This window comes from Demequina lignilytica (assembly GCF_030418375.1).
In the GTDB taxonomy this organism is placed as follows: Bacteria; Actinomycetota; Actinomycetes; order Actinomycetales; family Demequinaceae; genus Demequina; species Demequina lignilytica.
On the sequence record NZ_JAUHPZ010000002.1, the window covers coordinates 166132 to 222504 of the forward strand.

The following is a 56373-nucleotide window of genomic DNA, read 5'->3' on the forward strand; positions in this document are numbered from 1 at the left end:
GACTGGAGGAGGACCGGAGCGATCGTGTGGGCGGCGACCCTGGTCGGCGGCATGGCGCTGCGTGCGGCCACCGGCCAGGGCGTGCAGGTGTCCTTCGTGATCGTCGCCGGCACGTTCATCGCGGCGGGGCTGATCGGCTGGCGCGTGGTGTCGGGCGCCATCGCGAAGCGTCGCGGTCTCACGCCGTGACGCTGCGCTGCGACGTCATCCGCTTCGTCGCCTTCGAGGACCTGGGCGTATGGGAGCCCGAGCTCCGAGCCCACGGCTATGAGGTCCGCTACCTCGACGCCGGCGTCGACGACGTGACCGAGGCGTCAGGCGCCGAGCTCGCGATCGTGCTCGGCGCGCCCATCGATGCTCCGGACTCAGCCGGGTATCCGGTGCTCGACCAGGTGCGCGCGGTGCTCGCGGCGCGCCGCGACCGGCCCACCGTCGGGGTGTGCCTCGGGGCTCAGCTCATGGCGCTGGTGGCGGGCGCGTCGGTCCTGCCGGGCGCGCGCGAGGTCGGCTTCGCGCCCGTCGAGGTCACCGAGGCCGGACGGCGGGGCCCGCTCCGCGCGCTCGACTGCGCCCCGGTGCTCCACTGGCACACGGACACCTTCACGCTGCCGGACGGCGCCGTGCTGCTCGCCTCGACCGCGGCCAACCGGAACCAGGCGTTCGCGCTCGGTCCCTGGCTCGCGGTCCAGTTCCATCCGGAGGCCGACCCCGAGGCGATCGAGCGCTGGCTCATCGGGCACACGGGGGACCTGCGCGCCTGGGGGATCGACCCGAGGGAGCTGCGGCAGGCCGCGCGGGATCATGGGGATGCGGCCGCGATGGGTGGCGTGCAGGTGATCCGCGAGTACGTGCGAGCCCTCTGAGCGTCAGCTCTCCGGATCGTCGCCGAAGACGCGTACCTCCTGCGCGCACCGGCACGCCGCCGCGAACCGCGCCGCCCAGGCGAGAGCCGCGTCCCGGTCCGCACAGTCGAGGACGCTGTAGCCACCCTCGATCCGCGCGGTCTGCGGATAGGTGCCCGGGGTGACCGTGCCGTCGCCCGCGACCCTCACGGGCGGGACGGATTCGTCGATGCCGCCGCCGAACACCCAGACGCCAGCGGCCTTGGCCGCGGCGACCACCGCGTGCGCGTCCTCCGCGACCGTCCGCAGGTCGGTGCCGGTCCGGTCCATCGCCCCGCTCGGGAACGAGATCAGGTACCTCGACACGGGCTCTCGCTCAATGCTCGTCGGCGTGGTCGCTGCGCGCGACGGCCGAGCGACCGCGGTCGGGACCGTGGTCGTGGGTCTCGCGAACCTCGTGCTCCGTCATGGTGGCTCCCCCCCCGGGTGGCACGGGACGTCGTGCCGGTGCCACCACGCTACGTCGACCCGCCGCCTCCCGCGCGTCGGGCGCGTGCGACGCCGACGCCGATCAGGAGCAGCGCGAGAGGAAGCACCAGGATCCGCGCGATGCCCGCCGCCTGGTCGACGGCCGGGGCCGAGGTGAGCAGCGACCACAGCTGCAGCGCGCCGATGATGCCGAAGGCGACGACGAACGCCACGTCGAGCGGGCCGCGTCGTCGGCGCGGCCCGGGCGCGACGGTCACGGCGTGACCACCACCTTGCCCACGTGGTCGCCCGCGACGACCCTCCGCACCGCATCGTCCGCCCGGGAGAGCGGGTGCACGGAGTCGACGGTCGGCCGCAGCCCGGTGCGGACCAGGAACGCCATCAGCGCCGCGAGATCCTCGCGGGTGCCCATGGTGACGCCCTGGATGCGGAGCTCGTGGAAGAAGACGCGCGTGAGGAGGGCGGGATCGGGGTCGCCCGTGGTGTGGCCGGCGATCGCGATGGTCCCGCCGTTCTTGACCGAGGCGATCGTGTGCCTCCAGGTCTCCTTGCCCACCGTCTCGATCACGGCGTCCACGCGCATCGGCAGCCGCGCGCCGGGCTCGACCGCGGCGACGGCCCCCATCCGGAGGGCCGCGGTGCGCTTGGCCTCGGTGCGTGACGTGGCGAACACGTCGAGGCCCGCGGCCGAGCCGAGCGCGATCGCCGCGGACGCGACGCCGCCGCCGGCGCCCTGGACCAGCACCGACTGCCCGGGCGTGAGGCCGGCGCCGTGGAACAGCATGCGGTACGCCGTGAGCCACGCGGTGGGGAGGCAGGCGGCGTCCTCCCAGGTGAGCTCCGGCGGCTTGGGGATCAGGTTCGCCGTCGGCACCGCGACCCTCTCCGCCAGCGTGCCCGGGTAGCGCTCGGACAGGATGCTGCGCGGCTCGCGGGGACCGACCCCGTGCCCGTCGGCGCCGATCACCCCGTGGACGACCACCTCGGTGCCGTCGTCGGTCACGCCGGCCGCGTCGCAGCCGAGGATCATCGGGAGCTGGGCCTCGGAGAGGCCGACGCCCTTGAGGGACCACACGTCGTGGTGGTTGACGCTCGCGGCGCGCACCGTCACGGTCGACCAGTGCTCGCGCGCCTCGGGCTCGGGACGCTCGCCCACCTCGAGGGCGCTGGCGGGATCGTCGGGGCTGAACCGGGCGGCGTAGGCGGCGAGCATGGGACCAACCTATGCCTCGGCGACGGGACAGCACCGGGGTCGGACGTCACGGATCCCTTGATAGGACCGGATCAGGGCCCGGGACCGACACGATCCGCGTCATGGGGCGTTGGCGTGGCCGGGAGCGCGCACCGGGGGCTTCCGCGAGCGCGCGACGGGGGACGATGCGCGGGGCCGGCCCGCGCATCGCCCCCCTGAGGATCCGGGAGAGGAGTCCCTACTCGTTGTCGCCGTCGGTCGCGAGCGCGCCCGAGAGCTTGGCCTGCACCTCGGTGCCCGCCCCGGACCAGACCCACTCGGCGACCTCGGGGAGGTCAGCGCCGGTCTCGTACGCGTAGCGCTGCGCCTCGAACCGCTTGTCCTGCAGCTTCTGACGCAGGACTGCGGCGCGGGTGCCCAGCGACGGGACGCGGTCGATGACGTCCATGACCAGGTGGTAGCGGTCGATGTCGTTGACCATCGCCATGTCGAACGGCGAGGTGGTGGTGCCCTCCTCCTTGAAGCCGCGGACGTGGAGGTTCGCGTGGCCGTTGCGGCGGTACGTGAGGCGGTGGATGAGCCACGGGTAGCCGTGGTAGTTCATGATCACCGGCTTGTCCGCCGTGAAGAGCTGGTCGAACTCGCGGTCCGACATGCCGTGCGGGTGCTCCTTCTCCGGCTGCAGCCTCATCAGGTCCACCACGTTGACCATGCGGACCTTGAGCTCCGGGAGCTCCTCGCGGATGATGTCGATCGCCGCGAGCACCTCCATGGTGGGCACGTCGCCGATGCCCGCCATCACCACGTCGGGCTCCTCGCCGAGCGGCACGTTGGAGGCGAAGTCCCAGATGCCCGCGCCACGCGCGAAGTGGTTCTCCGCCTCCTCGATGGTGAGCCACTGGGCCTGCGGCTGCTTGCCGGCCACCACCACGTTGACGTGGTCGCGGCTGCGCAGGCAGTGGTCGTAGGTCGCCAGCAGGGTGTTCGCGTCGGCGGGCAGGTACACGCGCACCACCTCGGCCTTCTTGTTCACCACGTGGTCGATGAAGCCCGGGTCCTGGTGCGAGAAGCCGTTGTGGTCCTGGCGCCACACGTGGCTCGAGAGCAGGTAGTTGAGCGACGGGATGGGCCGGCGCCACGGCAGCTCGTGAGCGACCTTGAGCCACTTCGCGTGCTGGTTGAACATCGAGTCGACGATGTGGATGAACGCCTCGTACGAGGTGAACAGGCCGTGGCGGCCCGTGAGGTTGTAGGCCTCGAGCCAGCCCTGGCACTGGTGCTCGGACAGCATCTCGACCACGCGGCCCTCGTGGGACATCGGGCCGTCGTCGGGGTCGATCTCGGCGTTCCACACCTTGTCGGTGACCTCGAGCACCGCCTGGATGCGGTTCGAGGCGAGCTCGTCGGGGGCGAACACGCGGAAGTTGTCGGGGTTGCTCCGCATGACCTCGCGGAGGAACTCGCCGAGCGTCCGGGTGGCCTCGCCGATCTCGGCGCCGGGCGCGGGCACGTCCACCGCGAAGTCGCGGTAGTCGGGCATGACCAGGTCCTTCATCAGCAGGCCGCCGTTGGCCTCGGGCCGGGCGGACATGCGCAGGTCGCCCTCGGGGACGGTCGCGAGCACCTCGGGACGGACCACGCCGTCCTCGTCGAACAGGTCGTCCGGTCCGTACGACTGCAGCCAGGACTCCAGGGTGTGGAGGTGGTCGTCAGTGTCGCGGGCGTTGGACAGCGGCACCTGGTGCGCGCGCCACGATCCCTCGGTGCGCTTGCCGTCGATCTCCGGCGGGCACGTCCAGCCCTTGGGGGTGCGCAGCACGATCATGGGCCACATCGGACGGTCCATGCCGGGGTTCACGGCGGCCTCGGCCTTGATCGCCGCGATCTCGTCCATGACGTCGTCGAGCACGGCGGCGAAGCGGGCGTGGAAGGAGGCGGGCGACTCGTCGTCGAAGCCCGCGGTGAAGACGTGCGGCTTGTGGCCGTAGCCCTTCATCAGGTCGACCAGCTCCTCCTCGGAGATGCGGCTGAGCACGGTCGGGTTCGCGATCTTGTAGCCGTTCAGGTGCAGGATCGGGAGGACCACGCCGTCGGTGGCGGGGTTGATGAACTTGTTCGAGTGCCACGACGTCGCGAGCGGGCCGGTCTCGGCCTCGCCGTCGCCGACCACGGCCGCGACCAGCAGGTGCGGGTTGTCGAACGCGGCGCCGTAGGCGTGGCTGAGCGCGTAGCCGAGCTCGCCACCCTCGTGGATCGAGCCCGGGGTCTCGGGCGCGACGTGCGACGGGATGCCGCCGGGGAACGAGAACTGCTTGAACAGGCGCTGGAGGCCGCGCTCGTCCTCGGAGATCTCGGGGTACGTCTCGTTGTAGGTGCCCTCGAGGTAGGACGCCGCGACCAGGCCGGGGCCGCCGTGGCCGGGTCCGATGATGTACATCGTCGGCTGCTGCCGCGCCTTGATCATGCGGTTGAGGTGTGTGTAGATGAAGTTCAGGCCGGGGGTGGTGCCCCAGTGGCCCACCAGGCGCTTCTTCACGTGATCGCGGTCCAGCGGCTCGCGCAGGAGCGGGTTGTCGAGCAGGTAGATCTGCCCCACGGACATGTAGTTGGCGGTGCGCCACCACAGGTCGATGGCCTCGACCTCGGCGTCGGTGGCGGACTCGGTGGTGCGTGCGGACCACGGCTGCGGTGTCATGGTGACCTCCCTGTCGGCGGATACCTCAGCCTCGCATGGTTAACGTTCACACGTCGCGGCGAAGGTCCCGCTTCCGAGGTGGATCTCGGGTGACATCGACGCCTCCCGGACCCCCGCATCGTCCCGCCGCGCACTGTCCGGGGGGGGCGGACGGCAGGGGAGAGGACGCAGGAACGCCGAGGGGCCGCCACCCTCCGGTGACGGCCCCTCGGGACGGACGATGCTGTGGTCAGGACACCGCGGCGATCGACTGCACGGCGATGGCGCGCTCCTCGTTGGTCGGGATGACCCAGATCTGGACCTTCGACTCGTCGGTCGAGATCAGCGTGGCCTGCTTCTTGCGACCCGCGTTGCGCTCCTCGGAGATCTCGATGCCGAGCTCCGCGAGCCCGCGCAGCGACTCGAGGCGGACGATGTCGTCGTTCTCGCCCACGCCCGCGGTGAACACGATGGCATCGAGGCCGCCGAGCTGCGCCATGTACTGCCCGACGTAGCCCTTGATGCGGCGGCAGTAGATGTCGAGCGCGACCTGCGCCTCGTGGCTGCCGCCCTCGATCGCCTTGTGGACGTCGCGCATGTCGGAGTAGCCGGTGAGGCCGAGCATGCCGGAGCGCTTGTTGAACAGCTCGTCGATCTCGTCGATGTCCATGCCCGCCGCGCGGTGGAGGTGGAACACCACCGCGGGGTCGATCGCGCCGGTGCGCGAGCCCATCACGAGCCCGTCGAGCGGGGTCAGCCCCATCGACGTGTCGATCGCGACGCCGCCCTTGACGGCGTCCGCCGAGGCGCCGTTGCCCAGGTGCAGCGTGATGATGCGCAGCTCTTTGGGGTCGCGGCCCATGAGCTCGGCGCACTCGCGGGACACGTAGCCGTGCGAGGTGCCGTGGAAGCCGTAGCGACGGATCCCGTGCTCGTGGGCGAGGCGCTGGTCGATCGCGTACGAGTAGGCGGCCTCGGACAGCGTCTGGTGGAAGGCGGTGTCGAAGACCGCGACGTGCGGGATGTCGGGGAACGCGGCGCGGGCGGCCGCCATGCCGGCGACGTGCCCGGGGTTGTGGAGCGGCGCGAGCACGGCGAGCTTCGCGATGGCGTCCTGGACCTCGTCGTCGATGATGGTCGGCGCCGAGAACTCCGATCCGCCCTGCACCACGCGGTGGCCCACCGCGGTCAGCTGCGACAGGTCGACGCCCGAGCCGGGCTCGGACAGCGACTCGATGACCGAGCGGACGCCCTCGTTGTGGTCGGTGACGCGCTCGACCAGGCCGGACGCGAGGGGCTCCTCCCGGGTGGTGTCGACCACCTGGTACTTGATCGAGCTGGAGCCGCAGTTGAGGACGAGGGCGATGCCCTGGGTGTTGACGCTCACGCGTTGCCTTCCGGGTTGTCGAGGTTCTGAGCCTGGATCGCCGTGATGGCGACCGTGTTGACGATGTCCTGCACCAGCGCGCCGCGCGAGAGGTCGTTGACCGGCTTGCGCAGGCCCTGCAGGACCGGGCCGACCGCGACCGCGTTGGCGGAGCGCTGGACGGCCTTGTAGGTGTTGTTGCCGGTGTTGAGGTCGGGGAACACGAGCACGGTCGCCTGGCCCGCGACGGGGGAGCCGGGGGCCTTCGACCGCGCGACCGACGGCTCGACCGCGGCGTCGTACTGCATGGGTCCGTCGACCAGCAGGTCGGGGCGGCGCTCCTTGACGATCCGCGTCGCCTCGCGCACCTTGTCGACGTCCGAGCCGGTGCCCGACTCGCCGGTCGAGTAGGAGAGCATCGCGATCCTCGGCTCCACGCCGAACTGGGCGGCGGTGTCCGCGGACGAGATCGCGATGTCCGCGAGCTGCTCCGCCGTCGGGTCGGGGTTGACCGCGCAGTCGCCGTAGACCAGGACGCGGTCCGCGAGGCACATGAAGAAGACCGAGGACACGACCGAGACGCCCGGCACCGTCTTGATGATCTGGAAGGACGGCAGGATGGTGTGGGCCGTGGTGTGCACCGCGCCCGAGACCATGCCGTCGGCGAGGCCGAGCTGCACCATCATCGTGCCGAAGTAGCTCGAGTCCTGCACCCGGTCTCGCGCCGCGTCCAGCGTCGCGCCCTTGTGCTTGCGCATCTCGTAGTACTCGGCCGCGAAGCGCTCCACGTACTCGGGGTCCGTGGGGTCGATCACGCGGGCCGCGTCGAGCTCGAGCCCGAGCTCGCCCGCGCGCGACCGGATGGCGGCCTCCTCGCCCAGGATCGTGAGATCCACCACGTTGCGGGTGAGGAGCGACGAGGCCGCGCGAAGGATGCGGTCGTCGTTGCCCTCGGGCAGGACGATGTGCTGCTTGCGGGCCCGGGCACGGTCCAGCAGGCCGTACTCGAACATGAGCGGCGTGATCACGTCGGTGCCGGCGACGTCGAGGATGCTCGTGAGGTGCTCGGCGTCGACGCGCTGCTCGAACATCGCGAGCGCGGTGTCGACCTTGAGCTGGGACTCGCGCGAGAGCCGGCCGTTGGTCAGCGAGCAACGGTTGGCCGTCTCGAAGGTGTCCATGTCCGTGCGGACCACCGGCAGCGAGGAGCCGAGCCCCTCGACCAGGCGGCGCACGGCCGAGCGGGGCTCGAAGCCGCCCGAGAGGATGATGCCGGTGAGGGCGGGGAAGCCCTCGGCGCCGTGAGCCGCGAGGAGCGCCAGCAGGGTGTCCGCGCGGTCGCCCGGGGTGATGATGACGGCGCCGTCCTCGAGCCGGTCGAGAAGGTTCGACGTGGTCATCGCGCCGACGATGATGTCGCGCGTCTCGCGGGTCAGCAGGGTGGCATCGCCCGACACCAGCTGGCCGCCGACCGCGTCCATCAGCTGCTTGAGCGACGGCGCGACCAGGATCGGGTCCTCGGGGAGGACGCCGGCGATCAGCTCCTGAGGCATGAGCGCCTCGACCTGCTCGACGTCCGAGGGCTTGGCGCGGTTGACGAACAGCGCCGCGACCGCGGCGTGGCTGCCCTCCAGCTCGGTGCGCGCCTGGTCGACCACCTGCGCGATCTCGAGCGGCGTGCGGTCGTGGCCACGCACGACCAGCGCGACCGGCGCGCCCAGGTTCGCGGCGATCCGGCCGTTGAACTCCAGCTCCGCGGTCGCCGAGACGTCCGTGTAGTCGGTGCCGACGATCACGACGGCGTCGCAGCGCCGCTCCACCTCGTGGAAGCGCTGCACGATCGTGGTGAGCGCCTTCTCCTGGTCGGCGTGCACGTCGTCATAGGTGACGCCGATCGCCTCGTCGTAGGTCAGGTCGATGCTGTCGTGGCCGAGCAGCAGCTCGAGCACGTAGTCCCCACGGCCGTCCGTGGTGCGCGCGACGGGGCGGAAGATCCCGACGCGGCCCACCTGCTTGGCCAGAAGGTTGGTGATGCCGAGCGCGATGGTGGACTTGCCCGTGTCGCCCTCGGCCGATGCGATGTAGATGCTCCGAGACACGGCCCCATGTTTTCACGACTGGAGGGGTGCTCGTCGGCCCAAGGTCCCGTGGGGGGTATCCGCCGCCGGGCGATGACGCGGGTGTGATGCTCCCCACTCGGCCTTGTGCCTCGCATGATGCGCCTGCCTAGACTCCTGGGAGGAGGGGTGAGGGCGACGCAGCTGAGGGCGCCGCGCGAACCCCCTGAGCTCGGGGAGCGACATGGGGCTGAGGGCCTCCGTCGGGCGCGCCTGGGTCGTGTCGACGACCGTGGGCGTCGTCGGCCTGCCCCGGGACGCCGCCCGAGCCGTGCTCGGCGCCAACCACTTCTTCGTGCTCGCCTCCGTGGTCGCGGTGCCGTGGACCGTCACCTTCGCGCTGCACAGCTCGAGCAGCCAGCCCTATCCCGCCGTGACCCACTCCCTGCTGATCCTCACCTGGATGCTGTGCCTGTGGATGAACGCGCGAGGGCTCCACGTGCTCGCTCCCGCGCTCGGGCTCGCGGCGGCGCTCGTGCAGTACGGCTACCTCACGCACCTGTACGGACGGGACTCGGCCTTCCAGCTCGCGATGCTGTCGGTGCCCACCCTGTCGTTCGTGATGTTCGAGCAGCATCGTCGCGCCATGCGCCTCACGTCGACGGCGATCGTGGGAGCCGCGGTCGCCTTCGTGTACCTCGACCCGCGCTTCGCCGAGCCGATGGTCGAGGTGTCCCGCACGTGGACCCAGGCGGTCGCGGTGGGCAACGTGTTCTCCGCGCTCGCGATCTTCGCGACCGTCGCGCTCTACAACGACCTGTACCTGCGTCAGGAGCGCAGCCGCGCCGACCGCCTGCTCGACGAGGCGCAGCGGGCCGCCGACACGGACTCCCTCACCGGGCTCCTGAACCGCCGGGGCGTCGCACCGCTGCTCGCCGCCGCTCCGGAGGAGGGCGCCTACGCGCTGCTGCTCATCGACGTCGACCGCTTCAAGAGCGTGAACGACCGGCTGGGCCACGCGGAGGGGGACCGGGTGCTCGCCAAGGTCGCCGCGGTGCTCGCGGCGTGCGGCAGGCCCGACGCGTCTCTCGCACGCTGGGGTGGCGAGGAGTTCCTGATGGTGGTCCCGGACGCCTGGCCTGGTCGGGTCCGCCGTCTCGCGGAGAGCCTGCGTCGGGACGTCGAGGACGAGCTGGCGATGGACGGTGCGCCCGGGGTGACCGTCTCCGTCGGGGCCGCCTTCGCCATCCGCGGGGTGCCCTTCGAGGACACGCTGCGCATCGCGGACGCCTGCCTGTACGAGGCCAAGGAGTCCGGCCGGAACGTGTCGATCGCCCGCGAGGTGGTCGCATGACGATGCCGCCGTACGGCACGACCACGTAGGCTGGCCGGGGCGACGGCGCTGAGGGGCATCCGTCGCGCTGGCGCGGCGCGCCGACATGCTGAGGAAGGGCCTGATGAAGCTGGGTGCGATCACCACCGTGGGCAGGCGGCTGCCCGATGCGGTGATGCGTGCCTTCGAGCGGCGCGACGGCCGGCTGCAGGGGGATGCGGGACGGGCCGCCGGCGCGATGCGCGTCTTCCTCGCGATCGCCCTCGCGTCGACCGTCGGCTACCTGGTGATGCTCGTCGCGACCGGCATCCCCGGCGGTCCCATCCCGATCCTCAACGTGGTGGTCACGGTGCTGTTCGTCGCCATGTGGGTGGCGCTCAGCCGCGGCCATCAGCTGGGCGTGGCGATCGTGTTCCTGTCGCTCTCGATCGGCGCCGTGGTCTACATGACCGCGCTCACGGGCTGGCGGGCCGGCCACCAGCTCTACCTCATCACCGCGGCGCAGATCGTCTTCATCGTCTTCACCGACCGCCAGCGCGCGTGGCGGTGGACGTTCGTGGTCATCGGCGCGGTCACCTTCCTCGCGTGCCAGCTGCTCGCGCCTCCGCTCGGCCCGTTCGCCCCGCCGACCGACGGCGATCTGGGCACCATCTTCACGGTCAACGCGGTGATCACGGCCACGCTGATGTTCGTGCTGTCGGGAGTGGCGCACCATCGCGCGATCCTGGCGCAGGACCAGGCCGGCCAGCACGCGGCCCGCGCCGAGTACCTGGCCAACACCGATCCGCTCACGGGGCTCGCGAACCGGCGACCGATCGCGGCGCGCCTCGACGAGCTGGCCGGGGGCGACGCGACGTACGCGGTCGCGGTCGCGGACCTCGACCGCTTCAAGCAGCTCAACGACCAGCACGGACACATCTGCGGCGACCGCGTGCTCTCGACCATCGGCGAGCGCCTGCGCGACCAGCTCCGGGTCACGGACGCGCTCGGGCGATGGGGCGGGGAGGAGTTCATCTTCGTCCTCGCCGACACGGGCCTCGACGACGCACGCACCATGATGGAGCGCATGAGGCACCTTGTCGGCGACGAGCCGATCCCCTGCGGCGACCACGTCCATCCCGTCACCATGTCGATCGGCGTGTCCGACAGCGCCGGCGACGACGTCGCGCACCGGGTGGTCAAGCGCGCCGACGATGCGCTCTACGACGCCAAGCAGGCCGGCCGCGACCGCGTGATGACCCGCACCGCGCGCGCGACGGACCAGGACGTCGCGCTGGATGAGCCGCGGTCGCGACGGGGCGGGGAGTGACCGCTCCGGACGCCGCGCGGATCCTGTGGGGACGCGTGCTCGTCGCCGCGCTGGTCGGCGTCGTGGCGGTGGTGGGCTGCGGCGCGCTGGGCTGGTGGCAGTGGTCGCGCGCGGAGACCACGGGACGCACGGTGCAGCCGGAGCCGGCCGTGCCGCTGGCCGACGTCATCGCGCCCGCGCAGAGCCCGGGCGAGGCGCTCGGACGGCAGGTGACGGTGAGCGGCACGTGGCTCGACGCCGATGCCGCCGTGGTGACCGGCCGCGAGGTGGACGGGGTCGCGGCGGAGCTGCTCGTCCGCGCGCTGGAGGTGCCGGGCGACGCCACCGGCACCGGCGAGCCCGCCACCCTCGCGGTGGTGGTCGGCTGGCGCCCCGACGGGGAGGATCCCGCCACGTCGCTCGCCTCCGGCGAGGCCGAGCTCACCGGGTACCTCCGGGCGGCGGAGGCCTCGACCGGCGCCGCCTCCCTGCCGACGGAGGCGCCGGCGCCCGGCACGCTCTGGGCCTCCGGTCTCGCGACATCGGAGCTCGCGCAGCTGTGGCCCGCGCCCCTGTACAGCGCTGTGCTCGTCTCCTACGAGGGCGCCGACGGCTGGACCCCGCTCGAGCCGCTCCCCCCGACCACCGAGTTCAACTTCCGCTCCGCGGCGTACGCGGTCGAGTGGTGGCTCTTCGGCGGCTTCGCCCTGTTCATCGTCGCCCGCTGGATACGCGACAATGGTCGCGCCGCGCCGTCCGCCCCCGAGGACGCGGAGACCACGGAGGACCGTTCGTGACCGAAGCACCCCGACCCACGCCCGGTGCGCTCACGCGCTACCGGGTCATGGCCATCATCACCGGAACGCTGCTGATCGTGGTGTTCCTCGGGATGCTGCGCTACATCGACGCGCTCGGGGTGCCCGAGTCGTGGGACCCGTTCTTCCTGACGCTCGCCCAGGTCCACGGCGTGGTCTACATCGTGTACCTCGCGACCGTGATGCAGCTGTGGCTGCAGGCCCGCTGGGGCTACGGCCGCCTGGCGACCATGTTCTTCGGCGGCATCGTGCCGCTGCTGTCGTTCTTCGTGGAGCGACGCATCACCCATGAGCTGCGACCCGCATCGGAGGAGCGCGCATGACCCAGCCCACCCAGCATCGTCCCGTCCTGGTGGTCGACTGCGGCGCCCAGTACGCCCAGCTGATCGCCCGCCGCGTGCGCGAGGCGCACGTCTACTCCGAGATCGTGCCTCACAGCATGTCCGCCGCCGACATGCTCGCGAAGGACCCCGCCGCCGTCATCCTCTCCGGCGGTCCGTCCTCGGTGTACGAGCCCGGCGCCCCGCAGATCGACCCCGCGCTGTTCGAGGCCGGCGTCCCCGTCATGGGCATCTGCTACGGCTTCCAGGCGATGGCGCAGGCCATGGGCGGCACCGTCGCGAAGACGGGACTGCGCGAGTACGGCCGCACGCAGGCGTCGGTCGGCGCCGCGGGGACCACGCTGGCCGGCAGCCCGGCCGTCCAGGAGGTCTGGATGAGCCACGGCGACTCCGTGCAGGCGCCGCCGCCCGGCTTCGAGGTCCTCGCCACCACGGAGGGGGCGCCCGTCGCGGCGTTCGAGAACCTCTCCCTGCGGATGTGCGGAGTGCAGTGGCATCCCGAGGTCAAGCACTCGCCGCTCGGCCAGCACGCGATCGAGAGCTTCCTCTACAACGTCGCGGGCCTGCGCCCCGACTGGACCTCCGAGAACGTGATCGAGGAGCAGGTCGCGCGGATCCGCGAGCAGGTCGGTGACAAGCTGGTCATCTGCGCCCTGTCGGGCGGGGTGGACTCCGCCGTCGCCGCCGCGATCGTCCAGAAGGCCGTGGGGGACCAGCTCACCTGCATCCACGTCGACCACGGACTGATGCGCGCGGGCGAGGTCGAGCAGATCGAGAAGGACTTCGTCGCCTCGACCGGCGTGCGGCTGATCATCCGCGACGAGAAGGAGCGGTTCCTGACCGCCCTCGCCGGCGTCTCCGACCCGGAGACCAAGCGCAAGATCATCGGCCGCGAGTTCATCCGCGTGTTCGAGGACGCCGCGCGTCAGGTGGTCGAGGAGGCCGGCGCCCACGGCGAGCAGGTGGAGTTCCTGGTCCAGGGCACGCTGTACCCCGACGTGGTCGAGTCCGGCGGCGGCGAGGGCGCGGCCAACATCAAGAGCCACCACAACGTGGGCGGCCTGCCCGACGACCTGCAGTTCTCGCTGGTCGAGCCGCTGCGCACCCTGTTCAAGGACGAGGTCCGCGCGGTGGGCCGCGAGCTCGGCATCCCCGAGGAGATCGTCGGTCGGCAGCCCTTCCCTGGCCCCGGCTTGGGCATCCGCATCATCGGCGAGGTGACCTGGGAGCGCCTGGAGATCCTGCGCCGTGCCGACGCGATCGCCCGCGAGGAGCTGACCAGGGCCGGCCTGGACAACGACATCTGGCAGTGCCCGGTGGTGCTGCTCGCGGATGTCCGGTCCGTGGGCGTCCAGGGCGACGGCCGCACCTACGGCCACCCCGTGGTGCTGCGCCCGGTGTCCTCCGAGGACGCCATGACCGCCGACTGGTCGCGCGTGCCCTACGAGGTGCTCGCGCACATCTCCAACCGGATCACCAACGAGGTGGCCGAGGTCAACCGCGTGGTGCTCGACGTGACGAGCAAGCCGCCGGGCACCATCGAGTGGGAGTAGACGCCGCGAGGGCCGTCACGCACGCTGCGTGACGGCCCTCGTCGTGTGTCGGCTCAGTCCTCCGAGCGCGGCTCCGGGGACGGTGCGGGATCGGTGATCTCCCAGGTGTCGCCGCGGCGCGGGCGGTTGCGCATGGACACCGCGATCGCGGAGAAGAGCAGCCAGCCGCCGAGGGCGACGAGCGCGACGATCGCGATGAGCTCGAGGTCGACGTCGTAGCCCGACAGCGCGGCGATGAGGAATCCGCCGCCGGCCGTGACGATCGCGGCCCAGATCACGCCGGTCATGCGCTCGCTCCAGGGCTTGCGCGGGTCCGGACGGGGGGACGATGCGGTGGTGTCGGCGGTGCTCATGATGCGGCCTCCTCGATGACGATGCTGGCGTAGCCCTCCGGGTTCGCGACCTTCAGCGTGAGGGTGGGCTGGTCGGTGGCGGCGAGGCTCACGGGGGAGCCGTCCCAGACCTCGCAGGTGACCCCCCGCTCGACCCAGTGGACGGTCGAGTAGCTCGAGTCGTCGGTCGCGATGGCGAGTCCGGTGCCGCGCGGGATCCGTACCGTGGTGTACCCGGCCGTGACGTCGACGGTCTGGTCGGCGTCCATCAGGGACTCGTCGACCAGCCCGACCGACATCCCGGAGGCGTCGAGGGCCTCGCGGCTCGCGTAGCAGTCGCCGGGGAGCATGATCCGCTGGTAGTCGGTGTCGAACTTGTCGAGCACGGACGCCTCGGTGAGCTCCGGCTCCGCCGTCTCGACGGCCTCCGGGTCTCCGAGCGTGACGTCGCCGTCCTCGCCCACGGTGAGGGTGCCGTCGCCGACCTCGACGCGAACCACCTCGCCGCCGTCGCCGCGGATCACCTCGACGCGCGGGAGCCACCGGTCGCTCCACCCCTCGACCACCTTGTCCGCCTGGACGATCATGACGGCCGTGGGCACGAGCAGCACCGCGGACAGGAACGCGAGGGAACCGAGGCGGCGGCCGCTGAGCGCGACCAGCGCGAGGATCACGCCCAGGCCCGTGACGAACAGCGCGAACCAGGCGAGCACGGGGTGCACCGCGAGGCGGTCGTTCCACCCTGCCCAGGCCGTGCCGGCGGCGGACAGCACCAGCCACGCGAGCGTGAGCAGGTGGAAGCCGGCTCCGGGTCCGGGGACGCGCGGCGGGCGCGGGGGGCGGGGCGGTGCCGCGGGCGCGACCGGCGGGGGCGTGGAGGCGGTCCACGCGGTCGCCGCGGTGGCGGCCGCGGCGGCGTGCTGGGCGGCGGCGCGCGCCGTGTCCGCGGCCTCCTGGCCCGCCGCGCGGGCGGCGTCCGCTGCCGCGTACGCCTCGGCGTGCGCGGCAGCGCGGCGCTGCTGACGCTCCGCCGCCCAGGCGGGCGGCGCGGCGTAGACCGGCGGGGTGCCGTCGTCGGGTCGGGGGGTGCGGTCGCGCCGCACCAGCCAGACGATGAGGCCGACGATCCCGCCGACGATCAGGAGCGGGACGGCGACGGCCGCCACGGTCGCGATCGCCGACACGACGCTGTGGCCCGGGCCGTCCCAGGCGCCGTTCACCGGCCACCCGCCGGCCCAGCCGAACGGGCCGTCGCCCGCGTTCGCGAGGCCGAGCAGCCCGGCGAGCGCGATGATCCCGATCATGATGAGCGCGCCCACGTTGGGCACGCCGCGCCCGAAGTCCTGCGCGATGATGCGGCCCTCGCGGTCGGGCAGCAGCGCCCAGGCGGCGGCGTAGCCCAGCGCTCCGAGCCCGCTGACGAGCAGGACCACGGCGAGCACGCCCACGCGGGTCCAGCCGACGCGCCATCCGAGGCGAGCGGCGATGCCGCTCGCGACGCCGCCGAGGACGCGCTCGTCGCCGCGGGCGAGCCCCCATCCGCGGACGGTGGTGAAGAACCCGGCCTCCTGGGGCGGGGTCTGCTGGTCGGTCATGTCTCCTCCTTCTGCCTCGATCCTCCCGCCACGGCCCGCCTCGCCGCTATGAGGGGACCCCCTGATCCGCACCCTGATCTTCGACCACGGCCCGGCATCGTCCCTCCGACCGACGCCCCTGGTCGGGGGCCTGTGCGACCCTGGATCCGTGACCGCATCGTCCGCCCGCCTCGCGCACCCGCTGGAGCGTCGCCGCACGGCGCCGCAGTGGTGGCGCGCGCTCGTCGGCGGCGTGCTGCTCGCGATCGCGATCGCGCTGCTCGCGCACCGGTTCCACTGGGCGCAGCTGTCGTGGTGGCTGCTGCCGCTGCTGGTCTTCATCATCGGTGTGGTGCTCGTGTGGAGCCCGCTCGAGAACGCGGTGCAGCTCGACGCGCGCCGCCCCGACGTGGTCGCACTGTTCTCGCGCGAGGTGTGGCTGCGGATGCTGGCCGGCCTCGCGCTCGCGATCGGAGCGCTGTGGTGGTTCGCGCAGGCCGACCCCGACTGGAACCCCGTGGTGCGGGCGCTCGCGATCCCGCTGGTGATCGTGGTCGGGCTCGGCCTGCTGCTCGCGCCATGGTGGCTGCGGCTGATCCGCCAGGTGAGGATCGAGCGCGAGCGCCGCGTGCGGGAGTTCGAGCGCGCGGAGATCGCCGCGCACCTCCACGACTCGGTGCTGCAGACCCTGACCCTCATCCGCGCGAAGGCGGACGACCCGGCCGCCGTGGCGCGGCTCGCGCGTGCCCAGGAACGTGACCTGCGGACCTACCTCTACCAGGAGCGTCAGAGCGCCGCCGCGTCCGTGGCCGTCGCGCTCGCGGAGGCCATCGCGGAGGTCGAGGACCGCCAGGGCGTCGAGATCGAGCTGGTGACGGTCGGCGACACGCAGACGACCGGCGCGCTGCATGCCGCCGTGCGCGCGGTCGCGGAGGCGGCGACCAACGCGGCCCGCCACGCCGTCCCGCCCTACTCCGTCTACGCGGAGGTGACCGAGCGCGCCTTCGAGGCGTTCGTGCGCGACGGCGGCCCGGGCTTCGACCCCGAGGCGATCCCCGAGGGCCGTCTCGGGATCCGCGAGTCGATCGTGGGGCGCGTCGCCCGGTTCGGCGGCACCGCCACGGTCGCGTCGGTGCCGGGCGGCCGCACCGAGGTGGCGATCGTGATCCATCCCGAGGCGAGAGAGGACCGCTCATGAGCGTGACCGTGGTGATCGTGGACGACCACGACGTGATCCGGGTGGGGGTGCGCGAGAGCCTCGCCCCCGACATCGAGGTGATCGGCGAGGCGCGCGACGTCGAGTCGGCCGTCGCCGAGATCCGCGAGCGGCAGCCGCAGGTGGTCATCCTCGACGTGCACCTCCCGGGCGGGACCGGGGGAGGTGCGCTCGACGTGCTGGCGGAGGTCCTGCACCGTCCGGGCGCGCCTCGCGTGCTCGCGCTGTCGGTGTCCGACGCCGCCGAGGACGTGGTGGCCACGGTGCGCGCCGGCGCCCGCGGCTACGTCACCAAGTCGATCTCCGGTCCCGATCTCTCGGACGCCGTGCGTCGCGTCGCGGGCGGGGACGCGGTGTTCTCGCCGCGTCTCGCGGGGTTCGTGCTCGACGCGTTCGGCGCGGCCGGGGGTGAGGTCGCCGCGGCCGACGAGGATCTCGACAAGCTCACCGAGCGCGAGCAGGAGGTGATGCGGCTGATCGCCCGCGGGTACACCTACCGCGAGGTGGGGGAGAAGCTCTTCATCTCGATCAAGACCGTCGAGACGCACGTGGGCAAGGTGCTGCACAAGCTGCAGCTGTCGAACCGCCACGAGCTCGCGCACTGGGCCGCGCAGCGTCGGATCGTCTGACATCCCCCGCGCGGGACTTGTGGAAATGTCCGATTTGACTAGTCTTTTCTTCATGCCCCGCATCGATGCGAACCCCCAGGTCCCTCAGCGGCCCGAGCTCGACGCGACCGACCTGCCGCACGCCTGGTCCGGGCACCCGGACACGAGCCCGCTCCGGGCGCTCGACTTCTGGGTCGGGCTCCATCAGTACCGGGCGCAGGCTGTCGCCGCCGAGCACGTCGCGGAGGCCGCGGTGCCCACCGAGGAGCTGCCGGTCATGGACCGGCGGCAACGGGAGCAGGCGCGCGCGGCGCGCATCGCCGAGCTGGCCCGGCTGGTCCCGTTGCTCAAGGAGCTCGCGGCGGACCCGCGCGCTCCCATGCGCGTGACGAGCGCGACGTGCTTCTCGATCCTCGCGCGCGGGGGTCAGGCGCAGGCCGACCGCGAGGTGTGGCGGATCCTGCTGGGTCTCAGCAAGTACGACGACGACGCCGAGGTCCGAACCGCCGCCGACGCCGCGCTCGCGGACCTCGAGCGCTTCGGGACGGTCGCGCACGCCTCCTGACGGCGCCGGACCGGACGGCTCAGGCCGCGGGGTCCGTGTAGAAGAGCTCCGCCTGGTCGAGGCCCTCCTCGAGCTCCTCGCCGCCGATCCACAGGGTGAGCTCGTGGGTGGCGGTCAGCGTCGGGTCGAGGATGTCCGCGGCGGGGTCCTCCTCGACCATGCTCCCCAACCACTCGAGCGTCAGGCCGCTGGTCAGCAGCACCGTGGTGTCGCCGACCGTCCAGCGCGCCTGGCAGCCCAGGGACCGCTGGGTCTCGGTCCACGCGGCGCAGCTCGGGCCGAACGTGGGCTCGCTGCCGACGGCCTCGCTGAAGGACGTCGTGATCGCCGCGAACGCGCCGGGGAGCCCGTCCGACTCCTCGAACGTCCAGCACCGCTCGGGCCGGGTGGTCGCGTCCTCGGACCAGTCCGTCTGGAGGTCGGCGCACTCGAGCTCGGCGACCCCGGCGGCGGCGCCGTCCCACGCGAGGGCGGCGTCGACCGCCCCCTGGTCGTCGGCGGAGCACCCCGCCAGCAGGGTCGCGGCGGCGAGGGCGCCGAGGATCGGGACGATGCGTCGCATGGCTCGAGCGTACGTGCTCCGGGGCCATGCACGGCATCGCGTGAGCAGCCCCCGGACGTCGGAGCCAGCGCCTACACTTCTCAGGTCATGGATGCGCTCTTCGATCTCGACGGCACGGTTCCGACCGAGCCCACGCCCGACCCGTCCGCCGAGCCCGCGCGCATCTCGCCCGCGGACGCCTGGGAGCCGCCGCAGGAGCCGGACCCCGAGCCCTGGCCCGAGGACGACCACGGGCACGAGCCGGAGCCCGCGGACGCCTGGGTGCCGCCCGCGGCCGTGCCCGCCGCATCGTCCCGTCCGGCCGCCAACCGCCCGGCGCGCGGCGCATCGTCCCTGGTCGAGGGGCTCAATCCGCCGCAGGCGGAGGCCGTCCTCCACGAGGGGGAGGCGCTGCTCATCATCGCCGGCGCCGGCTCCGGCAAGACGCGGGTGCTGACGCACCGCATCGCGCACCTGCTCGAGGCCGGCCGCGCGCGGCCGCACCAGATCCTCGCCATCACGTTCACCAACAAGGCCGCGGGGGAGATGCGCGAGCGCGTCGCCGCGCTGGTCGGTCCCGAGGCCCGCGGGATGTGGGTCGCGACCTTCCACAGCGCGTGCGTGCGGATCCTGCGCGCGGACCACCAGCTCGCGGGGCTCAGCTCGAGCTTCTCCATCTACGACACGGCCGACTCGGTCAACCTGATGAAGCTCGTGATGAAGGAGCTGAACCTCGACCCCAAGAAGTTCACGCCGAAGGCGATCCTGGGACGCATCGGCAAGTTCAAGGACGAGCTGATCGACCCCGAGGTCGCGCTCGCCGGCGCCGCGATGGCGAGCAAGTTCTCGATCGAGCACGCCGCCGCCACCGCGTATCCGCTCTACCAGCGCCGTCTCGAGGCCGCCAACGCCGTCGACTTCGACGACATCATCGTGAAGACCGTGCGCCTGGTGCAGAACCATCCGCAGGTCGCGCGCGCCTACCGCGAGCGCTTCCGCCACATCCTGGTCGACGAGTACCAGGACACCAACCACGCGCAGTACGTGCTGGTGCGCGAGCTGGTGGGGCAGGAGGGCGACCCGAGCCTGCCGCCGAGCGAGCTGACGGTCGTGGGCGACGCCGACCAGTCGATCTACGCCTTCCGCGGCGCGACCATCCGCAACATCCTCGAGTTCGAGAAGGACTACCCGAACGCGCACATCGTGCGCCTCGAGCAGAACTACCGGTCGACGCAGAATATCCTCAGCGCCGCCAACGCGGTCATCGAGAACAACTCCGACCGCCGGCCCAAGAACCTGTGGACCGACTCCGGCGCGGGGGAGAAGATCGCGGGCTACGCCGCCGACACCGAGCAGGAGGAGGCGCAGTACATCGCGAAGGAGATCCGACGCCTCATCGACGACGAGGGCGTCGCTCCGTCGGACGTCGCGATCATGTACCGCGCGAACGCGCAGTCCCGCGCCGTCGAGGAGCGCTTCATCCGCGCCGAGATCCCCTACAAGGTGATCGGCGGGACGCGCTTCTACGAGCGCAAGGAGATCAAGGACATGCTCGCGTACCTCGCCGCCGTGGTGAACGAGGACGACGACGTGGCCACCCGGCGCATCATCAACGAGCCCAAGCGGGGCATCGGCGACACCGCGGTCGAGGCCGTCGAGGGCGTGCGCCGCACGCTGGTCGCGGCGGGCGAGCAGGCGAGCTTCGGGACCGCGCTGCGGCGCCTGGACGATGCGGGGCTCCAGGCGCGCTCGGAGCGCGCGATCGGCGAGTTCGTGCGCCTGATGGACGACCTGCGAGCGCTGGCGCGGGACAACGGGCCCGCGGGCGTGCTCGACGCGATCGCCGACCGGTCCGGGCTGCTCGCCTCGCTGAGGTCGAGCGAGGACCCGCAGGACGCGAGCCGCATCGAGAACATCATGGAGCTCGTGGCGGTCGGGCGGGAGTTCTCCGAGGAGAACCCCGAGGGGACCCTCGCGGACTTCCTCGAGAAGGTCGCCCTGGTGGCGGACGCCGACCAGCTGCCGGACTCCGCCGGAGCCGGCGGCGTGGTGACGATGATGACCCTCCACACCGCCAAGGGCCTCGAGTTCCCCGTGGTGTTCCTCACCGGCATGGAGGACGGCACGTTCCCCCACATGCGGTCGATCGAGTCAGGTGACCCCAAGGACATGGAGGAGGAGCGCCGGCTCGCCTACGTGGGCCTCACGCGGGCGCGCGAGCGGCTGTACCTGACGCGCGCGGAGGCGCGGTCGAGCTGGGGCGCGCCGCAGTACTTCGGGGCGTCGCGGTTCGTCGACGAGATCCCGGCCGAGCTCATGGAGTGGACCCGCTCCACGCCCTCGATGGCGTCGCTGAGGGCGCGGTCCGACTCGGGTACGTCGCGCTCCGGCGCCTGGTCCGGGATGGGCTACGGCGGCAACCAGGACCGCGAGGACGGCAACTCCTACGCGCGCGCCGGGGCCGTGCGGACGCGCCGCGTGCCGCCGAGCCCGCCCGGCGCGGGCGGCGGCGACATCGGCTTCGAGGTCGGCGAGCGCGTGCTGCACGACAAGTTCGGCATGGGCAAGGTGGTGGGCACCGAGGGGGTCGGGCGCAACGCCGTGGTGAAGGTCGACTTCGGCGGCGACGTCAAGCGTCTGGTGCTGCGCTTCAACTCGCTCGAGAAGCTCTGACGCGCCGCCGGCGGTGCGACCGCCACCGGCCGTGACGCCGCATCGTCCAGCCATTCCCGCCGTCCCTGGCACCCCACTAGGCTCGTCGCAGGACTCATCCCGGGGAGGATCATTCATGGATGCCAGGACGTCGAAGGTCTCGATCGTGGGAGCGGGCGCCGTGGGCGCGACCCTCGCCTACGCAGGGCTGATGCGCGGTTTCGCCCGCACCGTCGCCCTCTACGACATCAACAAGGCGAAGGTCGAGGCGGAGGCGCTCGACCTCGCCCAGGGCATCCAGTTCATGCCCGAGGCGACGGTGCTCGGCTCGAACGACGTGGGCGTGGTGGAGAACTCCGACGTGGTGGTCATCACCGCCGGCGCCAAGCAGCAGCCCGGCCAGTCGCGCATGGACCTGGCGGGCGCGACCATCTCGCTGATGGACAAGGTCCTGCCCCCGCTGCTCGAGGTCGCGCCGGACGCGATCTACATCCTCGTCACCAACCCGGTCGACGTGGTCACCCTCGCCGCCGTCAAGAAGTCCGGCATGGACCCGGCGCGCATGTTCGGCTCCGGCACCGCGCTCGACACCTCCCGGCTGCGCCACCAGATCGCCGCCGAATGCGACATCGCGGTGGGCAACGTGCACGCGTACATCGCGGGCGAGCACGGGGACTCCGAGGTCGCGCTCTGGTCGTCGGCGACCATCGGCGGTCAGCCGCTCATGGAGTGGCGTGACCGAGCGGGGAACGTCGTCATGACGGAGGAGGTGCGGGAGCGCATCCACCACGACGTCATGCGGTCGGCGTACACGATCATCGAGGGCAAGGGCGCGACCAACTACGCGATCGGCGCCGCTGGCGCGCGGATCGTCGAGGCGGTGCTCGGCGACCAGCGCCGGATCATGCCCGTCTCGACGCTCATCGACTACCCCGGCGTCGGCGAGGTCTGCATGTCGCTGCCCGCGGTGATCGGCCGCAACGGGATCGAGCACCACGCGACCGTGCCCATGGACGCCTCGGAGGAGGCGGCGCTGGAGGCGTCGGCGCGCTCGATCCGCGAGACCTTCGAGCGCTTCGCCGTCTGACGGGCCGCGCATCGCAGCCCCGGACCGGATGACCGGTCCGGGGCTGCCTGGTCCTCAGCGCGCGACGGGCACGAGCGCGGGCTCGCGCTCCGGCCGGACCGGGGCGGGCTCGGCCTCGATGCGCATCTCGGGCAGCCACCCGAGGCCGCGCGGCAGGTACCAGTTCCAGCGGCCGAGCAGCGTCATCAGGGACGGCACCAGGATGGTGCGGACCACGGTCGCGTCGATGATGACCGCCGCGGCGAGCCCGAACCCCATCTGCGCGAACTCGGCCAGGTCGCCCAGGGCGAAGCCCGCGAACACCGCGACCATGATGAGGGCCGCGCCGGTGATGAGCGACCCCGTCCGGCTGACCCCGTGCACGACCGCCGCCTTGGTGGTGTCGCCCGCGTCGTGACGCTCCTTGATGCGTGTCAGCAGGAACACGTGGTAGTCCATCGACAGCCCGAACAGGACGGCGAACAGGAACAGCGGGATCCACGGCGCGATCGCCTCGGTGTGCGGCATGCCGAGCAGCTCGGCGCCCAGGCCCCACTGGAACACGATCACCATGAGGCCGTACGCGGCCGCTGCGCTGAGCAGGTTCAGGAGGATCGCCGTCGCGGGGATGACGATCGAGCGGAACGCGATCAGCAGCAGGACGAACGACGCGCCGAGCACCGCGAGGAGCACCCACGGCGTCGCCTCCGTGATCAGCCCCGTGAAGTCCAGGCCGCCCGCCTGGTCGCCGCCGACGTAGGCGTCGAGGCCGGTCCCGGCGATGTGGTCGCGCAGGTCGACGATCGCCTGCTCCGCCCGCGGGTCGGCCCCGCCGTAGACGTCCTTGGTGTCGATGAACGCCGCGTCACCTCGCACGTCGACCGTGGTCTCGGCGAAGCCCGGGGAGTCCTCGATCCACGCCGCCAGCTCCTCGACGGCGGCCGGGTCGGAGGAGGCGCCCTCGATGGCGACGACCGTCGACTCCCCGCCGAAGCCGAAGTCCTCCACGAGGACCTCGGACGCGACGCGGAACTCGTTGTCCGCGGGCAGCGCCTCGAGGCCGGGGAACGCGAGCCGGATGCCCGCGATCGGCGCCGCCAGCGCGACGAGCGCCACGAGCCCGGTCACGAGGCTCGCCACCGGGCGGCCCGTCACCACGCGGGCTATCCCGCGCCACGCGCGCGGCTCGCGCCCCGCGCGGCTGAGCGGGATGCGGCCCTTGTTCACGCGGGACCCCAGCAGGCGGAGGACCGCCGGCAGGAGCGTGAGCGCCGTGACGACCGACATGATCGCCGCGAGCATCGCGCCCGCCCCGAGGCTGCGCATCAGCGTGTTGGGCACCAGCAGCATGCCGGCGAGCGAGACCAGGACGGTGAGGCCCGAGAACAGGACCGCGCGGTTGGCGGTCGAGCCCGCGACGGTCACCGCGTCGAGCGGGCTGCGGCCGTGACCGAGCTCCTCGCGGAAGCGCTGCACGGTCACCAGCGTGTAGTCGACGCCGAGGGCGAGGCCCATCATCGTGATCATGTTCACGATGAAGAAGGAGAGGTCGAACGCGGCCCCCACCACGGCGGTGGCGCCGACCGCGGTCGTGATCGCCACCAGGCTCACCAGCAGCGGGATGCCGGCCGCGACGAGCGCGCCGAAGACGACGAGCAGGATGAGCACGGCGACGCCGATGCCGATCAGCTCGCCGCGCACCAGCGTGTCCTCCGCGAGCCCGTCGAACATCGCCTCTCCCGTGAGGGGGCCGTAGCTGGAGAACGTCGCGCCGTCGACGGCCAGGCCGTCGACCGCCGCGAGCAGGTCGGTGCCCGTGGCCTCGGGGTGATCGCGGTCGACCGTGATCTGGACCAGAGCGGAGCGGCCCGACTGCGAGGGCGCGGGCAGCACGGTCGCCGAGTCGACACCCGCGACGGTGGCCGTCGCGTCGGCCGCGGCGTCCGCGCCGGCCGCGAGCGCCGCCGGGTCGTCGGCCTGCACCACGACGGTCTCGGTGATCGGGCCGGTGCCGTCGCCGCGCTCGCGTGAGTCGATGGCCGCCGCCGTGTCCGACTCGGTGGTGACGAGGTTGCGGTCGGCCTGGGTGAGCGCGTCGCCCAGCCCTCCCGCGAGGACCACGGAGGCCGCGATGAGCACGACCCATCCGAGGATGGTGAGCCAGGGCCGTGAGGCCGAGGCCCGGGCGATCCGCCCGGTGAGTGCGATGGTCATGATGGAGTCCCCCTTCGGCCCCGCGGCGCCGGTCGGAGTCATGGTGCGCCGCTGTCTCCACGGTTCCGCGCCGACGGGGTCGGGCACAGCCCGCTCGAGAGCGAGATCGCTGCCCCGCGAGGGGGGTTCGTCCCCGGTGCGCGCGGGGGAGCACCCCTCGGGGATCCCCCGGACGGGGGAGTCGGGATCCGCCGTGCGGGCGTGGTGATGAAGGTCTGCACCAGGCACGATGAGGACATGAGCTTCCTGAGGTACCTCGCAGCGCCCTACTCGTCCCGCACCGCCGGCGAGCTCGGGTTCCTGCTGCTCGGACTGCCGATGGGGGTGGTCTGGTTCGTCTACGCGATCACCATGTACGCGGTGTCGCTGAGCCTGCTGATCGTCTGGGTCGGCTTCGCGGTGTTCGTCGCCACCCAGGTGTCGATGCGGTGGGTCGGGGCGGTCGAGCGCGCCCAGGTGAACGGGCTGCTCGGCGTGCGCATCCCTCCCCCTGACGCCCGCCCGCGCTCCGACGCTCGGGTCTCGGCGGGCGCCAGGGCCGCGAGGTACACGCTCGAGCTCGCTCATGACGCCGCCGCGTGGCGCGTCCTCGCGTGGGTGTCCGTCCGGATCGTCACCGGCCCGGTCGGGTTCGCGATCGCCCTGGTCGCCGTGGTGCTGCCGGTGTCGCTCGTCGTGGCCTTCGGGCTGGTGCTCGGCTACGAGGTCGGCTGGATCGACGTCTCGACCGAGGCGACCGCCGAGGCCGCGCTCGACGCGGGCGGGTGGCGCTGGGGCTACGCAGCCCTGCCGCTCGCGCTCCTGATCGCGCCCGCGCTGACGCTCGCGGCGCGCGCCTTCGCCTCCCTCCACCGTGCTCTCGCGCGCTGGGCGCTCGGCCCGCGCGTGAGCGCGGCCGCACGTGAGGCCACCGCTCGCGCGGAGCGGGCGGAGGCCCAGGTCCGCATCGACCAGGAGCTGCACGACAGCATCGGCCACATGATCACCATGAACGTGGTGCAGGCCGGGGCCGGGGCCCACGTGTTCGACTCCGACCCCGAGTTCGCCAGGCGCGCGCTGCAGAACATCGAGGAGCGCGGGCGTGCCGCCATGGGCGAGCTGGACCGGATCATCGCGACCATCCGTGGCGACGATGCGCCGCTCGCCCCGCTGCCCTCCGTCGAGCAGATCGAGGAGCTGGCGGGCGCGTCGAGGCGCGCCGGGGCCACGGTGACGTGCCGCGTCGATGCGGACGGGATCGCCGGCGCCCTGGGCCGGACCGCGTACGCCGTGGTCCGGGAGGCGCTCACCAACGCCGCGCGGCACGCGCCGGGCGCGCCGGTCGACGTGCTGGTCGCGCGGGATGGGGACGCTCTCGGGATCGCTGTGGTCAACGGCCCCGCCGCCGGAGTGCCCGCGCCGCGCGACCGGGCGGCGGGCGGGCGTGGCCTCGCCGGCATCCGCGACCGGGTGGGCCTGATGGGCGGCGTCGCCGCGCTGGGCCCCGAGGCCGGCGGCTTCGCCGTCCGCGCGCTGCTGCCGCTCGGCACGGAGATCGGGGCCGGCGAGCCCGGGTCGCCGTGGGCGGGGCTGCGTGCCAAGGTGGCGCCATGAGGATCGCGATCGTGGACGACGACCCGCTGGTGCGGATGGGGCTGCGCGCGATCATGGGGTCCGAGCCGGGGTGGGAGGTCGTGGGTGAGGCGGGCGACGGTGCCGCCGCGGTGGCCCTGGCGGCCCAGGCGCGGCCCGACGTCATGCTCATGGACATCCGGATGCCCGGCATGGACGGGCTCGAGGCGACGCGCCGGATCCTCGCCTCGGCCCCCGGCGTCGCGGTCCTGGTGCTGACCACCTTCGAGGTCGACGAGTACGTCTTCGAGGCGCTGCGGTCGGGAGCGTCGGGGTTCGTGCTCAAGCGGGTGCCGCCCGCCGAGCTCATCGAGGCCGCGCGCGTCGTCGCCGCGGGGGAGTCGCTGCTGTTCCCCGCATCGACCCGCTCCGTGATCGAGCGCTTCGCCACGCGGGAGCCCGGCGGGACGCTGCCGGAGCTGACCGATCGCGAGCAGGATGTGCTGCGCGCGCTGGCGCGCGGACTGTCCAACGGCGAGATCGCCTCCGAGATGTTCGTGTCCGTCGAGACGGTGAAGTCCCATGTCGCCTCGATCCTCACCAAGCTCGGCGTGCGCGACCGCACGCAGGCGGTCATCGCGGCGTACGAGACCGGCTTCGTCGCGCCCGGGGAGACGGCGGGCTGATCTGTCCACCGCATCGTCGCCCACCTTTGGCGACAATTTTGTCGACATTTTTCGGGACCATGGTCCCGAAGCGTCGCCGGTCATGGGTAGGCTGACCTACGCACCATCGGACGCGCGCCGACGCGGGCGCGCACTCTCGCGTGAGGACAGTGCATGGACCTGTACGAGTACCAGGCGCGCGACATGTTCGAGAAGCACGGGGTCCCCGTGCTCCCCGGCATCGTCGCCACCACCCCCGCCGAGGCACGCGCCGCGGCCGAGCAGCTGGGAGGCGGCGTCTGCGTCGTCAAGGCCCAGGTCAAGACCGGAGGGCGAGGCAAGGCCGGCGGCGTCAAGCTCGCCCGCTCGCCCGAGGAGGCCGAGGCGCATGCCGCCGCGATCCTCGGCATGGACATCAAGGGTCACACCGTCCACCGGGTGATGATCGCCGCGGGCGCCGCGATCGCCGAGGAGTTCTACTTCTCCGTCCTGCTGGACCGCGCCGAGCGCCGCTACCTCGCGATGTGCTCGGTCGAGGGCGGCATGGAGATCGAGCAGCTCGCGGTCGAGCGGCCCGACGCGCTGGCGAAGGTCGCCGTGGACCCGCTGGTCGGCATCGACGCCGCGAAGGCCGCCGAGATCGTCGACGTCGCGGGCTTCCCGGAGGACCTGAAGGCGCCGGTCGCCGACGTGATCTCCCGGCTGTGGGACGTGTACAAGAACGAGGACGCGACCCTGGTCGAGGTCAACCCCCTGGTGCGCACCGAGGACGGGTCGATCATCGCCCTCGACGGCAAGGTCACCCTCGACGAGAACGCCGAGTTCCGCCACGAGGACCACGCCGCGCTCGAGGACAAGGCCGCGGCGAACCCGCTCGAGGCCAAGGCCAAGCACATGAACCTCAACTACGTGAAGCTCGACGGCTCCGTGGGGATCATCGGCAACGGCGCGGGCCTCGTGATGTCCACCCTGGACGTGGTCGCGTACGCGGGCGAGCAGTTCGGCGGCCAGAAGCCCGCGAACTTCCTCGACATCGGCGGCGGCGCCTCGGCCGAGGTGATGGCCAACGGCCTCGACGTGATCCTCCACGACGCGCAGGTGAAGTCGGTGTTCGTGAACGTGTTCGGCGGCATCACGTCGTGCGTCGCGGTCGCCGACGGCATCGTCGGGGCGCTGAAAGCGCTCGGCGACGAGGCCTCGAAGCCGCTGGTGGTCCGTCTCGACGGCAACGCCGTCGAGGAGGGGCGCGCGATCCTCGCCGCCGCGAACCACCCGCTCGTGACCATCGTCGACACCATGGACGGCGCCGCGGCCAAGGCCGCCGAGCTCGCCGCCGCGGCATCCTAAGGAGCAACGCAATGGCCATCTTCCTCACCGCAGAGTCCAAGGTGATCGTCCAGGGCATGACCGGCTCCGAGGGCATGAAGCACACGCAGCGCATGCTCGCGTCGGGCACGACCATCGTCGGCGGGGTCAACCCCCGCAAGGCGGGCACCGAGGTCGAGTTCCCCGCCGACGTGACCGTGCCGGTGTTCGGCACCGTCGCCGAGGCGATGGCGGCCACGGGCGCGGACGTCTCCGTGCTGTTCGTGCCGCCGCCGTTCACCAAGGCCGCCGTCATGGAGGCCGTCGACGCCGGCATGCCGCTCGTGGTGATCATCACCGAGGGCGTCCCGGTCGCGGACACGGCGGAGTTCTTCGCCTACGCCCAGTCGAAGGGCACGCGCCTGATCGGCCCGAACTGCCCGGGCCTCATCACGCCCGGCCAGTCCAACGTGGGCATCACGCCGGCCACCATCACGGGCCCCGGCAAGATCGGCCTGGTGTCGAAGTCCGGGACCCTGACCTATCAGATGCTCTTCGAGCTGCGCGACATCGGCTTCACCACCGCCGTGGGCATCGGCGGCGACCCGATCGTGGGCACCACCCACATCGACTGCCTCGAGGCCTTCGAGAACGACCCCGACACCGCCGCGATCGTCATGATCGGCGAGATCGGCGGCGACGCCGAGGAGCGGGCGGCGGCCTTCATCAAGGCCAACGTGACCAAGCCCGTCGTCGGCTACGTCGCGGGCTTCGAGGCGCCCGAGGGCAAGACGATGGGCCACGCCGGCGCCATCGTGTCGGGCTCCGCCGGCACGGCGCAGGCGAAGAAGGAGGCCCTCGAGGCCGCCGGCGTCAAGGTCGGCAAGACGCCGTCCGAGACCGCTCGCCTGATGCGGGAGATCCTCACCGCCTGATCACGGGTGGACGATGCGGGGGCCGGGCGCGCACGCGTCCGGCCCCCGTTCGCGTCCGCGGCGGGGGGCGCTCCGCGGCCGGCCGCGCCCCGCGCCACGGGGCTCCGCGCCCCGCCCCTGCGCTGCAATGGCGGATCGGTGCACAGAACCGCAGCGTTCTGTGCACCGATCCTCCATTTCGCGGGATCGCCGCCGCGCGGCGGTCCGCCGCATCGTCCTCGACGCGCGCGACCATGGGTGCCATGCCCGCCGACGCACCCGCCCCCTCGCGCCTCGAGCGGCTGCGCGACGCGTTGCCCGGCTGGGCCGGCGGCCTCCTCACGGGCGTCCAGGGCGCGGTGCTGTCCTATCTGGTGGTCCTCGCGCCCGCCCTCGCGGCGATCGCCGGCGCCCCGAGCCTCGACGGCTCCGCGACGGTCGACTGGGGTGGCGCCTCGACGGTGGCGACCCACGTGTGGCTGCTCGGCCACGGCGTGCCGGTGGTGGCGGGCGGGGTCACGGTCTCCCTCGTGCCCCTGGGCCTGCCGCTGCTCAGCGGGCTGATCCTCGCGGGTGTCGCGCGGCGCTTCGCGACCAAGTCCTGGATCAGCTGGGCGCTGGCCTGCGCGGCCTTCGCATCGTCCGCGGGGCTCATCGCCGGGCTCGCGACGGCCGCGACCGACACCACGGGCGACTCCGTGGCGCGCGCGACGACGGTGGCCGCGGTGATCGCCGCGCCCGCGGTCGCGATCGGCATCTGGCGCGCCTACGGCGCACGCCTCCACCTGCTCGACCGCCTTCCGGGGGAGGTGCGCGGGGGACTGCGGCTCGGCCTCGCCACGCTCGGGCTGCTGTGGCTGGCCGCGGGGGCGCTGTCCGCCGCGTTCGCGGTGCTCGGACGGGACGGCATCGCGGAGATGGCGACCGGGCTGGGCCTCGACCCCCTCGGTGCGGGCGCGCTCGCGATCGCCGAGCTCGCCTACGTGCCGACCATGGTCGCCTGGGGGCTGACGTGGCTGATCGGGCCCGGGTTCGTCGTGGGCGCCGGGTCGCTCTACGCGCCCGACACGCTCACCGCGGGCGCGGTGCCGGACGTGCCGCTGCTCGGCGCGCTCCCCACGGTCGCCGGCGGCTGGTGGGCGTGGGCGCCGGTCGGCGTGGTGGTGATCGCAGCGATCGTGAGGATCGCGCTGCGGTGGCGGCTGGGGATCGACTGGGCCTCGGCGCGTGCGGGCGGGGTGGCGCTGGCCTCGGTCGCCGTCGGCCTGACCGCGGTGACCGTGCTGTCGCGCGGGTCGCTCGGCGCCCCTCCGCTCGACGTCGCGGGAGCGGAGCCCGTGCCCGTCGTGATCCTGGGAACATCGCTCACCGCGCTCGGCTACGCCGCGGTCTGGGGGACGATGCTGCTGTGGCGGTGGGTCCGCGCACGCACCGGAGCCTCGGCTCCGGTGGTGCACGAGCCGGCGAGGGCCGGCACTACGGCGTCGTGAGGCCGAACCGCTCCATCAGCGAGACGATCGCGTCCTCGTAGTCCTGCTCGCACTGGCGCTGCGCCTGATGCGTGATCGCTCGCGCCTGGCACTCCGTGTACGCGTCGACGGGTCCGTGGAACACGAGCAGCACCACCCCGTACAGCAGCGCGATCGCGGACACCCCGATCCCGATCGCGAGCATCACCTTGAGCCCCACCAGCCGGGTGCTGCGGAGCATCACCAGGGCGACCACCATGGCCGCCGCGGTGGCGGGGGCGAGCAGCAGCGTCGCCAGCGCCCAGGTGGGTCCGAGGAGCAGGACGAGCATAGTCACCGCGAGCAGCCCGAGGCTCCAACGGACCGCCCGACGGGCGCCCTTTCCCACCTCGGGTGGGGCGGCGGGGCTGCGGTCCGGCATCGGTCTCCTCGGGTCGTGGTGGGAACCAGCATGCCGATAGGCTCGGCCTGTGACAAACCCGACCCGGCCCCGACGAGTCGTGGTGCTCGCCTCCGGTGCCGGATCCACCCTGCGCGCCGTGCTCGAGGCGGCCGCGGACGAGGCCTACGGCGCGCGTGTGGTCGCCGTCATCACGGATCAGGACGATGCCGGTGCGCTGGAGATCGCGCACGCCGCGGGGCTTGCGACCGCCGTGGTGAAGATGGCGGACTTCCCCGATCGTGCGACGTGGGACCAGGCTCTCGCCCGCGCGATCGGCTCGTTCGACCCGGACCTGGTGCTGCTCGCCGGCTTCATGCGGATCGTCGGCGCCCCGAGCCTCGAGCGGTTCGGCGGCCGGATGGTGAACACGCATCCCGCGCTCCTGCCGGCATACCCGGGCGCCCACGCGGTCCGCGACGCGCTCGCCGGCGGCGCGAAGGTCACGGGCTGCACCGTGATCATCGTCGACGCCGGGGTCGACACCGGGCCGATCGTCGCGCAGGCACCCGTCGAGGTCGCCGCCGACGACGACGAGGCCACGCTGCACGAGCGCATCAAGACCGTCGAGCGCAGACTGGTGGCTGACACCGTCGGGCGCATGGCCCGCGAGGGCTGGACTGTGAGCGGACGCACCGTCCGCATCGGAACCCCCACGTCCCAGGAGGACTCATGACCGAGCGTCAGCCCGTGCGGCGCGCCCTCATCTCCGTGTACGACAAGACCGGCATCGATGAGCTCGCGACCGCGCTCGCCCACGAGGGCGTCCAGATCGTCTCCACCGGCTCGACCGCGCAGCGCATCGCGGCGGCGGGCGTGGATGTCACCCCGGTCGAGGAGCTCACCGGCTTCCCCGAGTGCCTCGACGGCCGCGTCAAGACGCTCCACCCGAACGTCCACGCCGGCATCCTCGCCGACCGTCGGCTCGACTCCCACGTCGCCCAGCTCGCCGAGCTCGGCATCGAGGCCTTCGACCTGGTGGTGGTGAACCTCTACCCCTTCGCCGCGACCGTCGCCTCCGGGGCCGAGCCCGACGCGATCGTCGAGCAGATCGACATCGGCGGGCCGTCCATGGTGCGCGGCGCCGCCAAGAACCACGCGAGCGTCGCCGTGGTGGTCGATCCCGAGGACTACGAGCACGTCGCGAACTCGGTCGGCCACGGCGGGTTCACCCTCGCCGAGCGCACCGAGCTCGCGGTCAAGGCCTTCCGCCACACCGCCGAGTACGACGTCCAGGTCGCGTCCTGGCTGGGCAGCACCCAGGCGCCGGACGATGCGGGGACGGGCCTGCCCGGCTGGATCGGCGCATCGTTCACCCGCCAGGCCGCCCTGCGCTACGGCGAGAACCCGCACCAGAGCGCGGCGCTCTACGCCGACGGCTCCGGCGCGGGCATCGCGGGCGCGCGCCAGCTCCACGGCAAGGAGATGTCGTTCAACAACTACGTGGACGCCGATGCGGCCGTGCGTGCCGCCTACGACCACGACGGCGCCGCGGTCGCCGTGATCAAGCACGCGAACCCGTGCGGCATCGCGGTGGGGGAGTCGATCGCCGAGGCGCACGCGAAGGCGCACGCGACCGACCCGGTCAGCGCGTTCGGGGGAGTGATCGCCGCGAACCGCACCCTGACGGCCGATGCCGCGCGCCAGATCGCCGAGATCTTCACGGAGGTCGTGGTCGCGCCGTCGTACGAGGACGAGGCCGTCGAGATCCTCGCCAAGAAGAAGAACCTGCGGATCCTCGAGATCGATCCCGTCCCGCTCGTGGCCGAGTGGCGGCGCGTGAGCGGCGGCCTGCTGGTGCAGGCGGCCGACGCGATCGACGCGCCGGGCGACCCGGCCTCGACGTGGCAGCACGTCGCGGGCCCCGCCGCCGACGAGGCCACGCTCGCGGACCTCGAGTTCGCGTGGCGGGCCTGCCGCGCGGTCAAGTCGAACGCGATCCTGCTGGCGAAGGACGGCGCGGCCGTCGGCATCGGCATGGGGCAGGTCAACCGCGTCGACTCGTGCCGGCTCGCGGTGAGCCGCGCGGGCGAGGAGCGCGCGACGGGCGCGGTGGCCGCCTCCGACGCGTTCTTCCCCTTCGCCGACGGCCTGCAGGTGCTCATCGACGGCGGTGTCCGCGCGGTCGCCTCGCCGGGCGGATCGGTCCGGGATACCGAGGTCATCGCCGCCGCCGAGGCTGCGGGGATCACGCTGTACCACACCGGTACCAGGCACTTCTTCCACTAGGAGCCGCGATGTCCGAGCCGCTCGCCCCCGTGCGCGTCGCCGTGACGGCGGCGGTCGCGTGCGTGCTCATCGCGCTGTCGGGGCTGGTGATCGGCGTCGACCTCGCGGTGCTGGCGCTCGCGGCCTTCGCCGCCGCCGGTGCCGTCGCGCGGGTCGTGACCCCGATGGGGCGCGCGTTCGCGGTGCGGCGGCGCGCGATCGACGTCGCCGTGCTGGCGTTCCTCGCGATCGGGCTCGCCTTCCTCGGGTTCACCACGCCGCTCGCCTGAACCGGCACGGCGGCCCGGCCCGGGCATCGTCCCGCGCCGCGCGCGCCGGGCTCCGAGATGGAGAACGGGTGCCCGAAACCTCTCGGTTTCGGGCACCCGTTCTCCATTTCGGCGAACCAGGGTCGCCCTGGGGTGGCCGCCGCGTCAGCGCTCCTCGATGATCTCCACGACCTCGATCTCCTCGACCACCATCGCCTGCTGGTGGCTCAGCAGGTCCTCCTCGGGGCCGAAGGCGCGGAACAGCAGGCCCACGATCGCGGCCCCCACCAGCGGCCCGAGCCACCAGGCCCACAGCTGGGTCAGCGCCCAGGTGTCGGAGAACAGCGCGATCCCGCTCGCGCGCGCGGGGTTGAGCGCGGCGTTCGTGAACGGGATGGTCCACATGATCATGAGGAACAGCGCGATGCCGATGCTGACCGGCGCCAGGTTCTTGGTCGAGCGCGCGGAGGTCGCGGCGAGGATCACACCCACGAACACCGCGGTGCCGAGCACCTCGGCGATGAGCCCGGCCCCGAGGCCGAACTGGGTCGGGGAGTGCTCGCCGTAGCCGATCGCGACGGTGTCCATCAGCGCGCGCCCGTCGGAGACGTTCGGGTTCGCGGAGATGAGGGCCCACAGGGTCGCGCCGCCCGCGGAGGCGCCCACCACCTGGGCCAGGATGTACGGGGCGACGTCGCGGCCGGGGAAGCGGCCGGCGATCCAGGCGGCCAGGGTCACCGCCGGGTTCACGTGGCCGCCCGTGGTGCGCCCGATCGCGACGATGATCACCCACAGCGAGAAGCCGAACGCCGCGCCCACCGTGATGCGGGTCTCGGAGAACGCCGAGGTGAACAGCGCCACCCCCAGCGACAGCGTGACGAGCAGGAACGTGCCGAGAGCCTCGAGCACCATGCGGGTGACGAGGCTCGGGCCGGCGGGCTCCACCTCGGGAGCGGCCAGGTCGAGGTCCTCGTGGAAGATCGTGTCGTCGTCGTCGATGGGCGCGTTGCTCATGGGTCCTCCCAGGGCTCCGGCGCATCCGGACGATGCGCACCAGTCGCATCGTGGCACGACGTCGCGCGGGTCGCTCGGCGACCCGCGGGATCGGGGACCTTGGTCCTCCCGCGGTGGACTAGCCTAAGGAGCACCGCATCTAGGTTGTGAGGACAGCGCATGGCGAAGATCAAGGTCGAAGGCAAGGTCGTCGAGCTCGATGGCGACGAGATGACGCGGATCATCTGGCAGTTCATCAAGGACCGCCTGATCCACCCCTACCTCGACGTGGACCTCGAGTACTACGACCTCGGCATCGAGTCGCGCGACGCGACCGACGACCAGATCACCATCGACGCGGCCAACGCCATCAAGAACCACGGCGTCGGCGTGAAGTGCGCGACCATCACGCCGGACGAGGCGCGGGTCGAGGAGTTCGGCCTCAAGCGCATGTACGTCAGCCCCAACGGCACCATCCGCAACATCCTCGGCGGCGTGGTGTTCCGCGAGCCGATCATCATCTCGAACATCCCCCGCCTGGTGCCCGGCTGGACCAAGCCGATCGTCATCGGCCGTCACGCGCACGGCGACCAGTACAAGGCCACGAACTTCAAGGTGCCCGGCGCCGGCAAGCTCACCGTGACCTTCACCCCCGAGGACGGCTCGGAGCCGATCGAGCACGTGGTCGCCAACTACGGTGCGGACGGCGGCGTCGCGATGGGCATGTACAACTTCAACAAGTCCATCGAGGACTTCGCGCGCGCCTCCTTCGCGTACGGCCTGCAGCGCGGCTACCCGGTGTACCTGTCGACCAAGAACACGATCCTCAAGGCCTACGACGGCCAGTTCAAGGACATCTTCGCGGACGTGTTCGAGAAGGAGTACAAGGCGCAGTTCGACGCGGCCGGGATCACCTACGAGCACCGCCTGATCGACGACATGGTCGCGGCGGCGATGAAGTGGGAGGGCGGCTACGTCTGGGCCTGCAAGAACTACGACGGCGACGTCCAGTCCGACACCGTCGCGCAGGGCTTCGGCTCGCTGGGCCTGATGACCTCGGTGCTGATGACGCCGGACGGGAAGACCGTCGAGGCCGAGGCCGCGCACGGCACCGTGACCCGCCACTTCCGCCAGCACCAGCAGGGCAAGCCCACCTCCACCAACCCGATCGCCTCGATCTTCGCGTGGACCGGCGGCCTCAAGCACCGCGGCAAGCTGGACGGCACCCCCGAGGTGATCGGCTTCGCCGAGACCCTCGAGGACGTGATCGTGAAGTCCGTCGAGGGCGGCGCGATGACCAAGGACCTCGCCCTGCTGGTCGGCCCCGATCAGGAGTGGCAGACCACCGAGGAGTTCCTCGCGACGCTCGACGCGAACCTCTCGGCGCGCCTGGCCTAGCAGGCGGGACGATGCGCCCGCCGCCGGCGCATCGTCCACCACCGAGGCGGCGCATCGTCCCACCTCATCCCCGACGCAAGGAGTCACGACGACGTGAGCACCACCCCTGTCAATGTCACCGTCACCGGAGCGGCAGGCCAGATCGGCTACGCCCTCCTGTTCCGCATCGCCTCGGGTGCGATGCTCGGGCCGGACACCCCGGTCCGCCTGCGCCTCCTGGAGATCCCGCAGGCCGTGAAGGCCGCCGAGGGCACCGCGATGGAGCTCGACGACTGCGCCTTCCCGCTGCTCGACGGCGTGGACATCTTCGACGATGCGACGGCCGCGTTCGACGGCGTCAACGTGGCGCTGCTCGTGGGCGCGCGCCCGCGCGGCCCGGGCATGGAGCGCGGTGACCTGCTGGCGGCCAACGGCGGGATCTTCGGCCCGCAGGGGGCGGCCATCAACGCGGGCGCGGCGGACGACGTGCGCGTGCTCGTCGTGGGCAACCCGGCGAACACGAACGCGCTGATCGCCGCGTCGAGCGCCCCCGACGTGCCGACCGAGCGCTTCACCGCGATGATGCGGCTCGACCACAACCGCGCGCTCGCGCAGCTGGCGCAGAAGACCGGCACGGGCGTGGCCGACGTCACGAACGTCACCATCTGGGGCAACCACTCCGCGAAGCAGTATCCGGACGTGGCGCACGCGACCATCGGCGGCCGCCCGGCCCCCGAGGTGATCGGCGACGACGCGTGGGTCACGGACACCTTCATCCCGACCGTCGCCAAGCGCGGCGCGGCGATCATCGACGCCCGCGGCGCCTCGTCAGCCGCCTCCGCCGCCAACGCGGCCATCGACCACGTGCGCGACTGGGTGCTCGGGACGCCCGCGGGCGAGTGGACGTCGGTCGGCATGGTGTCCGACGGCTCGTACGGCGTGCCCGAGGGCCTCATCTCCGGCTTCCCCGCGGTGTCGACGGGAGGCGCGTGGGAGATCGTGCAGGGCCTGTCCGTCTCCGAGACCGCTCAGGCGGGGATCGATGTGTCCGTGGGCGAGCTGACCGAGGAGCGCGACGCCGTCAAGGAGCTCGGGCTGATCTAGCGGAGCGTGCGGGTCGCGGGCGTCAGCGCGCCCGCGACCGCGGCGCGAAGAAACCCGAGCGGGCCGCGCCAGGCGCAGCGTCGGGCCGCTCGTAGCCGAACATCCGATAGTCCTCGGCGAAGTAGTCGGCCACGAGCTTGCGCGCGGAGTCGTTGACCTCGATGTCGGAGCTGCGGACGCCTCCGACGTCGGAGCCCGCGTGCGCCTGGGGGATCTCGGTCGGCAGCTCGAGACCGGTCAGGCCCGCGAGATCGGCGAGACCCGCCTCGACGCCGTCCTCAAGCCGGTAGACGCGCGACGCCCGGACGATGAACTCGTGCTGGGGACGCATGTGGTTGTCGAAGATGTACGGGTTGGCGTGGGCGCCCTCGATGGCGGAGCGGAGCCAGCCCTCGAAGGCCTTGGCGCCGGGGTCGATCTCGTCGGCGCTCCGGTTGCGCCAGATGTACTCGGAGACCATGCGGGACAGCGGGTCGCGCACGAAGGTGAAGACGGCGTCGAAGCGATCGAGTCGGAAGGTCGCCTCGATCACCGCGGCCTCGATGTGCTGGGGCGTGGTGCGGCGGTAGTAGTTCACCGAGCCGCGGCGCATGTTGCCGTCGAGCATCCCCACGCTCCAGCCGGAGCTGCGGAACGCGTCCTCGACGGAACCGCCGCCGTTCTTCGGGATGTGGACGAAGAAGATCCCAGCTCCATCCTTGCGCAGCAGTGGCATGTCCTGACCTCTCTCGGCGGGAACCGCCGCCGGCGATGGGGATAGGTCGCACGGCTCAGGTCGGCGCCGGCGGACGCGTCCACTCTAGCCGTCTCCGACGCGCGTCACCGGCGTCGGGGAGTCCCCGTGAGCCGACCGCCGGGGTATCCGGATTCCGTAGACTTGCCCGCATGTCCTTCGGCCTGCAGCGGATCAGATCCACTCCCAGCCTCCTCCGGCGCCTTCTCCACCGGCTGCCCGCGAGCACGCGCACCCAGCTGTCCGAGGCCAAGCGCCGGGCCCGCCGGGACTGGTTGATCGAGCGGCCGAGACGCGCCACGCGCAGGGCGCGTCGCCGGGCTCAGGTCCGGGCGAAGCTCCGGTCGCTGCCGCTGCGCGACCAGGTGATCTACGAGAGCAACTACGGGGCCGGCGTGCTCTGCAACCCGGAGGCGATCTTCCGGACGCTGCACGCGGACCCGGCGTACGGCCGACTGTCGCACGTGTGGGTGCTGAAGAACGGGCGGACCGCACGTGGCGTCCAGCAGGAGTTCGCGTCCGACCCGCGGGTGCGGTTCGTCCGTTACGGCTCCTGGGAGTACATCCGTGAGATGTACCGCTCGCGCTACCTGGTCAACAACTCGACGTGGCCGACGCACTTCTCCAAGCGGCCCGGTCAGGTCTATGTGAACACCTGGCACGGCACGCCGCTCAAGCACATGGGCTACGACATGCCGGACGGTGCGCTCCAGTCCGCCAACACCTTGCGGAACTTCCTCATGGCGGACTACCTGGTCTCGCCGAACGAGCACACGACCCGCCGCATGTACCTCGACGCCTATCGCCTCGACGGCGTGTTCACCGGAACGATCATCGAGACCGGCTACCCGCGGGTCGACCGGTCGCTGCGCATGGCCGACGACAGGCGGTCGGCGCGGGAGTGGCTGGAGCAGTTCGGAGTCGCGTGTCCCGATGGTCCGACGACCGTGCTCTTCGCGCCGACGTGGCGAGGCGCGTCGTTCAGCTCGCCGCAGGACGACGCGGAGGAGGTCGCGGACACGGTGCTCGAGCTGCAGGAGCTCCTCGGTGACGACTTCTTCGTCATGCTCAAGGTGCACCCGCAGGTCGCGGACGGCGTCGCGGCGCTCCCCGACCTGGTCGGACGTCTGGTGGGCAACGATGCGCCGACAGCCGGCGCCCTCGCCGCCGCCGACGTCCTCGTGACGGACTACTCGTCCATCTTCTTCGACTACCTTCCGCTTCGCCGCCCGCTCGTCTTCTTCGTGCCCGACTCGGACGACTACCAGCGTGGGCGTGGCACCTACCTCCCGGTCGAGTCGCTTCCCGGAAGCACGGTGTCGACGCTCGAGGATCTTGCCGGCGCGGTGCGTGACGCAGTCGCCGAGCCCGCGCTGGCCCCCGGCCTCGAGGACTTCGCGGAGCGGTTCGCTCCCTACGAGGACGGCGACGCCTCGTCCCGTGTGGTCGATGTGGTGTTCGGGGGAGCGAAGCGGCTCGACGTGGGCGCGTTGGTCACCGCCGGACGAACGAAGCCGCGCATGATGATCCACCTCGGGGGGATGCTGCCCAACGGGATCACCGCGTCGGCTCTCAACCTGGTCCGCAACCTCGACTACGACACCTTCGACATCACGGTCAACGTGCCGTGGCCCAAGGGCGAGAGCCAGGAGGAGCTGATCCGCGGGATCGATCCTCGAGCCAGGATCGTGTTCACCTTCGACGGGGTGGCGGAGGAGCCGTACCGCGTGCCGCTGCGCCGCCTCCGCCGTCGCGTGGTCCCGTTCGGCTCGCCGCCGAGGCGCGCGCGCGTCACACGCGCATTCTCGGCCGAGTGGCGGCGCATCTTCGGAGACGCCCAGTTCGACGCCGTGGTCGACTTCTCGGGGTACTCGCCGCGCCACGCCGGACTGATGCTCGGCGCGCCGGGCGGCCGCACCAGCATCTGGTTGCACAACGACATCGCAGCGGATCAGCTCAGGACCGTGCTGGGAAAGCAGCCTCACTACGTGAGCCTCGCGCAGACGATCAGCCTCTATCCGCACTACGACAGCCTGGTCTCCGTCTCCGACGCTCTCGCGGAGGTGAACAGGGAGTCGCTCGGGACGCCGGCGACCCGGCGACGGTTCCTCGCAGCCCACAACGTGATCGATGCGCAGCGCATCCTCGCCGGAGCGGGTCCGGACGCCGTGAGGGCGGAGGTCGAGGCGTCGAGCGCCGCGGGCCTTCCCCGTCGGGTCCTTGCGGCCCGGGAGCGAGCGCTCGCGCCAGTCGACCGGCGCAAGGTGTTCGTGTCGGTCGGGAGGCTGAGCACGGAGAAGAACCACGCCCGTCTGCTCGAGGCCTTCTCGATCGTCGTCGCCCGGCATCCTGACAGCCGCCTGGTGATCGTCGGCGACGGCCCGCTCCGCAACACGATTCGCGGACTCGTGCGCGGGCTCGGCCTCGTCGGGCACGTCGACATGGTCGGGCATACGTCCAACCCGTTCGCCTACATCGCCAACGCGGGCTGCCTCACGATGAGCTCCGACCACGAGGGGCAGCCGATGGTGATCCTCGAGGCGCGAGTCCTCGGGCTGCCGGTGGTGACGACGCGATTCTCGTCCGCCGACTCCGCCGTCGATTCGAGCTTTGGCCTGATCGTCGACCAGGACGCGAGCGCGCTCGCCGAGGGGATGCTGGCCTACCTCGAGGGGAAGGTCCCGTCGGCGCCGTTCGACTACGACAGCTACAACCGGCAGTGCCTGCGAGAGTTCTACTCCGCGACCGGCATGTGGGAGTTCGTCGCCGACCGTTTCGAGCCGACCTCCGCGTAGGGCACCGAGCGGCTCGGCTGTCGCCCCCAGGATCGTGCGCGCGCCAGGGGCGTCCGGTCGACGCTTGAGGTCGCGGGCCTCGCTCCTGGCGGTGCGGACGCCGGATCGCGTCGACCTGGGCCCTAGGTCACGGAGCGGTAACGATCCCGAAAGTTGCCGTTCAGGTCTTGTCTTTTGATTGTTAGTACTCTTTACTAACAAACATGGCTCCTGAGGTCACCCCCGCGACGCAGCCGTCGCCCGCCCGCCAGCGACGGTTCGCCTCCGTCGCTCGCCAGGACGCGCGGCTGACGCCGGAGCGCGCCCGCAGCCACAACCGGGCCCTCGTGCTCCAGGAGCTGTACCGCCCGGGCAACCTCAGCCGCGCGGACCTCGCCCGCGCCGTGGGTCTCACCCGCGTCACCATCTCCGACCTGGTCGCGGACCTCATCGAGGAGGGCCTGGTCGTCGAGCTCGGCCAGCGCGCCGACTCCCGTCCCGGCAAGCCCGCGACCCTGCTCGACATCAACCGCTCCGGCTTCTCGATCGTCGCGCTCGACCTGTCGTACGACAGCCTGTTCCGCGGCGTGGTCACCGACCTCGACGGCGTGGTGCTGGTGCGCGACCAGCTGAGCGTTCCCGGCGTCACCGGCGACGCGGCGGTCGACGCGGTCGCCCAGCTCCTCGCCCGCCTGGCCGACCGCGCCCCCGCCGCGATCCTCGGCGTCGGCGTCGGGAGCCCCGGCATCGTCGACCAGGGCGGCACCGTCCTCTCCGCCCCCAACCTCGGCTGGTCCGACCTCCCCCTGCAGACGATCCTCGCCGAGCGCAGCGGCCTGCCCGTCACGGTCGCGAACGACGCGAACGCCGCCGCGCTCGCCGAGCGCACGTTCGGCGGCGTGCAGGACGACTCGATCCTGGTCCGCGTCGGCCGCGGAGTCGGCTCCGGCCTGATCGTCGGCGGCACCCTGGTGCAGGGCGCGCACTCGGCGGCGGGCGAGCTCGGCCACGTGGTGGTCGGCACCGACGGCGGCGAGCTGTGCGCATGCGGCAAGGTGGGCTGCCTCGAGACCTGGCTCGCGATCCCGCGCCTCCAGTCGCGTCTCGAGGGCGTGGCGGACGATGCGGCCCGCGCCGTCGCGCTCGCCGCGGCGGGGGAGCGGCTCGGCATCGCCCTCGCGCCCGTGGTGGGCGCGCTCAACCTTGCCGAGGTGGTCCTGTCGGGACCCCTTGACACGCTCGACGGGACGCTGCTCGCGGCGACCGCCGACACCATCCGTGCCCGCACCATGGCCGACTCCCACGGGGGTCCCACGGTGCGGATGACCACGCTGGGACGCGACATCGTCGTGCTCGGCGCCGCGGTCATGGTCCTCACCGGACAGCTCGGGGTCTCGTAGGCCCCGGAACCCGCTGCGGCCCCGGCCCAGCACCCCACACAGAAAAGGAACTGGCAATGAAGAAGACGATGCTCGGGATGGTCGCGTTCGCGACTGCCGGCGCACTCGCCCTCGCGGGCTGTTCGTCGTCCGGCGACGAGACCGCCTCCTCGGCGGAGCCCACCACCGGCGGCTCCGCCACGGGTGCGGGCGCCGAGGACATCACCCTGTGGCTGATGGGCACGGACACCCCCGACGACCTGATCGACTACCTGAAGACCACCTACGCGGACCAGAACGGCGGCACCCTCACCGTCGAGCAGATCGGCTGGGGCGATGCGATCGCGTCGCTCACCACCGCGCTGCCCGACTCGGCGAACACGCCCGACGTCACGGAGATCGGCAACACCCAGGCCGCGACCTTCACCACGGTGGGCGCGTTCATGGACATCTCCGACATGTACGACGAGCTGGGCGGCGACTCGCTGCTCCAGGGCTTCGTCGAGGCGGGCTCGGTCGGCGACACCGCCTACGCCCTCCCGTACTACTTCGGCTCGCGCCTCGCGTTCTACCGCAAGGACATCTACGCTGCGGGCGGCCAGGAGGTCCCGACCACCCTCGCCGAGTTCACCGAGGTCAACAAGGCGCTCAAGGACGCCGGCGTCGGCGGCTCCTACACCCCGGGTCAGGACTGGCGCTCGGGCATCGCGTGGATCTTCGCGAACGGCGGCGACATCGCGACGTTCGACGGCTCCGCGTGGACCGCGTCGCTGTCCTCGCCCGAGTCGGTCGCCGGCATGGAGATGTGGCAGGAGCTGTTCGTCGAGTCGTCGGTGGCCACCGCGACCGACACCGACGCGAACTCGTACCTCGCGATCAACGACGAGTTCCTCCCCGGCATCCCCGCCGCGACCACGCTCGCGCCGAGCTGGGCCGCCTGCTGCCTCGGCGACATCGCCGACGACGACACGGTGACCTGGAACGACGAGAAGTTCGGCGCGTTCGTGCTGCCCGGCGTCGACGGCGGCGCGGCCCCGGTCTTCGCCGGTGGCTCGAACATCGCCATCTCGGCGACCACCACGCACCCCGAGGGCGCCAAGGAGCTCATGCGCATCCTGTTCTCCGCGGACTACCAGGGCATGCTGGCCGAGGCGGGCATGGGTCCCGGCAACCTCGACTACGCCGACGCGTACACCTCCCAGAGCCCGATGAACGCGCTGGCCTTCGAGGCGGCGTCGAGCTCGAAGCTGACCCCGGCGGCGCCGGGCTGGGCGGCCGTCGAGAACGCCACGCTGATGGAGCAGTACTTCCAGGCCGTGGCGGAGGGTGGCGACGTCGCGACGCTCGCCGCCGAGTACGACGAGAAGATCAACGCCCTCATCAACGGCTGATCCTCCCGTCACCACATCACCCGGGGTCCTGACCCCGCACGCAGGCCCGGGCGCTCATCCCCCCGAGCGCCCGGGCCTGCCCATGGGGGAGACTCCCACCCGAGAGACGTAAGAGGTTCCGCATGTCCACCATCGCGCCCGCGCCCGCCGCCGCGGCCCAGCGCGCGCCCGAGCCGCCCGGCCGCCGCCGCCGGCGCTCGCCGCTCCCGTACTGGCTCTCCATCCCCGCGGTCCTGGTGCTGATCGCCGGCATGGGATACCCGCTGGTGTGGCAGGTCTGGAACTCGTTCCGCGAGTACGGCCTGGCCCAGCAGTTCGGCCAGGACCCCACGTTCGTGGGCCTCGACAACTACATCCAACTGCTCACCGACACCGGCTTCTGGGCCGTCCTCGCCAAGTCGATCGTCTTCATGGCGGTCACCGCGCTCGCAACCATGGCGCTGGGCATCGGCGTCGCGCTGCTCATGAAGGCGATCCACGGCTGGGCGCGCGTCGTCCTCCAGATCGCGCTGCTGCTCGCCTGGGCGATGCCGATCGTCGCGCAGATGACGGTGTGGAACTGGCTCATCAACGCCCGCAACGGCGTCATCAACCACCTGCTGTCGCTGCTGCCGGGCGTCGACATGATCGGCCACAACTGGCTGGTCGAGCCGTTGAGCTTCTTCGCCGTCGCCTCGGTCATCATCACCTGGGCCTCGGTGCCGTTCGTCGCGCTGTCCGTCTACGCCGGCCTCACGCAGGTCTCGGACGAGGTGCTCGAGGCCTCCTCCCTCGACGGCGCCACGGGCTTCCAGCAGCTGCGGCTCATCATCATGCCCATCCTGCGCCCGGTGCTCGTGATCCTCCTGCTCCTGCAGATGATCTGGGACCTGCGGGTCTACGCGCAGATCGAGCTGCTGCAGGGCTTCGGCGCCCGCGGCTCGAAGTACGACCTGCTGGGCACGTACATCTACTCCCTCGGCGTGGGCCAGGGGAAGTTCGGCGTCGCCGCCGCGGCCGCGATGCTCGTCATGCTCTTCACCATCGCGCTGTCGTGGTTCTACGTGCGTGAGCTCCTGAAGGAGGACAAGTCGTGACCCGCACGCGCCCCCTGCGCACCGTCGGATCGGTGGTGGCGCTCGTCCTCGCGGTGGCCTGGGCCTTCCCGGTCTACTGGATGATCAACAGCTCGTTCCGGTCCGCCGCGACCATCTCGAAGCTCGAGCCGACCTTCAGCCCCTTCGGAGGCTCGACCGCCAACTACGCCGCGGTGCTCGGAGACTCCGGCTTCGTCGGCGCCCTCAGGATGTCGCTCGTGGTGACGGCGATCGCGCTGGTCGTGTGCATCGTCGTGGCCTTCCTGGGCGCCCTCGCGATCTCGCGCTTCCGCTTCCGCGGGCGCAAGTCGCTCGTCGTCGCCGTGATCCTGGTGCAGATGCTGCCGGCCGAGGCGATGTTCATCGCGCAGTACAAGATGATCTCCGGACTCGGCCTGCTCAACACCATCGCCGGTGTGTCGATCATCTACGTCGCGATGGTGGTGCCGTTCACCATGTGGATGCTGCGCGGCTTCGTCGCGGGCGTCCCGGCGGACCTCGAGGAGGCCGCCATGATCGACGGCTGCAGCCGGTTCGGCGCCTTCATGCGGATCACCTTCCCGCTGCTCGCGCCTGGGCTGGTCGCCTCCGGGGTGTTCGCCTTCCTGCAGGTGTGGAACGAGTTCGCGCTCGCCTCGATCCTGCTGACCTCCGACGCCACCGAGACGCTGCCCCTGTGGCTGCGCAACTTCTCGCAGTCGTCGGCGTTCGGCCAGATCGAGTGGGGTCAGGTCATGGCCGCGTCGACCCTGGTCGCGGTGCCGGTCATCATCTTCTTCCTGGTGGTCCAGTCCCGCATGACCAAGGGCATGGTGGGCGGGGCGGTGAAGGGATGAATCCGCTCGCCGTGCTCATGCCAGGGTTCGTCGGCACGACCCTCCCCGGCTGGCTCGAGACCCGCCTGCGCGACGGTCTCGGCTCGGTGTGCCTGTTCGGCCACAACGTCGAGTCCCCGTCGCAGCTGCGGGCCCTGTGCGACGCGATCCACGCCGCCAACCCCCGCGCGATCATCGCGATCGACGAGGAGGGCGGCGACGTCAGCCGGCTCTACCAGCACGAGGGATCGCCGTTCCCCGGCAACGCCGTGCTCGGACGGCTGGACGATGCGGCGGCCACCGAGGTCGTCGCCGCACGGGTCGGCGCCGAGCTGCGGGCGGTGGGCGTCGACCTCACCCTCGCGCCCGACGCCGACGTCAACTCGAATCCGCTCAACCCGGTGATCGGCGTGCGCAGCTTCGGCGCCGACCCCGCGCTCGTGTCGCGCCACACCGCCGCCTGGGTGCGGGGCGTGCAGAGCGCCGGCGTCTCCGCCTGCGCCAAGCACTTCCCCGGCCACGGCGACACCGCGCAGGACTCGCACCTGGCGCTGCCTCGGGTCGACGCGGACGAGGCCACGCTCGGCGTCCGCGAGCTCCCGCCGTTCGTCGCGGCCATCCGCGCGCGAGCCGCGACGCTCATGACGTCCCACATCCTGGTCCCCGAGCTCGACCCCGAGCTCCCCGCGACCTTCTCGCCGACCATCCTGCGCGGCCTGCTGCGCGAGGGGCTGGGCTTCCAGGGCGTCGTCGTCACCGACGCGCTCGACATGAAGGGAGCGTCCGAGGGACGCGGGATCCCCGCGGCCGCCGTGATGGCGCTCGCGGGCGGTTCCGACCTGCTGTGCCTGGGGTCGAACAACCCCGACGATGAGCTCGGCGCGATCGTCGCCGCCATCGACGCCGCCGTCGCGGACGGCACGCTTCCGGCCGCGCGGCTGCGCGACGCTGGGACCCGCGTGGCCGCGCTCGGCGCGCATCACGAGCGGGTGCGGCGGTCGCGGGTCGTGGACGCGCCTCCGATCATGGACGCGTTCACCGTGGCGACCACCTTCGCCGTCTCGGACCGCGCACGGGCGCTGCTCGCCGGCGACCGGCCGCGGGCCTGGCTGCGCCTCGAGCCCACCGCCAACATCGCGGTCGGCGCCTCCCCGTGGGGCCCGTTCGCCGCGGGCGTGGACGCCGTCGCGACCCTGGGCCCCGAGGGCGACCCCGCATCGTTCGCCGCGGCCGTCCCCGACGGTGCGCTGGCGGTCGTGGTCGGCAAGGACACGCATCGTCACCCGTGGGCGCTGGCGGCGCTGGACGCCGTCCGCGCGCGGGCCGACGTGGTCGCCGTCGACATGGGCTGGCCCGGCGAGGCCGGGGCGGACGTCGCCACCTACGGAGCGTCGCGCCTGGTGGGCGGCGCGCTCCTCGAGCTGATCGGACGCTGACATGCATCTCGGGATCGACATCGGCGGGACCAAGACCGACGCGGTCGTGGTCGACGCCGACGGCGCGGTGCGCGCGCGACGGACGCTGCCCTCGGGGCGGGGCGCCGCCGCGGTGATCGCGGCGGCGCTCGAGGCCGCGCGCGACGCCTGCGCCCAGGTGGGCGTGGAGCCGGCCTCCCTGACCATCGGCATCGGCACGCCTGGCACCGTGGTCGACGGGGTGGTGAGCCACGCGCTCAACCTCCAGGTCGACCGCCTGGACCTGGCCGGCGCCATCGAGGCCGCGCTCGGGGCGCGGCCCACCGTCGACAACGACGTGAACGCGGCCGCGCTGGGTGCGTACCTGCTCGCCGGCGGGGGCGAGCGCTCCATGGCGTACCTCAACCTCGGCACCGGGCTCGCGGCGGGGCTGGTCCTCGACGGGCGGCTCTGGCGAGGCTCCCGCGGGGCGGCGGGCGAGATCGGGCACGTCTCGGTCGACCCGGCGGGACCGATCGGCTCCGATGGCCTTCCCGGCGGCCTCGAGACCTATGCGTCCGGCGCGGGACTGACCCTGCAGTGGGGCGTCGACGGCGCCTCGGGGGCGGACGTGGTCGCCGCCGCCGCCGCGGGCGACGCCCGTGCGCGGGCGATCTGCGACGGCGCGATGTTCGGTCTCGCCTCGGCGGTCCGCGTCCTGGTGCTGACGCTCGACGTCGATGAGGTCGTCGTCGCCGGCGGCATGACCGCCTGGGGCGACGAGCTCATCGGCGGGGCCCGACGCCTGCTCGACGCGTGGGCGGCGACCAGCCCGTTCCTCGCGTCGCTCGACCTGGCCGCCCGGATGCGGCCGCTGGAGCTGGAGGTGCCGGTCGCCGCGATCGGCGCCGCGATGCGAGGAGGTGGACATGGCTGAGGTCATCGTCCTGGAGTCGCCGGCCGCTGCCGGCGCGTTCGTGGCGGCGCATATCGCCGCCGAGGTCCGTGCCCGGCCCGAGTTCACGCTGGGCGTCGCGACGGGCTCGACCCCGCTGCCCGTGTACGAGGGCCTGCGCGCCCAGGCCGCCGCGGGCACCGACTTCGCGCGGATCACGGCCTTCGCGCTGGACGAGTACGTCGGGCTGCCCGCGGGCCACCCGGAGAGCTACCGCGCCGTGGTCGACCGCGAGGTCACGGTCCCGCTCGGGCTCGATCCGGCCCGGGTGAACGTGCCCGACGGCGCGCTCGACGGGATCGAGACCGCCGGTGACCGGTACGAGGCCGCGTTGGCGGCTCACGGCGGCGTCGACCTCCAGCTGCTGGGGATCGGCACCACCGGCCACATCGGGTTCAACGAGCCGGGCTCGTCGTTCGGGTCGTTGACGCGCGTCAAGACGCTCACGGAGCGCACGCGCGAGGACAACGCCCGGTTCTTCGACTCGATCGACCAGGTGCCGATCCACTGCGTGACCCAGGGGCTGGGCACCATCCTGCGGGCCCGCCACCTGGTGCTGCTCGCCTTCGGCGAGGGGAAGGCCGAGGCCCTCGCAGCCGCCGTCGAGGGACCCGTCTCCGCCTCGATGCCGGGCTCGGCCATCCAGCTGCATCCCCGCGTCACCGTGGTGGTCGACCCCGCCGCCGCGTCGCGCCTGCGGTTCCGCGAGTACTACCGCTGGGCCCAGGACAACAAGCCGGAGTGGCAGGGGATCTAGGGTCGTGACCATGGACGGGCTCGTCGACATCCACTGCCACGGCGGCGGTGGGCACGACTTCGGCGACACCGTCGACGGCACGCTCGCCGCGGTGGACGCGCACCGTGCCCACGGGACCGCGCGCATCGTCGCCTCCCTGGTGTCGATGCCGATCGAGGGCGTCGCGCGAGCGGCGGCTGTGATCCGCGAGGCCATGCGCCTCGACGATGCGCTGGTCGGGATCCATCTCGAGGGCCCGTTCCTGGCGCCCGCGAGGAAGGGCGCGCACGACCCGTCGGCGCTGGCGGCGCCGGCGCCGGCCGCCGTCGCCGCACTGCTGGACGCGTGCGACGGCACGCTGCGGCAGATCACCGTCGCGCCGGAGCTCCCGGGCGCGGTCGAGGCGATCCGGACGCTGGTCGACGCCGGCGTGGTCGTCGCCGTCGGGCACACCGAGTGCACCGCGGACCAGGCGCGCGCCGCGTTCGACGCGGGCGCGTCGCTGATCACGCACGGCTTCAACGCGATGAGGCCCATCGCGGGGCGCGAGCCGGGGCCGCTGGGCGCCGCGATCGAGGACCCGCGCGTGTCGATCGAGGTGATCGCGGATGGCATCCACGTGGCGCCGACGAACATCGCGACGCTGTTCCGAGCGGCCCCAGGACGAGTGGTGCTGGTGACCGACGCGATGAGCGCCGCCGCGGCCGCGCCGGGCCGCTACCTGCTGGGCGGGCTCGACGTGGACGTCACGTCGGACGGACGGGCGGTGCTCGCGGGCACCGACACGCTGGCCGGCTCGACCCTCACGCTCGACCGTGCGGTCGAGGTGTGCGTCGCCGCCGGGGTCGCGCGGGAGGACGCGGTCGCCGCCGCATCATCCGTCCCGGCGCGGGTCATCGGCCTCTGACCCGGACCGCCGGCACCGACCGGCTCCACAGCCCCGGACCACCAGCACCTACCGCTCCAGATCCGGGCAGCTCTTCCGCTCGCTGTGCGGAACGGCATGGCTGGTAGATCGCATCCGGCGGTCGGCGCAGGCGGGGCGGTAGGTGCTGAGCGTCCGGGATGCCTGGTGATGCGGAGTGGTGTGGGTGGGCCCGCCTACTTGAAGACGATGGTGCGGTGGCCGTCCAGCAGGACCCGGTGCTCCGCGTGCCAGCGGACCGCGCGTGCCAGCGCGCGCCGCTCGACGTCCGCGCCGATCGCCGTGAGCGACTCCGGCGTGTAGGTGTGGTCGACGCGCTCGACGTCCTGCTCGATGATCGGCCCCTCGTCGAGGTCGGACGTCACGTAGTGCGCGGTGGCGCCGATCAGCTTCACGCCGCGGTCGTGCGCCTGGAAGTACGGGCGCGCGCCCTTGAAGCTCGGCAGGAACGAGTGGTGGATGTTGATCGCGCGTCCGCGCAGCGCCTCCGACAGGTCGGGCGACAGGATCTGCATGTAGCGCGCGAGCACGACCAGCTCCGCGTCCAGCTCCTCGACCAGCGACAGCAGCGCCGCCTCGGCGTCGGGCTTGCTGTCCGCGGTGACGGGGATGTGATGGAACGGCTTGCCGTAGAACGCGGCCAGGTCCTGCAGCGTCGGGTGGTTGCCGACCACCGCGACGATGTCGACCGGGAGGGTCTTGGCGCGCTCGCGGAACAGCAGGTCGTTCACGCAGTGCGCCGACTTCGAGACCATCACGATGGTGCGCATCCGCCGGCCCGCGACGTCGAGGCGCCAGGTCATGCCGAAGCGGTCGCCGACGCGCCCGATGGCGGTCTCGAGCTCGCCCTGGGGTGCGGCCGAGGCGAACTCGACGCGCATGAAGAACAGCCCGGTGTCCGGGTCGCCGAACTGCTGGGACTCCGTGATGTTGCCGTCGTGCTCCGCGAGCGCGCCGGACACCGCGTGCACGATTCCGGGCTGGTCGGGGCAGGACAGGCTGAGGACCCAGGACGACGTCATGCGGACAAGGGTACCGAGGCGCATGGCAGGGACGATGCGCGGGTCACGTTTCCGCGTCGGACGCCCGGGTCCGGCGCGCGGCATGCCACGATAGGGGCATGAGCGAGGGCGACCAGATCCGGATCGACGTGATCACCGCGGCGGACGCGGGCGAGCTGCTGACCGTGCGCCGGGCGGCGTTCGTCTCCGAGGCGCAGATCTTCAACGACCCCAACATCCCCGCGCTCACGCAGACCCTCGAGGAGCTGGTCGTCGACCTGCAGTCCGAGGACGTGGTGACGCTCGGCGCGTGGCAGGGCCACCGGCTGGTCGGCTCCATCCGGGTCGGCATCGAGGACGACAAGGCGACCATCGGCCGCCTCGCCGTCACCCCCGACCTGCAGGGCAAGGGCATCGGCACGCAGCTGCTGTTCGCCGTGCTCCGCTTCCTGCCCGAGGGTGTCAAGGAGGTCTGGGCGTTCACGGGCCAGAACTCGAAGCACAACATCGCCCTGTACAACGACAACGGCTACGAGCACCAGTTCGACCAGGTCGCCGGCGACCTGACGTACGCCTACCTGCGCAAGGTGCTCGAATCCGGCGCGATCGTCGACGACGAGGGCGAGGACGAGGTCGGCCGCGGCGAGAACTGAGGCCGCCACGCGGGGAGGCGTGGGTCATGTCCTGGTACCAGGACCTGGTGGTCGACACCGGCCGTGCGCCCGCGCTCTGGCTGCTGATCGGCTTCCTGGCCACCTTCGCCGCGACACGCTGGGTGACTCGGCGCATCCGCACCCGTGAGGCCTCCGGCGGGGGCGGGGTGGTCTCGAACATCCACATCGGCGGCGTCCACGTCCACCACCAGGTGTGGGGCATCCTGCTGGTGCTGGTGACCGGCCTGCTCGCCTTCCGCTTCGCTCCCGGCTCGCCATGGCAGGAGATCCTCGCGGCGCTGTTCGGCGCGGGCGCGGCGCTCGCCCTCGACGAGTTCGCGCTCTGGCTGCACCTCGAGGACGTCTACTGGTCCGCGGAGGGCCGGAAGTCCATCGACGCGATCCTCGTGGCAGCAGTGGTCGGTGCCGCGTTCCTGGTGCAGGTCAGCCCGATCGGGATCGCTCCCGACGACGCGGGCAGCGTCGCGGTCTACCTTGTCGCGGTCGCGCTGCATCTGACGTGGGTGGTGGTCGCGTTCCTCAAGGGCAAGCGGCACCTCGGCCTGATCGGCATCGTCGTCCCGCTGGTCTCGCTCGTGTGCGGTCTCCGGTTGGCGAAGCCCACCTCGTTCTGGGCCCGGCGCTTCTACGGCGAGGCGAAGATGACGCGTGCCCTGCACCGCTTCTCCGATGAGTATCAGGCGCGGTGGGATCGGCTGCGCGACCGCATCGGGGGTGCGCACGGGCATCGTGTGCCCGCTGCGATGGATCGGCTGGTGCATGACGAGATCGTCCATGCCACGGTGGACGCGCCCGGCGACGTGCCTCGTGCGCCTCGCGGCCCCGACGCCCGCTGACGCGTCCCGGACCGGTGGCGCGAGAGGCGGCGGTTGGTACACTCTCCCTCGTCGCAACTGGCGCAGTGGGTCACCCACAGGGAGCGGCGAGCAGCACCTCGACTCTTGGTCGCACGCCTGGGCCACTGGTCACCGGAACGTAGGGATGCCGGCGACCCGCCGGCGTGATGAGAGAGGCCACCATGAGCACCGACTCCAGCGCCACCGCAGCGGTGATGAACGCCACGCTGCAGGACTTCGACCCCGAGATCGCCCAGGTCCTCGACCGCGAGCTCGACCGTCAGCGGCACTACCTTGAGATGATCGCGTCCGAGAACTTCGTGCCCCGCTCGGTCCTGCAGGCGCAGGGCTCCGTCCTGACGAACAAGTACGCCGAGGGCTACCCGGGCCGCCGCTACTACGGCGGCTGCGAGGAGGTCGACGTCGCGGAGAGCATCGCCATCGAGCGCGCGAAGGCGCTGTTCGGCGCGGAGTACGCGAACGTCCAGCCGCACTCGGGTGCGACCGCCAACGCGGCCGTGCTGCACGCCCTCATCAACGCGGGCGACAAGATCATGGGCCTGTCGCTGGCCCACGGCGGCCACCTCACGCACGGCATGAAGCTCAACTTCTCCGGCAAGCTCTACGACGTCGCCGCCTACGGTCTCGACGAGCAGACCCACCGGATCGAGATGGAGCAGGTGCGCGAGCAGGCCCTCGCCGAGCGCCCCGACGTGATCATCGCCGGCTGGTCGGCGTACCCCCGCCACATCGACTTCGCCGCCTTCCGCGCGATCGCGGACGAGGTGGGTGCCAAGCTGTGGACCGACATGGCGCACTTCGCCGGGCTGGTCGCCGCGGGGCTCCACCCGAGCCCGGTGCCGCACTCGGACGTGGTGTCGACCACCATCCACAAGACCATCGGCGGCCCCCGCTCGGGCATGATCGTCGCGCGTGACACCGTGCTGGCGAAGAAGCTCAACTCGGCGGTGTTCCCCGGGCAGCAGGGCGGCCCGCTCATGCACGTCATCGCGGCGAAGGCGGTCGCCCTGAAGGCCGCGGCGGGCGACGAGTTCAAGGAGCGCCAGGCGCGCGTCCTCGAGGGCGCGCGCATCATCGCCGAGCGCCTCACGTCCCCGGACGCGATCGAGGCGGGCGTGAACGTGGTCACCGGCGGCACCGACGTGCACCTGGTGCTCGCGGACCTCCGCAACTCGCCGCTCGACGGCCAGCAGGCGGAGGACCTCCTCCACGAGGTCGGCATCACCGTCAACCGCAACGCCGTCCCGTTCGACCCCCGCCCGCCGATGGTGACCTCCGGCGTCCGCATCGGCACCGCCGCGCTCGCGAGCCGCGGCTTCGGCGCCGAGGAGTTCACCGAGGTCGCCGACGTGATCGCCACGGCGCTCAAGGGCGGCGCCGACGTGGACGCGCTGCGCGCCCGCGTCGCGAAGCTGGCCGACGAGTTCCCGCTGTACGAGGGCCTCGCCCAGTAATGGCGCAGATCCTCGACGGCAAGGCCACCGCGGCCGCCATCAAGGCCGAGCTCACGGACCGGGTCACGACGCTGCGCGAGCGCGGCGTCGTGCCCGGCCTGGGCACGTTGCTCGTGGGCGAGGACCCCGGCTCGACCTGGTACGTCAACGGCAAGCACGCCGACTGCGCCGAGGTGGGCATCGCGTCGATCCGCGAGGACCTTCCCGCCAGCGCCACCCAGGAGGACATCGAGGCCGCCGTCGCGCGTCTCAACGCCGACCCCGCGTGCACCGGCTTCATCGTGCAGCTCCCCCTGCCCGCGGGCATCGACACCAACCGGGTGCTCGAGCTGATCGATCCCGACAAGGACGCGGACGGCCTCCACCCGACCAACCTCGGTCGCCTGGTGCTGCGCATCTCCGAAGAAGTCGAGTCCAGCCTGCCGTGCACGCCGAAGGGCATCATCGAGCTCATCACGCGCCACGGCGTGGACCTGCGCGGCAAGGAGGTCGTGGTCATCGGGCGCGGCACCACCGTGGGGCGCAGCATCGGCCTGCTCCTCACCCGCAAGGACGTCAACGCGACGGTGACGCTGTGCCACACCGGCACCGCCGACCTCGCCGCTCACACCCGGGGGGCGGACGTGATCGTCGCCGCCGCCGGCGTGCCCGGCATCGTCACCCCCGACATGGTGAAGGACGGGGCCGTGCTCATCGACGTGGGCGTGTCCCGCGTCACCGACCCGGTCACGGGCAGGTCCAAGGTGGCCGGCGACATCGCCGCGGAGGCCCGTGAGAAGGCGTCCTGGTACTCGCCGAACCCCGGTGGCGTGGGCCCGATGACCCGCGCCATGCTGCTCGCGAACGTGGTCGAGAGCGCGGAGCGGGCGCTCGCCTGAACCGCCGCATCGTCCCGCGCGGGCGGGACGATGCGCGGGCGTCCGCCGTCGGTGGGACCGGGTAGGTTCTAGGCCATGAGAATCGCCTCCGTCAACGTCAACGGCGTCCGCGCCGCCGCCAAGAAGGGCATGGGGGAGTGGCTCGCGTCAGCGGGCTGCGACGTCGTGTGCCTCCAGGAGGTGCGGGCGCCGCTCGAGATCACCGCGGGCCTGCTCGGCGAGGGCTGGCACGTGGTCGAGCAGGCCTGCGAGATCAAGGGCCGCGCGGGCGTCGCCATCGCGTCGCGCACGCCGCTCGACGGTGTGCTCGCGGGGGTCGACGCCCTCGGTGGCGAGATGGGGGAGCCCGTCCACACCGGGCGCTGGATCGAGGCCACCGTCGAGTCCCCGGCGGGCCCCGTGAGGGTGGTGTCGGTCTACCACCACTCGGGCGAGGCCGGCACGCCCAAGATGGATCAGAAGTACGCGCTGCTCGACGCCGCGACGGCGCGCATGGAGGCGCTCCGCGAGGAGTTCGACCGCGTGGTCGTGATGGGCGACGTCAACATCGCGCACGACGAGCGCGACATCAAGAACTGGAAGGGCAACCTCAAGTCGGCGGGCTTCCTGCCGGAGGAGCGCGCGTACCTGACCCGCTGGGCCGAGGCCGGGTGGGTCGACATCCACCGGACCCTCGAGGGCGACCGTCAGGGCCCGTACACCTGGTGGTCCATGCGCGGTCAGGCCTTCGACAACGACGCGGGATGGCGGATCGACTACCAGTTCGCCTCGCCCGTCCTCGCCGAGGCCGCCACGGCGGTGCGGGTCGACCGGCAGGAGTCCTGGGACTCGCGCTGGACGGACCACGCGCCGCTCGTCGTCGACTACGCCCTGTAGACCGTCACACCAGGACGAACGTGGGTTGCGCAAAGCCCTGGCGCACGAACTCCGCGTCGACCAGGTCGGCCACCCGGTCGGCGTCGGTCGCCCGGACCAGCGCGAGCGCCCCGCCGCCGAAGCCGACGCCGATGGTGCGGGCGCCGAGCGCGCCCGCGGCGAACGCCATGTCGACGGCCGCGTCGAGCTGCCGGGTCGACGCCTCGTAGTCGGTGCGCAGGGACCGATGCGACGCGAGCATGAGCGTCCCGATCTCGGTGAACCGGTCGTGCGCGGGGCCCAGGCCGCCGAGCGCCGCCGCGGCCTCCTGGGCCCGGCGGTCCTCGGTGATGACGTGCCGCGCGCGGCGGCGCACCACCGGGTCCTCGATGCCGGCCACGCGCTCGACGCCGTCCGGGGCGTCGGCGAGCTCCCTCAGCGACCGCACGCCGAGCGCCTCCGCCGCGAGCGCCGCGTCCCGGCTGCGACGCTTGAACGCGTCCATCCAGTCGTCCCGGCGCTCGCCCGTGTCGATGACGAGGAGGCGCAGGCCGTAGTCGTGGAAGTACAGCGGGTAATGGGTGAGCGTCGGCGGCGCCGTCGCGAAGTCGAGCACCACCGCCTCATCCGCCGAGCAGCGGAGGACGGTGTGCGTGTCGAGCCTGCCGCAGGGGAAGCCCACGTACGCGCTCTCGGCCTCCCAGCAGAGCTCGGCGAGCTCGATCGCGCCCGCCTCGCTGTCGAGCGCCAGGCCCCAGGCCTCGTCGCACGCGCGTGCGACGGCCGTCGTGAGCGACGCCGAGGAGCCGAGGCCCGCCTCGAGCGGGACGCAGCCCACGATCGCGATGTCGAGACCGCTGACCGGGTACCCGCGCTCCACCATGGCCCAGATCACGCCGGAGACGTAGTCGGGCCAGTCGATGCCGGACCCCGGGTGGAGAGCCTCGACCGCACCCTCCCACCGGCGCGGTTCGGTCGGCGGCGGGTTGCCTGACACCATTCTCAGCGCCTGGTCGTGCCGGCGGCGGACGGCGACGAACGTACGGTGCGCGATCGGGACGCACAAGGACAGGCCCTCGGTGTAGTCGGTGTGGTCGCCGATCACGGTGACCCGGCCGGGCGAGGACGCGACCGCGTCGGGATCGCCCTCGAACGCATCGGCGAAGAGCGCGCGCACGCGGTCGGAGCCCTCGTCGAGCGACCAGGGCTCGAGCCAGACGGGCTCGTCGGCGGAGGTGGCGGCGTCCCTCACGCGGCCAATTGTGCCAGCAGGGACGCTGGGGTGGCGCGGGCGCCGTGACATGATGAAGGCGTTCGCGCGAGGAGGTCCCGATGCCACGCAAGCCCGCCCAGCCGGTCGATCCGGAGGACGCCGCCCCGCTCGAGGCGGCCGCCGATCCTGCCCCGGACCTGCCGCCCACGGTGCCTCCGGCGCCGCCCGCGCCCACCGAGGCGATCCCGGCC

52 protein-coding genes and 1 riboswitch (2 of these 53 cut by a window edge) are annotated in these 56373 nt (G+C 72.2%); of the genes, 37 read left to right on the top strand and 15 right to left on the bottom strand.

Annotation, left to right across the window (positions count from 1 at the left end):
• Window positions 1-189 carry the 3' portion of a DUF3054 domain-containing protein gene (locus QQX13_RS04435; protein WP_301152606.1) on the top strand. It extends 198 nt beyond the left edge of the window, so only the last 189 of its 387 coding nucleotides appear in the window; its start codon lies off the left edge, out of view; it ends in the stop codon at window positions 187-189.
• Window positions 186-863 (top strand): glutamine amidotransferase-related protein, encoded by a 678-nt coding sequence (locus QQX13_RS04440; RefSeq protein WP_301152608.1) that lies wholly within the window; start codon window positions 186-188, stop codon window positions 861-863. Before QQX13_RS04435 ends, QQX13_RS04440 begins: the two co-directional genes overlap by 4 nt.
• A 3-nt stretch (window positions 864-866) precedes the next feature.
• Here QQX13_RS04440 and QQX13_RS04445 read toward each other — a convergent pair whose 3' ends face one another.
• The 6 genes from QQX13_RS04445 to pta form a co-directional block, all read right to left on the bottom strand.
• The gene (locus QQX13_RS04445; RefSeq protein ID WP_301152609.1) at window positions 867-1208 is read right to left on the bottom strand and encodes a YciI family protein; all 342 of its coding nucleotides are present in this window, start codon (window positions 1206-1208) and stop codon (window positions 867-869) included.
• 152 nt (window positions 1209-1360) lie between these two features.
• The gene (locus tag QQX13_RS04450) at window positions 1361-1588 is read right to left on the bottom strand and encodes a hypothetical protein (RefSeq protein WP_301119691.1); all 228 of its coding nucleotides are present in this window, start codon (window positions 1586-1588) and stop codon (window positions 1361-1363) included.
• Window positions 1585-2544, bottom strand: a complete 960-nt coding sequence (locus QQX13_RS04455; protein ID WP_301152610.1) for a zinc-binding dehydrogenase — start codon at window positions 2542-2544, stop codon at window positions 1585-1587. The genes QQX13_RS04450 and QQX13_RS04455 overlap by 4 nt, the downstream gene beginning before the upstream one ends.
• Before the next feature lie 217 nt (window positions 2545-2761).
• The gene (locus QQX13_RS04460) at window positions 2762-5218 is read right to left on the bottom strand and encodes a phosphoketolase family protein (RefSeq protein ID WP_301152611.1); all 2457 of its coding nucleotides are present in this window, start codon (window positions 5216-5218) and stop codon (window positions 2762-2764) included.
• Between the two features lie 229 nt (window positions 5219-5447).
• Window positions 5448-6584, bottom strand: coding sequence for an acetate/propionate family kinase (locus QQX13_RS04465; protein WP_301119696.1), 1137 nt, complete (start codon window positions 6582-6584; stop codon window positions 5448-5450).
• Window positions 6581-8662: a phosphate acetyltransferase gene (gene pta, locus QQX13_RS04470; protein ID WP_301119698.1), complete on the bottom strand. Its 2082-nt coding sequence runs from the start codon at window positions 8660-8662 to the stop codon at window positions 6581-6583. The genes QQX13_RS04465 and pta overlap by 4 nt, the downstream gene beginning before the upstream one ends.
• Before the next feature lie 202 nt (window positions 8663-8864).
• Between pta and QQX13_RS04475 the strand changes: the two genes are divergently transcribed.
• The 5 genes from QQX13_RS04475 to guaA all read left to right on the top strand — a co-directional run bounded on the left by QQX13_RS04475 (window position 8865) and on the right by guaA (window position 13950).
• Entirely contained in the window at window positions 8865-9974 is a 1110-nt protein-coding gene (locus QQX13_RS04475) for a GGDEF domain-containing protein (RefSeq protein ID WP_301152613.1), read from the top strand.
• A 103-nt stretch (window positions 9975-10077) separates the two neighbouring features.
• Window positions 10078-11262, top strand: a complete 1185-nt coding sequence (locus tag QQX13_RS04480; RefSeq protein ID WP_301119702.1) for a GGDEF domain-containing protein — start codon at window positions 10078-10080, stop codon at window positions 11260-11262.
• Entirely contained in the window at window positions 11259-12038 is a 780-nt protein-coding gene (locus QQX13_RS04485; protein ID WP_301119704.1) for an SURF1 family protein, read from the top strand. Before QQX13_RS04480 ends, QQX13_RS04485 begins: the two co-directional genes overlap by 4 nt.
• Window positions 12035-12379 carry a DUF3817 domain-containing protein gene (locus QQX13_RS04490; RefSeq protein WP_301119705.1) on the top strand — a complete coding sequence of 115 codons (345 nt, stop codon included), beginning with the start codon at window positions 12035-12037 and terminating at the stop codon, window positions 12377-12379. Before QQX13_RS04485 ends, QQX13_RS04490 begins: the two co-directional genes overlap by 4 nt.
• A complete protein-coding gene (guaA, locus tag QQX13_RS04495) occupies window positions 12376-13950 on the top strand; it encodes a glutamine-hydrolyzing GMP synthase (protein ID WP_301119707.1) in 1575 nt (524 codons plus the stop codon). Before QQX13_RS04490 ends, guaA begins: the two co-directional genes overlap by 4 nt.
• A gap of 53 nt (window positions 13951-14003) precedes the next feature.
• On the opposite strand, the gene QQX13_RS04500 is transcribed toward guaA, so the two are convergent.
• Entirely contained in the window at window positions 14004-14303 is a 300-nt protein-coding gene (locus QQX13_RS04500; protein WP_301119708.1) for a hypothetical protein, read from the bottom strand.
• The gene (locus tag QQX13_RS04505; RefSeq protein WP_301152614.1) at window positions 14300-15877 is read right to left on the bottom strand and encodes a PspC domain-containing protein; all 1578 of its coding nucleotides are present in this window, start codon (window positions 15875-15877) and stop codon (window positions 14300-14302) included. Before QQX13_RS04505 ends, QQX13_RS04500 begins: the two co-directional genes overlap by 4 nt.
• Before the next feature lie 148 nt (window positions 15878-16025).
• On the opposite strand from QQX13_RS04505, the gene QQX13_RS04510 reads away from it, so the two are divergent.
• The 3 genes from QQX13_RS04510 to QQX13_RS04520 are packed head-to-tail and all read left to right on the top strand — an operon-like array spanning window position 16026 to window position 18245.
• Window positions 16026-17054, top strand: coding sequence for a sensor histidine kinase (locus QQX13_RS04510; RefSeq protein WP_301119711.1), 1029 nt, complete (start codon window positions 16026-16028; stop codon window positions 17052-17054).
• Complete coding sequence (locus QQX13_RS04515) at window positions 17051-17701, top strand: response regulator (RefSeq protein WP_301119712.1); 651 nt, start codon at window positions 17051-17053, stop codon at window positions 17699-17701. The genes QQX13_RS04510 and QQX13_RS04515 overlap by 4 nt, the downstream gene beginning before the upstream one ends.
• A gap of 52 nt (window positions 17702-17753) precedes the next feature.
• On the top strand, window positions 17754-18245 hold the full coding sequence (locus QQX13_RS04520) for a hypothetical protein (protein ID WP_301152616.1): 492 nt from the start codon (window positions 17754-17756) through the stop codon (window positions 18243-18245).
• Between the two features lie 19 nt (window positions 18246-18264).
• On the opposite strand, the gene QQX13_RS04525 is transcribed toward QQX13_RS04520, so the two are convergent.
• Window positions 18265-18807 (bottom strand): hypothetical protein, encoded by a 543-nt coding sequence (locus QQX13_RS04525; RefSeq protein ID WP_301119715.1) that lies wholly within the window; start codon window positions 18805-18807, stop codon window positions 18265-18267.
• Between the two features lie 87 nt (window positions 18808-18894).
• Between QQX13_RS04525 and pcrA the strand changes: the two genes are divergently transcribed.
• Entirely contained in the window at window positions 18895-21459 is a 2565-nt protein-coding gene (gene pcrA / locus QQX13_RS04530; RefSeq protein WP_301152617.1) for a DNA helicase PcrA, read from the top strand.
• Between the two features lie 115 nt (window positions 21460-21574).
• Complete coding sequence (locus tag QQX13_RS04535; protein WP_301119717.1) at window positions 21575-22525, top strand: L-lactate dehydrogenase; 951 nt, start codon at window positions 21575-21577, stop codon at window positions 22523-22525.
• A 54-nt stretch (window positions 22526-22579) separates the two neighbouring features.
• Here QQX13_RS04535 and QQX13_RS04540 read toward each other — a convergent pair whose 3' ends face one another.
• Window positions 22580-24718, bottom strand: a complete 2139-nt coding sequence (locus QQX13_RS04540) for an MMPL family transporter (protein WP_301152619.1) — start codon at window positions 24716-24718, stop codon at window positions 22580-22582.
• A gap of 237 nt (window positions 24719-24955) precedes the next feature.
• On the opposite strand from QQX13_RS04540, the gene QQX13_RS04545 reads away from it, so the two are divergent.
• The 5 genes from QQX13_RS04545 (at window position 24956) to QQX13_RS04565 (ending at window position 30643) form a co-directional block, all read left to right on the top strand.
• On the top strand, window positions 24956-26311 hold the full coding sequence (locus QQX13_RS04545) for a sensor histidine kinase (protein ID WP_301152621.1): 1356 nt from the start codon (window positions 24956-24958) through the stop codon (window positions 26309-26311).
• Window positions 26308-26955 (top strand): response regulator transcription factor, encoded by a 648-nt coding sequence (locus QQX13_RS04550; protein WP_301152622.1) that lies wholly within the window; start codon window positions 26308-26310, stop codon window positions 26953-26955. The genes QQX13_RS04545 and QQX13_RS04550 overlap by 4 nt, the downstream gene beginning before the upstream one ends.
• A gap of 153 nt (window positions 26956-27108) precedes the next feature.
• The gene (gene sucC, locus QQX13_RS04555) at window positions 27109-28281 is read left to right on the top strand and encodes an ADP-forming succinate--CoA ligase subunit beta (RefSeq protein WP_301119723.1); all 1173 of its coding nucleotides are present in this window, start codon (window positions 27109-27111) and stop codon (window positions 28279-28281) included.
• Between the two features lie 11 nt (window positions 28282-28292).
• Window positions 28293-29174, top strand: a complete 882-nt coding sequence (gene sucD / locus QQX13_RS04560) for a succinate--CoA ligase subunit alpha (RefSeq protein WP_301152624.1) — start codon at window positions 28293-28295, stop codon at window positions 29172-29174.
• Between the two features lie 242 nt (window positions 29175-29416).
• Window positions 29417-30643, top strand: coding sequence for a cell division protein PerM (locus tag QQX13_RS04565; RefSeq protein WP_301152625.1), 1227 nt, complete (start codon window positions 29417-29419; stop codon window positions 30641-30643).
• On the opposite strand, the gene QQX13_RS04570 is transcribed toward QQX13_RS04565, so the two are convergent.
• Window positions 30630-31043: a hypothetical protein gene (locus QQX13_RS04570; protein WP_301119730.1), complete on the bottom strand. Its 414-nt coding sequence runs from the start codon at window positions 31041-31043 to the stop codon at window positions 30630-30632. The two genes, QQX13_RS04565 and QQX13_RS04570, sit on opposite strands and share 14 nt — an antisense overlap.
• Window positions 31044-31092: 49 nt before the next feature.
• On the opposite strand from QQX13_RS04570, the gene purN reads away from it, so the two are divergent.
• From purN to QQX13_RS04585, 3 genes are read left to right on the top strand one after another with little or no spacing between them, the layout of a single operon-like run.
• A complete protein-coding gene (purN, locus tag QQX13_RS04575; RefSeq protein ID WP_301119732.1) occupies window positions 31093-31737 on the top strand; it encodes a phosphoribosylglycinamide formyltransferase in 645 nt (214 codons plus the stop codon).
• Window positions 31734-33290, top strand: a complete 1557-nt coding sequence (purH, locus tag QQX13_RS04580) for a bifunctional phosphoribosylaminoimidazolecarboxamide formyltransferase/IMP cyclohydrolase (RefSeq protein ID WP_301152627.1) — start codon at window positions 31734-31736, stop codon at window positions 33288-33290. The genes purN and purH overlap by 4 nt, the downstream gene beginning before the upstream one ends.
• 8 nt (window positions 33291-33298) lie before the next feature.
• Window positions 33299-33559 carry a DUF3017 domain-containing protein gene (locus QQX13_RS04585; protein ID WP_301119742.1) on the top strand — a complete coding sequence of 87 codons (261 nt, stop codon included), beginning with the start codon at window positions 33299-33301 and terminating at the stop codon, window positions 33557-33559.
• A gap of 144 nt (window positions 33560-33703) precedes the next feature.
• On the opposite strand, the gene QQX13_RS04590 is transcribed toward QQX13_RS04585, so the two are convergent.
• Entirely contained in the window at window positions 33704-34552 is an 849-nt protein-coding gene (locus QQX13_RS04590) for an aquaporin (protein ID WP_301119744.1), read from the bottom strand.
• Between the two features lie 159 nt (window positions 34553-34711).
• On the opposite strand from QQX13_RS04590, the gene QQX13_RS04595 reads away from it, so the two are divergent.
• Together QQX13_RS04595 and QQX13_RS04600 are read left to right on the top strand one after the other, a co-directional pair.
• A complete protein-coding gene (locus QQX13_RS04595; RefSeq protein ID WP_301119746.1) occupies window positions 34712-35929 on the top strand; it encodes an NADP-dependent isocitrate dehydrogenase in 1218 nt (405 codons plus the stop codon).
• A gap of 93 nt (window positions 35930-36022) precedes the next feature.
• On the top strand, window positions 36023-37012 hold the full coding sequence (locus tag QQX13_RS04600; protein WP_301119748.1) for a malate dehydrogenase: 990 nt from the start codon (window positions 36023-36025) through the stop codon (window positions 37010-37012).
• Between the two features lie 22 nt (window positions 37013-37034).
• On the opposite strand, the gene QQX13_RS04605 is transcribed toward QQX13_RS04600, so the two are convergent.
• Window positions 37035-37727: a sulfotransferase family 2 domain-containing protein gene (locus QQX13_RS04605; protein WP_301119750.1), complete on the bottom strand. Its 693-nt coding sequence runs from the start codon at window positions 37725-37727 to the stop codon at window positions 37035-37037.
• A gap of 170 nt (window positions 37728-37897) precedes the next feature.
• On the opposite strand from QQX13_RS04605, the gene QQX13_RS04610 reads away from it, so the two are divergent.
• The 9 genes from QQX13_RS04610 to QQX13_RS04650 all read left to right on the top strand — a co-directional run bounded on the left by QQX13_RS04610 (window position 37898) and on the right by QQX13_RS04650 (window position 49172).
• On the top strand, window positions 37898-40540 hold the full coding sequence (locus tag QQX13_RS04610) for a glycosyltransferase (RefSeq protein ID WP_301152628.1): 2643 nt from the start codon (window positions 37898-37900) through the stop codon (window positions 40538-40540).
• 203 nt (window positions 40541-40743) lie between these two features.
• Complete coding sequence (locus QQX13_RS04615; protein WP_301119755.1) at window positions 40744-41919, top strand: ROK family transcriptional regulator; 1176 nt, start codon at window positions 40744-40746, stop codon at window positions 41917-41919.
• Window positions 41920-41975: 56 nt separating this feature from the next.
• Complete coding sequence (locus QQX13_RS04620) at window positions 41976-43289, top strand: extracellular solute-binding protein (protein ID WP_301119757.1); 1314 nt, start codon at window positions 41976-41978, stop codon at window positions 43287-43289.
• Window positions 43290-43411: 122 nt separating this feature from the next.
• Window positions 43412-44365: a carbohydrate ABC transporter permease gene (locus QQX13_RS04625; protein ID WP_301152630.1), complete on the top strand. Its 954-nt coding sequence runs from the start codon at window positions 43412-43414 to the stop codon at window positions 44363-44365.
• On the top strand, window positions 44362-45201 hold the full coding sequence (locus tag QQX13_RS04630; RefSeq protein ID WP_301152631.1) for a carbohydrate ABC transporter permease: 840 nt from the start codon (window positions 44362-44364) through the stop codon (window positions 45199-45201). The genes QQX13_RS04625 and QQX13_RS04630 overlap by 4 nt, the downstream gene beginning before the upstream one ends.
• Window positions 45198-46616 carry a glycoside hydrolase family 3 protein gene (locus QQX13_RS04635; RefSeq protein ID WP_301152633.1) on the top strand — a complete coding sequence of 473 codons (1419 nt, stop codon included), beginning with the start codon at window positions 45198-45200 and terminating at the stop codon, window positions 46614-46616. The genes QQX13_RS04630 and QQX13_RS04635 overlap by 4 nt, the downstream gene beginning before the upstream one ends.
• A 1-nt stretch (window position 46617) precedes the next feature.
• Entirely contained in the window at window positions 46618-47511 is an 894-nt protein-coding gene (locus QQX13_RS04640) for an ROK family protein (RefSeq protein ID WP_301119765.1), read from the top strand.
• Complete coding sequence (locus QQX13_RS04645) at window positions 47504-48286, top strand: glucosamine-6-phosphate deaminase (protein WP_301119767.1); 783 nt, start codon at window positions 47504-47506, stop codon at window positions 48284-48286. The genes QQX13_RS04640 and QQX13_RS04645 overlap by 8 nt, the downstream gene beginning before the upstream one ends.
• A gap of 10 nt (window positions 48287-48296) precedes the next feature.
• Window positions 48297-49172 carry an N-acetylglucosamine-6-phosphate deacetylase gene (locus QQX13_RS04650; RefSeq protein WP_301152634.1) on the top strand — a complete coding sequence of 292 codons (876 nt, stop codon included), beginning with the start codon at window positions 48297-48299 and terminating at the stop codon, window positions 49170-49172.
• 194 nt (window positions 49173-49366) lie between these two features.
• Here QQX13_RS04650 and purU read toward each other — a convergent pair whose 3' ends face one another.
• A complete protein-coding gene (gene purU / locus QQX13_RS04655; protein ID WP_367281270.1) occupies window positions 49367-50212 on the bottom strand; it encodes a formyltetrahydrofolate deformylase in 846 nt (281 codons plus the stop codon).
• Window positions 50213-50310: 98 nt separating this feature from the next.
• Here purU and QQX13_RS04660 point away from each other — a divergent pair, with 98 nt between their 5' ends.
• The 5 genes from QQX13_RS04660 to QQX13_RS04680 all read left to right on the top strand — a co-directional run bounded on the left by QQX13_RS04660 (window position 50311) and on the right by QQX13_RS04680 (window position 54930).
• Window positions 50311-50844: a GNAT family N-acetyltransferase gene (locus QQX13_RS04660; RefSeq protein ID WP_301119773.1), complete on the top strand. Its 534-nt coding sequence runs from the start codon at window positions 50311-50313 to the stop codon at window positions 50842-50844.
• 26 nt (window positions 50845-50870) lie between these two features.
• Complete coding sequence (locus tag QQX13_RS04665; RefSeq protein ID WP_301119775.1) at window positions 50871-51701, top strand: hypothetical protein; 831 nt, start codon at window positions 50871-50873, stop codon at window positions 51699-51701.
• A gap of 43 nt (window positions 51702-51744) precedes the next feature.
• Window positions 51745-51831, top strand: a riboswitch (ZMP/ZTP riboswitch).
• Window positions 51832-51883: 52 nt separating this feature from the next.
• Window positions 51884-53176 (top strand): serine hydroxymethyltransferase, encoded by a 1293-nt coding sequence (glyA, locus tag QQX13_RS04670; RefSeq protein WP_301119778.1) that lies wholly within the window; start codon window positions 51884-51886, stop codon window positions 53174-53176.
• Complete coding sequence (locus QQX13_RS04675; protein ID WP_301119780.1) at window positions 53176-54054, top strand: bifunctional methylenetetrahydrofolate dehydrogenase/methenyltetrahydrofolate cyclohydrolase; 879 nt, start codon at window positions 53176-53178, stop codon at window positions 54052-54054. The genes glyA and QQX13_RS04675 overlap by 1 nt, the downstream gene beginning before the upstream one ends.
• A gap of 75 nt (window positions 54055-54129) precedes the next feature.
• Window positions 54130-54930 carry an exodeoxyribonuclease III gene (locus QQX13_RS04680; protein ID WP_301119782.1) on the top strand — a complete coding sequence of 267 codons (801 nt, stop codon included), beginning with the start codon at window positions 54130-54132 and terminating at the stop codon, window positions 54928-54930.
• A gap of 4 nt (window positions 54931-54934) precedes the next feature.
• On the opposite strand, the gene QQX13_RS04685 is transcribed toward QQX13_RS04680, so the two are convergent.
• Window positions 54935-56161: a galactokinase gene (locus tag QQX13_RS04685; protein WP_301152635.1), complete on the bottom strand. Its 1227-nt coding sequence runs from the start codon at window positions 56159-56161 to the stop codon at window positions 54935-54937.
• 80 nt (window positions 56162-56241) lie between these two features.
• Here QQX13_RS04685 and QQX13_RS04690 point away from each other — a divergent pair, with 80 nt between their 5' ends.
• A protein-coding gene (locus QQX13_RS04690) for a hypothetical protein (RefSeq protein WP_301119786.1) crosses the window boundary here: on the top strand, window positions 56242-56373 show its start. 447 nt of this gene lie beyond the right edge of the window; only the first 132 of its 579 coding nucleotides appear in the window; it begins with the start codon at window positions 56242-56244; its stop codon lies beyond the right edge, outside the window.

Excerpts from the sequence above, each read along its gene's own strand:
- QQX13_RS04455 (WP_301152610.1), bottom strand. The coding sequence starts at position 2,544 with ATGCTCGCCGCCTACGCCGCCCGGTTCAGCCCCGACGATCCCGCCAGC.
- QQX13_RS04460 (WP_301152611.1), bottom strand. The coding sequence starts at position 5,218 with ATGACACCGCAGCCGTGGTCCGCACGCACCACCGAGTCCGCCACCGAC.
- QQX13_RS04475 (WP_301152613.1), top strand. The coding sequence starts at position 8,865 with ATGGGGCTGAGGGCCTCCGTCGGGCGCGCCTGGGTCGTGTCGACGACC.
- QQX13_RS04480 (WP_301119702.1), top strand. The coding sequence starts at position 10,078 with ATGAAGCTGGGTGCGATCACCACCGTGGGCAGGCGGCTGCCCGATGCG.
- guaA (WP_301119707.1), top strand. The coding sequence starts at position 12,376 with ATGACCCAGCCCACCCAGCATCGTCCCGTCCTGGTGGTCGACTGCGGC.
- QQX13_RS04500 (WP_301119708.1), bottom strand. The coding sequence starts at position 14,303 with ATGAGCACCGCCGACACCACCGCATCGTCCCCCCGTCCGGACCCGCGC.
- QQX13_RS04505 (WP_301152614.1), bottom strand. The coding sequence starts at position 15,877 with ATGACCGACCAGCAGACCCCGCCCCAGGAGGCCGGGTTCTTCACCACC.
- QQX13_RS04515 (WP_301119712.1), top strand. The coding sequence starts at position 17,051 with ATGAGCGTGACCGTGGTGATCGTGGACGACCACGACGTGATCCGGGTG.
- QQX13_RS04520 (WP_301152616.1), top strand. The coding sequence starts at position 17,754 with ATGCCCCGCATCGATGCGAACCCCCAGGTCCCTCAGCGGCCCGAGCTC.
- QQX13_RS04525 (WP_301119715.1), bottom strand. The coding sequence starts at position 18,807 with ATGCGACGCATCGTCCCGATCCTCGGCGCCCTCGCCGCCGCGACCCTG.
- pcrA (WP_301152617.1), top strand. The coding sequence starts at position 18,895 with ATGGATGCGCTCTTCGATCTCGACGGCACGGTTCCGACCGAGCCCACG.
- QQX13_RS04535 (WP_301119717.1), top strand. The coding sequence starts at position 21,575 with ATGGATGCCAGGACGTCGAAGGTCTCGATCGTGGGAGCGGGCGCCGTG.
- QQX13_RS04540 (WP_301152619.1), bottom strand. The coding sequence starts at position 24,718 with ATGACCATCGCACTCACCGGGCGGATCGCCCGGGCCTCGGCCTCACGG.
- QQX13_RS04545 (WP_301152621.1), top strand. The coding sequence starts at position 24,956 with ATGAGCTTCCTGAGGTACCTCGCAGCGCCCTACTCGTCCCGCACCGCC.
- QQX13_RS04550 (WP_301152622.1), top strand. The coding sequence starts at position 26,308 with ATGAGGATCGCGATCGTGGACGACGACCCGCTGGTGCGGATGGGGCTG.
- sucC (WP_301119723.1), top strand. The coding sequence starts at position 27,109 with ATGGACCTGTACGAGTACCAGGCGCGCGACATGTTCGAGAAGCACGGG.
- sucD (WP_301152624.1), top strand. The coding sequence starts at position 28,293 with ATGGCCATCTTCCTCACCGCAGAGTCCAAGGTGATCGTCCAGGGCATG.
- QQX13_RS04565 (WP_301152625.1), top strand. The coding sequence starts at position 29,417 with ATGCCCGCCGACGCACCCGCCCCCTCGCGCCTCGAGCGGCTGCGCGAC.
- QQX13_RS04570 (WP_301119730.1), bottom strand. The coding sequence starts at position 31,043 with ATGCCGGACCGCAGCCCCGCCGCCCCACCCGAGGTGGGAAAGGGCGCC.
- purH (WP_301152627.1), top strand. The coding sequence starts at position 31,734 with ATGACCGAGCGTCAGCCCGTGCGGCGCGCCCTCATCTCCGTGTACGAC.
- QQX13_RS04585 (WP_301119742.1), top strand. The coding sequence starts at position 33,299 with ATGTCCGAGCCGCTCGCCCCCGTGCGCGTCGCCGTGACGGCGGCGGTC.
- QQX13_RS04590 (WP_301119744.1), bottom strand. The coding sequence starts at position 34,552 with ATGAGCAACGCGCCCATCGACGACGACGACACGATCTTCCACGAGGAC.
- QQX13_RS04595 (WP_301119746.1), top strand. The coding sequence starts at position 34,712 with ATGGCGAAGATCAAGGTCGAAGGCAAGGTCGTCGAGCTCGATGGCGAC.
- QQX13_RS04605 (WP_301119750.1), bottom strand. The coding sequence starts at position 37,727 with ATGCCACTGCTGCGCAAGGATGGAGCTGGGATCTTCTTCGTCCACATC.
- QQX13_RS04610 (WP_301152628.1), top strand. The coding sequence starts at position 37,898 with ATGTCCTTCGGCCTGCAGCGGATCAGATCCACTCCCAGCCTCCTCCGG.
- QQX13_RS04615 (WP_301119755.1), top strand. The coding sequence starts at position 40,744 with ATGGCTCCTGAGGTCACCCCCGCGACGCAGCCGTCGCCCGCCCGCCAG.
- QQX13_RS04620 (WP_301119757.1), top strand. The coding sequence starts at position 41,976 with ATGAAGAAGACGATGCTCGGGATGGTCGCGTTCGCGACTGCCGGCGCA.
- QQX13_RS04625 (WP_301152630.1), top strand. The coding sequence starts at position 43,412 with ATGTCCACCATCGCGCCCGCGCCCGCCGCCGCGGCCCAGCGCGCGCCC.
- QQX13_RS04635 (WP_301152633.1), top strand. The coding sequence starts at position 45,198 with ATGAATCCGCTCGCCGTGCTCATGCCAGGGTTCGTCGGCACGACCCTC.
- QQX13_RS04640 (WP_301119765.1), top strand. The coding sequence starts at position 46,618 with ATGCATCTCGGGATCGACATCGGCGGGACCAAGACCGACGCGGTCGTG.
- QQX13_RS04645 (WP_301119767.1), top strand. The coding sequence starts at position 47,504 with ATGGCTGAGGTCATCGTCCTGGAGTCGCCGGCCGCTGCCGGCGCGTTC.
- QQX13_RS04650 (WP_301152634.1), top strand. The coding sequence starts at position 48,297 with ATGGACGGGCTCGTCGACATCCACTGCCACGGCGGCGGTGGGCACGAC.
- purU (WP_367281270.1), bottom strand. The coding sequence starts at position 50,212 with ATGACGTCGTCCTGGGTCCTCAGCCTGTCCTGCCCCGACCAGCCCGGA.
- QQX13_RS04660 (WP_301119773.1), top strand. The coding sequence starts at position 50,311 with ATGAGCGAGGGCGACCAGATCCGGATCGACGTGATCACCGCGGCGGAC.
- QQX13_RS04665 (WP_301119775.1), top strand. The coding sequence starts at position 50,871 with ATGTCCTGGTACCAGGACCTGGTGGTCGACACCGGCCGTGCGCCCGCG.
- glyA (WP_301119778.1), top strand. The coding sequence starts at position 51,884 with ATGAGCACCGACTCCAGCGCCACCGCAGCGGTGATGAACGCCACGCTG.
- QQX13_RS04675 (WP_301119780.1), top strand. The coding sequence starts at position 53,176 with ATGGCGCAGATCCTCGACGGCAAGGCCACCGCGGCCGCCATCAAGGCC.
- QQX13_RS04680 (WP_301119782.1), top strand. The coding sequence starts at position 54,130 with ATGAGAATCGCCTCCGTCAACGTCAACGGCGTCCGCGCCGCCGCCAAG.